This is a genomic window from Luteibacter rhizovicinus (genome assembly GCF_004342265.1).
GTDB lineage: Bacteria > Pseudomonadota > Gammaproteobacteria > Xanthomonadales > Rhodanobacteraceae > Luteibacter > Luteibacter rhizovicinus_B.
This window is the reverse complement of sequence record NZ_SMCS01000004.1, coordinates 1-57,671: the sequence shown is the minus strand read 5'-3', so window position 1 is coordinate 57,671 and position 57,671 is coordinate 1. Positions and strand designations below refer to the sequence as shown.

Annotated in this window: 44 protein-coding genes, 1 other RNA gene and 1 pseudogene (1 of these 46 running past the window's edge); 15 read left to right on the top strand and 31 right to left on the bottom strand. The window is 64.5% G+C overall.

Features of this window, described 5'->3' with window-relative positions; all coding sequences use genetic code 11:
• The 5 genes in view from EC912_RS11115 to EC912_RS11095 are tightly spaced (at most 57 nt apart) and all read left to right on the top strand, a layout consistent with a single transcriptional unit that may run on beyond the window.
• Positions 1–347 carry the end of a peptidylprolyl isomerase gene (locus EC912_RS11115; protein ID WP_132143973.1) on the top strand. It extends 1,048 nt beyond the left edge of the window, so only the last 347 of its 1,395 coding nucleotides appear in the window; the start codon falls outside the window, past its left edge; it ends in the stop codon at positions 345–347.
• Between the two features lie 7 nt (positions 348–354).
• Complete coding sequence (gene pdxA / locus EC912_RS11110; RefSeq protein WP_132143971.1) at positions 355–1,350, top strand: 4-hydroxythreonine-4-phosphate dehydrogenase PdxA; 996 nt, start codon at positions 355–357, stop codon at positions 1,348–1,350.
• Positions 1,347–2,138, top strand: a complete 792-nt coding sequence (rsmA, locus tag EC912_RS11105) for a 16S rRNA (adenine(1518)-N(6)/adenine(1519)-N(6))-dimethyltransferase RsmA (RefSeq protein ID WP_132143969.1) — start codon at positions 1,347–1,349, stop codon at positions 2,136–2,138. The genes pdxA and rsmA overlap by 4 nt, the downstream gene beginning before the upstream one ends.
• Positions 2,139–2,191: 53 nt before the next feature.
• On the top strand, positions 2,192–2,575 hold the full coding sequence (gene apaG, locus EC912_RS11100; RefSeq protein WP_132143967.1) for a Co2+/Mg2+ efflux protein ApaG: 384 nt from the start codon (positions 2,192–2,194) through the stop codon (positions 2,573–2,575).
• 57 nt (positions 2,576–2,632) lie between these two features.
• Positions 2,633–3,484, top strand: a complete 852-nt coding sequence (locus tag EC912_RS11095; RefSeq protein WP_132143965.1) for a symmetrical bis(5'-nucleosyl)-tetraphosphatase — start codon at positions 2,633–2,635, stop codon at positions 3,482–3,484.
• 93 nt (positions 3,485–3,577) lie between these two features.
• Here the strand turns inward: EC912_RS11095 and secA are convergent, their stop codons facing one another.
• Positions 3,578–6,289, bottom strand: a complete 2,712-nt coding sequence (secA, locus tag EC912_RS11090) for a preprotein translocase subunit SecA (RefSeq protein WP_132143963.1) — start codon at positions 6,287–6,289, stop codon at positions 3,578–3,580.
• 135 nt (positions 6,290–6,424) lie between these two features.
• The gene (locus EC912_RS11085) at positions 6,425–7,357 is read right to left on the bottom strand and encodes a M23 family metallopeptidase (protein ID WP_132143961.1); all 933 of its coding nucleotides are present in this window, start codon (positions 7,355–7,357) and stop codon (positions 6,425–6,427) included.
• A 31-nt stretch (positions 7,358–7,388) separates the two neighbouring features.
• On the opposite strand from EC912_RS11085, the gene EC912_RS11080 reads away from it, so the two are divergent.
• A complete protein-coding gene (locus tag EC912_RS11080; RefSeq protein ID WP_132144653.1) occupies positions 7,389–7,859 on the top strand; it encodes a DUF721 domain-containing protein in 471 nt (156 codons plus the stop codon).
• A gap of 405 nt (positions 7,860–8,264) precedes the next feature.
• Here EC912_RS11080 and lpxC read toward each other — a convergent pair whose 3' ends face one another.
• The 17 genes from lpxC to rsmI form a co-directional block, all read right to left on the bottom strand.
• Positions 8,265–9,176, bottom strand: a complete 912-nt coding sequence (gene lpxC, locus EC912_RS11075) for a UDP-3-O-acyl-N-acetylglucosamine deacetylase (RefSeq protein ID WP_132143959.1) — start codon at positions 9,174–9,176, stop codon at positions 8,265–8,267.
• 302 nt (positions 9,177–9,478) lie between these two features.
• Positions 9,479–10,660, bottom strand: coding sequence for a cell division protein FtsZ (gene ftsZ / locus EC912_RS11070; RefSeq protein WP_132143957.1), 1,182 nt, complete (start codon positions 10,658–10,660; stop codon positions 9,479–9,481).
• Between the two features lie 130 nt (positions 10,661–10,790).
• Positions 10,791–12,026 carry a cell division protein FtsA gene (gene ftsA / locus EC912_RS11065; RefSeq protein ID WP_132143955.1) on the bottom strand — a complete coding sequence of 412 codons (1,236 nt, stop codon included), beginning with the start codon at positions 12,024–12,026 and terminating at the stop codon, positions 10,791–10,793.
• Positions 12,023–12,775, bottom strand: a complete 753-nt coding sequence (locus tag EC912_RS11060; RefSeq protein WP_132143953.1) for a cell division protein FtsQ/DivIB — start codon at positions 12,773–12,775, stop codon at positions 12,023–12,025. The genes ftsA and EC912_RS11060 overlap by 4 nt, the downstream gene beginning before the upstream one ends.
• Positions 12,772–13,773: a D-alanine--D-alanine ligase gene (locus EC912_RS11055; RefSeq protein WP_132143951.1), complete on the bottom strand. Its 1,002-nt coding sequence runs from the start codon at positions 13,771–13,773 to the stop codon at positions 12,772–12,774. The genes EC912_RS11060 and EC912_RS11055 overlap by 4 nt, the downstream gene beginning before the upstream one ends.
• Positions 13,773–15,212 carry a UDP-N-acetylmuramate--L-alanine ligase gene (gene murC / locus EC912_RS11050; RefSeq protein ID WP_132143949.1) on the bottom strand — a complete coding sequence of 480 codons (1,440 nt, stop codon included), beginning with the start codon at positions 15,210–15,212 and terminating at the stop codon, positions 13,773–13,775. Before murC ends, EC912_RS11055 begins: the two co-directional genes overlap by 1 nt.
• Positions 15,209–16,276 carry an undecaprenyldiphospho-muramoylpentapeptide beta-N-acetylglucosaminyltransferase gene (gene murG / locus EC912_RS11045; RefSeq protein WP_132143947.1) on the bottom strand — a complete coding sequence of 356 codons (1,068 nt, stop codon included), beginning with the start codon at positions 16,274–16,276 and terminating at the stop codon, positions 15,209–15,211. Before murG ends, murC begins: the two co-directional genes overlap by 4 nt.
• Complete coding sequence (gene ftsW, locus EC912_RS11040) at positions 16,273–17,496, bottom strand: putative lipid II flippase FtsW (RefSeq protein ID WP_132143944.1); 1,224 nt, start codon at positions 17,494–17,496, stop codon at positions 16,273–16,275. Before ftsW ends, murG begins: the two co-directional genes overlap by 4 nt.
• A gap of 5 nt (positions 17,497–17,501) precedes the next feature.
• The gene (gene mraY, locus EC912_RS11035; RefSeq protein ID WP_132143942.1) at positions 17,502–18,584 is read right to left on the bottom strand and encodes a phospho-N-acetylmuramoyl-pentapeptide-transferase; all 1,083 of its coding nucleotides are present in this window, start codon (positions 18,582–18,584) and stop codon (positions 17,502–17,504) included.
• Positions 18,574–19,935: a UDP-N-acetylmuramoyl-tripeptide--D-alanyl-D-alanine ligase gene (locus tag EC912_RS11030; protein ID WP_132143940.1), complete on the bottom strand. Its 1,362-nt coding sequence runs from the start codon at positions 19,933–19,935 to the stop codon at positions 18,574–18,576. Before EC912_RS11030 ends, mraY begins: the two co-directional genes overlap by 11 nt.
• Complete coding sequence (locus EC912_RS11025; protein ID WP_132144651.1) at positions 19,932–21,410, bottom strand: UDP-N-acetylmuramoyl-L-alanyl-D-glutamate--2,6-diaminopimelate ligase; 1,479 nt, start codon at positions 21,408–21,410, stop codon at positions 19,932–19,934. The genes EC912_RS11030 and EC912_RS11025 overlap by 4 nt, the downstream gene beginning before the upstream one ends.
• Before the next feature lie 8 nt (positions 21,411–21,418).
• Positions 21,419–23,224, bottom strand: coding sequence for a peptidoglycan D,D-transpeptidase FtsI family protein (locus EC912_RS11020; RefSeq protein ID WP_243649239.1), 1,806 nt, complete (start codon positions 23,222–23,224; stop codon positions 21,419–21,421).
• A complete protein-coding gene (gene ftsL, locus EC912_RS11015; RefSeq protein ID WP_132143938.1) occupies positions 23,221–23,493 on the bottom strand; it encodes a cell division protein FtsL in 273 nt (90 codons plus the stop codon). Before ftsL ends, EC912_RS11020 begins: the two co-directional genes overlap by 4 nt.
• A complete protein-coding gene (rsmH, locus tag EC912_RS11010; RefSeq protein WP_132144647.1) occupies positions 23,490–24,419 on the bottom strand; it encodes a 16S rRNA (cytosine(1402)-N(4))-methyltransferase RsmH in 930 nt (309 codons plus the stop codon). Before rsmH ends, ftsL begins: the two co-directional genes overlap by 4 nt.
• Positions 24,420–24,458: 39 nt before the next feature.
• Positions 24,459–24,905 (bottom strand): division/cell wall cluster transcriptional repressor MraZ, encoded by a 447-nt coding sequence (gene mraZ, locus EC912_RS11005; RefSeq protein WP_132143936.1) that lies wholly within the window; start codon positions 24,903–24,905, stop codon positions 24,459–24,461.
• Positions 24,906–25,219: 314 nt separating this feature from the next.
• Positions 25,220–25,584, bottom strand: an RNA gene (gene rnpB, locus EC912_RS11000) — RNase P RNA component class A.
• A 200-nt stretch (positions 25,585–25,784) separates the two neighbouring features.
• Positions 25,785–26,615 carry a 16S rRNA (cytidine(1402)-2'-O)-methyltransferase gene (gene rsmI, locus EC912_RS10995; protein ID WP_132143934.1) on the bottom strand — a complete coding sequence of 277 codons (831 nt, stop codon included), beginning with the start codon at positions 26,613–26,615 and terminating at the stop codon, positions 25,785–25,787.
• Positions 26,616–26,931: 316 nt separating this feature from the next.
• On the opposite strand from rsmI, the gene EC912_RS10990 reads away from it, so the two are divergent.
• From EC912_RS10990 to EC912_RS10980, 3 genes are read left to right on the top strand one after another with little or no spacing between them, the layout of a single operon-like run.
• A complete protein-coding gene (locus EC912_RS10990; RefSeq protein ID WP_132143932.1) occupies positions 26,932–28,737 on the top strand; it encodes a penicillin-binding protein activator in 1,806 nt (601 codons plus the stop codon).
• Positions 28,738–28,766: 29 nt separating this feature from the next.
• Positions 28,767–29,141, top strand: a complete 375-nt coding sequence (locus EC912_RS10985; protein WP_132143930.1) for a YraN family protein — start codon at positions 28,767–28,769, stop codon at positions 29,139–29,141.
• Positions 29,142–29,183: 42 nt separating this feature from the next.
• Positions 29,184–30,566 carry an FAD-binding oxidoreductase gene (locus tag EC912_RS10980; protein WP_132143928.1) on the top strand — a complete coding sequence of 461 codons (1,383 nt, stop codon included), beginning with the start codon at positions 29,184–29,186 and terminating at the stop codon, positions 30,564–30,566.
• Here the strand turns inward: EC912_RS10980 and EC912_RS10975 are convergent.
• The 3 genes from EC912_RS10975 to EC912_RS10965 all read right to left on the bottom strand — a co-directional run bounded on the left by EC912_RS10975 (position 30,556) and on the right by EC912_RS10965 (position 35,101).
• Entirely contained in the window at positions 30,556–31,242 is a 687-nt protein-coding gene (locus EC912_RS10975) for an HAD family hydrolase (RefSeq protein WP_132143926.1), read from the bottom strand. The two genes, EC912_RS10980 and EC912_RS10975, sit on opposite strands and share 11 nt — an antisense overlap.
• A gap of 277 nt (positions 31,243–31,519) precedes the next feature.
• On the bottom strand, positions 31,520–34,240 hold the full coding sequence (locus EC912_RS10970; RefSeq protein ID WP_132144645.1) for a putative bifunctional diguanylate cyclase/phosphodiesterase: 2,721 nt from the start codon (positions 34,238–34,240) through the stop codon (positions 31,520–31,522).
• Between the two features lie 84 nt (positions 34,241–34,324).
• Positions 34,325–35,101, bottom strand: a complete 777-nt coding sequence (locus EC912_RS10965; RefSeq protein WP_132143924.1) for a TenA family transcriptional regulator — start codon at positions 35,099–35,101, stop codon at positions 34,325–34,327.
• Positions 35,102–35,370: 269 nt separating this feature from the next.
• Here EC912_RS10965 and EC912_RS10960 point away from each other — a divergent pair, with 269 nt between their 5' ends.
• Entirely contained in the window at positions 35,371–37,434 is a 2,064-nt protein-coding gene (locus EC912_RS10960) for a M13 family metallopeptidase (protein ID WP_132143922.1), read from the top strand.
• Positions 37,435–37,529: 95 nt separating this feature from the next.
• Here the strand turns inward: EC912_RS10960 and EC912_RS10955 are convergent, their stop codons facing one another.
• Positions 37,530–38,645, bottom strand: a complete 1,116-nt coding sequence (locus EC912_RS10955; RefSeq protein ID WP_132143920.1) for a glycoside hydrolase family 18 protein — start codon at positions 38,643–38,645, stop codon at positions 37,530–37,532.
• A gap of 56 nt (positions 38,646–38,701) precedes the next feature.
• Here EC912_RS10955 and EC912_RS10950 point away from each other — a divergent pair, with 56 nt between their 5' ends.
• Positions 38,702–38,878, top strand: a complete 177-nt coding sequence (locus EC912_RS10950) for an oxidoreductase-like domain-containing protein (RefSeq protein WP_132143918.1) — start codon at positions 38,702–38,704, stop codon at positions 38,876–38,878.
• A gap of 10 nt (positions 38,879–38,888) precedes the next feature.
• On the opposite strand, the gene EC912_RS10945 is transcribed toward EC912_RS10950, so the two are convergent.
• From EC912_RS10945 to EC912_RS10915, 7 genes are all read right to left on the bottom strand, one after another.
• A complete protein-coding gene (locus tag EC912_RS10945) occupies positions 38,889–39,629 on the bottom strand; it encodes an ABC transporter permease (protein WP_207906824.1) in 741 nt (246 codons plus the stop codon).
• Positions 39,626–40,558, bottom strand: coding sequence for an ABC transporter ATP-binding protein (locus EC912_RS10940; protein ID WP_132143916.1), 933 nt, complete (start codon positions 40,556–40,558; stop codon positions 39,626–39,628). The genes EC912_RS10945 and EC912_RS10940 overlap by 4 nt, the downstream gene beginning before the upstream one ends.
• Complete coding sequence (locus tag EC912_RS10935) at positions 40,555–41,694, bottom strand: ABC transporter permease (RefSeq protein WP_132143914.1); 1,140 nt, start codon at positions 41,692–41,694, stop codon at positions 40,555–40,557. The genes EC912_RS10940 and EC912_RS10935 overlap by 4 nt, the downstream gene beginning before the upstream one ends.
• A gap of 3 nt (positions 41,695–41,697) precedes the next feature.
• Positions 41,698–42,654, bottom strand: coding sequence for a glycine betaine ABC transporter substrate-binding protein OsmF (gene osmF, locus EC912_RS10930; RefSeq protein ID WP_243649238.1), 957 nt, complete (start codon positions 42,652–42,654; stop codon positions 41,698–41,700).
• A 160-nt stretch (positions 42,655–42,814) separates the two neighbouring features.
• Positions 42,815–45,397 (bottom strand): glycoside hydrolase family 31 protein, encoded by a 2,583-nt coding sequence (locus EC912_RS10925; RefSeq protein WP_132143912.1) that lies wholly within the window; start codon positions 45,395–45,397, stop codon positions 42,815–42,817.
• 106 nt (positions 45,398–45,503) lie between these two features.
• A complete protein-coding gene (locus EC912_RS10920) occupies positions 45,504–48,524 on the bottom strand; it encodes a sensor histidine kinase (protein ID WP_165973573.1) in 3,021 nt (1,006 codons plus the stop codon).
• Positions 48,525–48,798: 274 nt separating this feature from the next.
• On the bottom strand, positions 48,799–50,946 hold the full coding sequence (locus tag EC912_RS10915) for an ATP-binding protein (RefSeq protein WP_165973572.1): 2,148 nt from the start codon (positions 50,944–50,946) through the stop codon (positions 48,799–48,801).
• Positions 50,947–51,277: 331 nt separating this feature from the next.
• On the opposite strand from EC912_RS10915, the gene EC912_RS10910 reads away from it, so the two are divergent.
• The 4 genes from EC912_RS10910 to EC912_RS10895 are packed head-to-tail and all read left to right on the top strand — an operon-like array spanning position 51,278 to position 57,127.
• Positions 51,278–51,649, top strand: a complete 372-nt coding sequence (locus EC912_RS10910; protein ID WP_132143906.1) for a hypothetical protein — start codon at positions 51,278–51,280, stop codon at positions 51,647–51,649.
• A gap of 59 nt (positions 51,650–51,708) precedes the next feature.
• Positions 51,709–52,950 carry a TolC family protein gene (locus EC912_RS10905; RefSeq protein WP_132143904.1) on the top strand — a complete coding sequence of 414 codons (1,242 nt, stop codon included), beginning with the start codon at positions 51,709–51,711 and terminating at the stop codon, positions 52,948–52,950.
• Positions 52,947–54,035, top strand: a complete 1,089-nt coding sequence (locus tag EC912_RS10900; RefSeq protein WP_132143902.1) for an efflux RND transporter periplasmic adaptor subunit — start codon at positions 52,947–52,949, stop codon at positions 54,033–54,035. The genes EC912_RS10905 and EC912_RS10900 overlap by 4 nt, the downstream gene beginning before the upstream one ends.
• Entirely contained in the window at positions 54,035–57,127 is a 3,093-nt protein-coding gene (locus EC912_RS10895; protein WP_132143900.1) for an efflux RND transporter permease subunit, read from the top strand. Before EC912_RS10900 ends, EC912_RS10895 begins: the two co-directional genes overlap by 1 nt.
• A gap of 238 nt (positions 57,128–57,365) precedes the next feature.
• On the opposite strand, the pseudogene EC912_RS19400 reads toward EC912_RS10895, so the two are convergent.
• Positions 57,366–57,671, bottom strand: a pseudogene (locus EC912_RS19400) (IS481 family transposase); the annotation flags it as partial.

Below are 57,671 nucleotides of genomic sequence, written 5' to 3'. Positions count from 1 at the left end.
CGAAGGACAACACCACCGCCAACGCCGGCGGCGATATGGGTTGGTTCCCGAAGGAAGCCTGGGGTTCGGCCATCGGTCAGCAGATCGCCAGCCTGAAAGACAACGAAATCTCCCACCCCATCCAGACCGATGCCGGCTGGATCATCATGCAGCGCCTCGGCGCGCGTGACAGCGATCTCACCAACCAGCTCCAGCGCGATCAGGCACGCCAGTCCATTGGCAACCGCAAGGCCGACCAGGCGTACGAAGACTATCTGCGTGAAATGCGCTCGTCGTCCTACGTGGACATCCGCGTGCCCGAACTCCGCGACACGGCCCCCGATAGCCAGGCCTCCGCCGAGAAGTGAGTCGCCCGTGACCGCCACCACCCTTCCGCGGCTCGCCGTTACCGCCGGTGAACCGGCAGGGGTGGGGCCCGAGCTCATCGCACGTCTCGCCGCCACCGATCTGGCGGCGGACCTCATCGCCGTTACCGATCGCGAACACCTGCTGCGTGCGGCCCATACCTGCGGCGTCCAGCTCACCCTCGTCGACGACGACGGTAGCCGTGTCGCCAGCCGCGCGCCCGGTCAGCTACGCATCCGCCACGTTCCGCTTGGCGCGCCGGCTGTCTTCGGCCAGCCCGATCCGCGCAATGCCGCACACGTGCTGGCGACGCTCGCCCTGGCCGCCGATGGATGCATCGCCGGCGACTTCGATGCCGTGGTGACGGCGCCCGTACAGAAGTCCACGATCAACGAAGGCGGCATCGCTTTCAGCGGTCACACCGAATTTTTCGCCGATCGCGTGGGCGCCGATGTCGTGATGATGCTCGCCAGCCCCGATCTGCGCGTCACGCTGGCAACCACCCACCTTCCGCTGTCCGCCGTCCCTGCCGCGATCACCGCGCCCTTGCTCGAGCGTTGCCTGCGTATCGTGCATCGCTCGCTCGTCGACCTGTTCGGCATCGCCGAGCCGCGCATCGCCGTGCTGGGACTCAATCCCCACGCGGGCGAAGCCGGGCATCTGGGACGCGAGGAAATCGATACGATCGAACCGTTGCTCGATCGCCTGCGCAACAGCGGCATGAGCCTGCTTGGCCCCCTTCCCGCCGACACAGCGCTCGTGCCGGCCATGCGCGGGCGCTACGACGCGGTGCTGGCCATGTATCACGATCAGGCGCTGCCGGTGCTCAAGAGCGAAGCATTCGACCGTACCGTCAACGTTACCCTGGGCCTGCCCTTCATCCGCACGTCGGTCGATCACGGTACGGCGCTCGACCTGGCCGGTACCGGCCGCGCCGACCCGTCGAGCCTGATCGCGGCCGCGCGCATGGCCATCGAACTGGCCTCCCGCCGAGCTTCCGCATGAACGCACGTCCCAAGAAAAGTTTCGGCCAGCACTTCCTGCACGAGAAGCGCTACATCGAACGCATCGTTTCTTCCATATCGCCGCGCGATGGCGACGTCGTCGTGGAGATCGGCCCCGGCGAAGGCGCACTGACGCTGCCGCTGCTGGCCGCCGCGAAGCGCATGACCGCCATCGAACTGGACACCGACCTCATTCCCGGCCTGCGCGAACGCGCGGCGGCGGTCGGCGAACTCACCGTCATTCACGCGGATGTGCTCAAGGTGGATTTCACCCAGCTCGCACGCGATCTCGGCGTGGAAAAGCTGCGCATCGCCGGCAATCTGCCGTACTACATTTCCAGCCCCATCCTTTTTCACTGCGTGGACCATGCCGCCGCTATCGCGGATATGCACTTCATGCTGCAGAAGGAAGTCGTCGACCGCATGGCGGCCGAACCCGGCAGCAAGGTCTACGGGCGCCTCAGCGTCATGCTGCAGCTGGCCTGCAAGGTGATTCCGCTGTTCAACGTACCGCCCGGGGCGTTCCGTCCACCGCCGAAGGTGGATTCGGCGGTCGTGAGACTGGTACCGTTGACGCCCGACCAGCTTCCCAAGGGCGATCCGGCGAAAATCCACGCCGTGGTCAAGGCAGCCTTTGCCATGCGCCGCAAAACGCTGTCGAATACCCTGAAAGGACTGATCGACGAGGCGACCATACGCTCGCTGGACATCGATCCACGGGCCCGCGCCGAGACGCTGTCTCCGGGCGATTTCGTTCGTCTCGCGCAGACATTGGCCAGCGCAGGGTAACTTCAGCGCACCTCGTACTTGCCCCACCCCTCCCTGTCCCCGACAATCCCCGCATGACCGAGAAATCTCCTTACACGATCGCCGTGGAGGTTGAAAGCCGCTTCGTTACCGATCAATCGCAACCGGCCGACAATCGCTACGTCTTCGCTTACACCATCACCCTGCGCAACGCGGGCACCACGGGTGCGCAACTGATGACCCGTCACTGGGTCATCACGGACGCCAATGGCAAAGTCGAGGAAGTGCGTGGCGAAGGCGTGGTAGGTGAACAGCCGTGGATGCGACCTGGCGAATCGTACGAATACACATCGGGCGCGGTACTTGAGACCGCGGTCGGAACCATGCAGGGCAGCTACAGCATGGTCGCGGATGACGGCACGCATTTCGATGCGCCGATTCCTGCCTTTGTTCTCTCCATTCCCCGCACGCTGCATTAGGAAGCAACACATGGATAGCGTGCACGCCGACCGTGGCGCGGCGAAGCGACCCGACTGATGGCCGTCTATGCGATCGGCGACGTCCAGGGCTGCCTCCCCGAGCTTCAGCGTCTGCTCGAAAAAATTCGTTTCGATCCCGCCGCCGACCGGCTGTGGTTCTGCGGCGATCTCGTCAACCGCGGCGGTCAGTCGCTCGACACGCTGCGCCTGATTCATTCGTTGCGCGACAACTGCATCATCACGCTCGGCAACCACGATCTCAGCCTGCTGGCTATTTCGCAGCGGCGTGAGGACGCGCAATCGCGCGTCAACGCCGAGCTGCGGGAAGTCCTGTTCGCCGACGACGCTCCCGTACTGATCGAATGGCTGCGCAACCAGAAGCTGCTGCACACCGACGAAGCCCTTGGTTGGACGATGATCCATGCCGGCATGGCTCCCTCGTGGACGCTGCGCCAGGCACAGCGCGCCGCACTGGAAGTCGAGCGGGAGCTTGGCGGTCCGCGCCATCCGCGGCTGCTGAAGAACCTGTTCGGAAATCGGCCGCCGGGCTGGACCAATCGCCTGCAAGGCGTCGAGCGTCATCGCGCCACGATCAATACGCTTACCCGCATGCGCTATTGCGACGTCAACGGCCGCATCGACTTCGAAGGCAAGGGAACGCCCGGCACGCAGAAGCCCGGTATGTATCCGTGGTTCGAAGTGCCTGGCATGCGCCGTCGCGAAACGAAGATCGTTTGCGGTCACTGGTCGGCGCTGGGCCGCTTTGCCGGACTTGGCGTGTACGCCATCGACACGGGCTGCGTGTGGGGCGGACAGCTCACGGCGATGCGGCTCGATACGCCGGAGCCGGAGTACGTGACGGTCGAAGCGGAGCCGTACAGGCAGAAGCCGAAAGGCGGCGGGGACTGAGTTCCGGTTGGGCCTGCGCCTATAGGGGCGCCGTTGCAGGAGCGCGCTCAAGCGCGCTTCTATAAAAAAACCCGCCTTTCGGCGGGTTTTTTCTTAAGACAGCTGACCGTGGCAATGCTTGAATTTCTTGCCTGAGCCGCAGGGACACGGATCGTTACGACCGACCTTCGGACCGTCGTTCAATACCGGTGTCGGCGCCGTGGCGACCGCCTGCTCCGGCTCCTGCCCCATGGGACCGGCATCCGCATGCTGGAACTGCAGGCGCTGGCCTTCCGCGGCACGCTGCTGCTGCGCTTCCATCTCGGCGACTTCGTCTTCGCTGCGGACGCGGATACGCGCCAGCATCTGGACGACTTCGGCCTTGATGCGATCGAGCATCTCGGAGAACAGCTCGAACGATTCGCGCTTGAACTCCTGCTTCGGCTGCTTCTGCGCATAGCCGCGTAGATAGATGCCCTGACGCAGGTAATCCATGCTGGCCAGATGCTCTTTCCATGCGTTGTCCACCACCGAAAGCATCACGTGCTTCTCGAGCGAACGCATGGTGTCGGACCCGATCTGCGCTTCCTTTTCGGCGAACAGCGCATCGACGGCCGTACGTACATGCTCAAGGATGCCGTCGGCATCGATCTCGGATTGCTGCGCTACCCACGGGGTGAGATCGAGATGCAGGTTCAGCTCGCTCTGCAACTCGCGATCGAGTCCGGCAACGTCCCACTGGTCGTCGATGCTGTCGGCCGGCACGAAGCGACGCACGAGCGCCGTGGTGACGTCCTCGCGGATGTCGCCGACCATATCGGAGATATCGTCCGCTTCGAGCAGCTCGTCGCGTTGTGCGTAGATGACCTTGCGCTGATCGTTGGCAACGTCGTCGAATTCGAGCAGGTTCTTACGGATATCGAAGTTGTGCTGTTCGACCTTACGCTGGACCTTCTCGATCTGACGCGTGATCAGACGATCCTCGAGCGGCTCGTCTTCGGTCATACCGAACATGCGCATCCAGCGACCGATACGCTCGCCGCCGAAGATGCGCATGAGGTTGTCCTGAAGCGACAGGTAAAAACGGGACGAACCCGGATCGCCCTGACGGCCCGAACGGCCACGCAGCTGATTGTCGATACGACGCGATTCGTGACGTTCGGTACCAATGATGTGCAGGCCACCGGACGCAAGCACCACCTCGTGACGCTTCTTCCATTCAGAACGCGCGATAGCGCGGTCGGCATCGGAAGCGTCTTCGGGCAACGCCGCCAGGGCGGCTTCGAGGCTGCCACCGAGCACGATATCCGTACCGCGTCCCGCCATGTTGGTGGCGATCGTGACCGAACCGGGCGCGCCCGCCTGCGCGACGATGTGCGCTTCGCGCTCGTGCTGCTTGGCGTTCAACACTTCGTGCGTGATTTTTTCCTGCTTCAGCAGCGACGACACCAGTTCGGACACGTCGATGGACGCCGTACCCACCAGCACGGGCTGACCGCGCTCGTTACAGGCCTTGATGTCGCGGATGACGGCCTTGAACTTGGCCTCGGGCCCGAGGAACACGGAGTCCGGGTTGTCGAGGCGGATCATCGGCTTGTGCGTCGGGATCACGACGACTTCCAGGCCATAGACGGTCTGGAATTCGTACGCTTCCGTATCGGCCGTACCGGTCATGCCGGCCAGCTTCGAGTACATGCGGAAGAGATTCTGGAACGTGATCGTGGCGAGGGTCTGGTTCTCGCGCTGGATGGGCACGCCTTCCTTCGCTTCGACGGCCTGGTGCAGACCTTCGGACCAGCGACGGCCCGCCAGCGTACGGCCGGTGAACTCGTCGACGATGATGACTTCGCCGTCGCGCACGATGTAATCGACGTCGCGATGATAAATGGCGTTGGCACGCAGCGCCGCATTCATGTGATGGACGACCGCGAGGTTCTTCGAGTCGTAAAGGCCGCTATCGGCCTCGATCACGCCGGTCTCGCGCAGCAGTTCTTCCGCGTGCGTCATGCCCTCTTCGGACATGTGGACCTGTTTCTGTTTCTCGTCGACCCAGTAATCGCCCGCGCCGTCTTCGGCTTCCTGACGGATCAGACGCGGCACGACTTTGTTCACCGCGATGTACAGCTGCGGGGAATCCTCGGCCGGACCGGAGATGATCAGCGGGGTGCGGGCTTCGTCGATCAGGATCGAGTCGACCTCGTCGACGATGGCGTAGTTCAGACCGCGCTGATTGCGCTGATCCTTGCTGAGCGCCATGTTGTCGCGCAGATAGTCGAAGCCGAATTCGTTGTTGGTGCCGTAGGTGATGTCCGCGGCGTAGGCAGCATGCTTGTCGCCCTGCTCCATGCCCGGATAAACGACACCGACGCTGAGGCCGAGGAAGTTGTAGAGCTTGCCCATCTGCGCCGAGTCGCGACGCGCCAGGTAGTCGTTGACGGTAACGACGTGCACGCCCTTGCCTTCCAGAGCATTCAGGTACACCGGCAACGTACCGACGAGGGTTTTGCCCTCACCCGTACGCATTTCGGCGATGCGGCCGCCATGCAATACCATGCCGCCGATCATCTGGACGTCGTAGTGGCGCATGCCGAGGACGCGTTTCGCCGTCTCGCGCGTGGTGGCGAAGGCTTCGGGAAGCAGGGCATCCAACGTCTCACCAGCAGCGAGACGCTGACGGAACTCGTCGGTTTTGGCTCGCAGCTGGTCGTCGGTAAGTTTTTCGAACTCCGGCTCGAGCGCGTTGATGCGGCGTACGTTCTTGGACAGGTCGCGCAACACACGCTCGTTACGGCTGCCGAAAATACTCGTCAGTGCACGATTGAACATCGATCATCCGGATCTGAGACTTAAGGGTTCCCATCCGGCATAACCGGACGGGACAGAAGGGCGATGATACTACGGGGCGCCCGCGCTTTCCTCGGATTGGCGGCGGTCGGGGCAGGATTCAACCCCGTGGCGGTGTCAGCGGTGGCTACGAGCGAATGCCAGCGGGTTGACGACCCGGTCGTGGTACCAGACCTCGAAATGAACGTGCGAACCCGTCGAACGACCGGTGGAGCCGGCCTTGGCGATAACGTCGCCGACATGCACGCGCTGGCCGGGATGGGCCAGGATGCTGCTGTTATGGGCGTAGCGGGTCATATAGCCGTTGCCGTGGTCGATTTCCACCACGTCGCCATAGCCGCTACGGACCCCGGCGAACGTGATCATGCCTTCGGCCACGGCGGTAACGGGCGTGCCCGTGGGGGCGGCGATGTCGATACCGGTATGCCGTGCGCTGTGACCGCTGAACGGGTCGGGGCGACCGCCGAAATAGGATGAGATATAGCCCTGGACCGGCATGCCGGTCGGGCGCAGGCTGGACTCGATGCTGCGGTCGAGCAGCATGCTCTGCAGGGCCTGGAGCTGCGCCTGCTGGCTGTCGAACTGACCGGCGAGGTCGTCGATGCTGCGATCCAGCGTCTGCGGAAGCGCGTAAGCCGTGTCGCTGGAACCGCCTTCGGGACCGCCGACCGGCGGCGTTTCGTCGAAGTCGAACTCGCCATCGTCCAGTTTGCCGACCTGGGTCAGGCGTTCGCCCAGCGCGTTCAGCCGGATGGACTGGGCTTGCAGCTGACCTAGCTTCACGGCCAGTGCGTCGAGATCGCGCTGCGCGCTCTTACGGACCCCGGCAAGCTGATCGTTCTGGCTGGCGACCTGCTGTCGGAGCGTACGGATATCCGACAACGCCCGGTCGTGCGGGTTGGCCAGCGACAGGGCTAGCGCCCCGCCCAGCGCGGCGACGCCCAGAACGGCTGCCGCGGCGCAGACCACGATCTTGCGGCGCATGCGCCTGCAGGAAAGGTCCAGCGTTTTCGGCCCTTTCTGGCCGCGTGACACGAGTATGATTTGCATAACATCCACATCGAAGACTTTGTACCGGCCCATGCAATCTCCGATCCAGCCACCTCGCCGCACGACGCGCGGACTGACGTCCGTCGCCGAGGCCGGGCCTGTCGCCTCGCTCGCCAAAAAGGCGCGCGAGCTCGACGAGCTGGACCGCAAACTGCGCCAAACGCTGCCGACACCATTGCGCGATCAGGTCCGTTTTGCCGATCTGCGCGATGGCCGCCTCGTTTTTCTGGCGCCCTCCTCCGCCTGGGCCGCGAAGCTGCGCATGTACCAGGCGCAAATCCTCTCGTCCGCTCGCGCCCTCGGCGCGCCGGCAGGTTCGGTAACCGTGAAAGTGGCCCCCTTGCCGCCCGAGGAAATCATCCCCGACCGGCACAAACCGCTTTCGACCTCGGCAGCCAGACATCTCAAGGCCGCCGCGGCCTCACTCTCAGACCCCGTATTGAAGAGTCTGTTCCTCGAACTGGCGTCCCACGCCGAAAATCCAGGCGAATCCGACACTTAACGCGCACGAGAACCCCCGTTCCCTGCCCCCGGCGAAACCGGGGTGGCCAGATTTATAGCACGATCCGTAAGTGCGAACACAAGACCTGCACGATAGCTTCACCGTTTTGTGATGGGGGTGGCAGGGATATCGCCAAGGGCAAACATCGCTGGTGCCGGCGTGCTAGGAGCCGCGTTCGCGGCTTGTAGGAGCCCGCTTGCGGGCGAAAGCCAACAGGGCGAGGAAGATGGATGCCCACATCCGCGAGCCCGATCTACGGGCTGCGGATGTCACGCACATCTTCACCGCTCCGTTGGCTTTCGCCCGCAAGCGGGCTCCTACAATGGCCGCGCCGGGAAACAAAAAAGCCGCGGCATGGCCGCGGCTTCTTCGTTACCCGACAGCGCCTCGCGGCGCCCGCCCCGATCAGACCGCCGCAGCGGGATGGGCGTAGGAAATCGGCGCTTGGGCCGGATCCTTGAAGCTGACTTCTTCCCACGCGGTGGCGTCGGCCATCAGCGTGCGCAGCAGCTTGTTGTTGAGCTCGTGGCCGGACTTATGCGCGTAGTACGCACCGATCAGGCTATGGCCCAGCATATAGATGTCGCCGATCGCGTCGAGGATCTTGTGCTTCACGAACTCGTCGTCGTAGCGCAGACCGTCTTCGTTGAGAACGCGGTAATCGTCGAGCACCACGGCGTTGTCCATCGAACCGCCGAGCGTGAGGTTACGCTCGCGCAGCATTTCGATGTCGCGCATGAAACCGAACGTGCGGGCGCGGCTGACTTCCTTGACGAACGACGTCGTCGAGAAATCCATCTCGGCCTGCGAATTGCGCTTGTTGAAGAGCGGATGGTTGAACTCGACGGAGAAGCCGACCTTGAAGCCGTCGAACGGCTCGAAGCGGGCCCACTTGTCGCCGTCCTGTACCTTGACCGGCTTCTTGATACGGATAAAGCGCTTCGGTGCGTCCTGTTCCTCGATACCAGCGGACTGGATCAGGAAGACGAACGGACCGGCGCTGCCGTCCATGATCGGCACTTCCGGTGCGGACAGGTCGACATAAGCGTTGTCGATGCCAAGACCGGCCATGGCCGAGAGCAGATGCTCGACCGTGGATACGCGTACGTCGCCGTTGACCAGGGTCGTGGAGAGACGCGTGTCGCCGACGTTTTCCGGATGCGACCGAAGATCGACAGGCGGGTTGAGGTCGGTGCGTCGAAACACGATGCCGGTGTTCGGCGCCGCGGGACGAAGCGTCATGTACACCTTGTCGCCGGTATGAAGACCGACGCCAGTGGCGCGAATGATGTTCTTGAGCGTGCGCTGCTTAATCATTTTTGGTCAAACCTGTCTGGCAGCAGCCTGAAGTGGCGGAAATGCTAACACAGTCTTAACCTCGGAATAAACAAACCAGACGGTACAGTCTAGATATCCTTCACTGTTCCTTCAGCAATTATTGCGAGTCATTCTCGTCCGCGTCCACATCGAAAGTTATTACGAATCAGTAACCTGGCGACAGCGAACCGCGCTCCGCCGCCCGGACGGGTCGGCGGCGGAGCGCGGCGGCGTCCGGACTCCTGCCCGGCGTCGCCTCACGTCATCCGTGACGTGTCATGGGATGTTGCCGGTCCGGACGATCAATCGGCCTGGCGGCGCAGGAACGCCGGGATGTCCAGGTAATCGATCGCGGGCTCGGCCGACTTGGCCTGCATCGGTTCCGAACGCGTCGTCGCGATGGTTTCCGGCTGGGCGTAGTCGACGACTTCGTTGCCGGTACCCGTGCGCAGCACGACCGGACGCGGACGCTGACGCATTTCGACGTGCTGCTGGACCGCCTGACGGACCGGCTGCTTGGCGGCGGCGGCACGGTTCAGGCCCGTGGCCACGACCGTCACGCGGACGTCGTCCTGCATTTCCGGGTCGAGCGAGGTGCCGATGACCACCGTGGCGTCTTCGCTGGCGAAGTCGTGGATCACGCGGCCGATCTCGTCGAACTCGCGCATCGTCAGGTTCGGACCCGCGGTCACGTTGACCAGGATGCCGCACGCGCCGTTGAGGTTGACGTCTTCGAGCAACGGGTTGTTGATCGCGGCTTCGGCGGCTGCCTGGGCACGATCGTCGCCACGGGCGGTGCCCGAACCCATCATGGCCATGCCCATTTCGCTCATGACCGTACGAACGTCGGCAAAGTCGACGTTGATCAGGCCGGGACTGGTGATGAGGTCGGCAATACCCTGCACGGCGCCCTGGAGGACGTCGTTGGCTGCCTTGAACGCATTAAGCAGTGTCACTTCGCGACCCAGCACCGAAAGCAGCTTCTCGTTCGGCACGGTGATCAGCGAATCGACGTGCTGCGACAGGTCTTCGATACCCTTCAGGGCAACCTGCATGCGGCGACGGCCTTCGAACGGGAACGGCTTGGTGACCACGGCCACCGTGAGGATGCCCTTCTCTTTCGCCAGCTGGGCAACGACCGGAGCCGCACCCGTACCCGTACCGCCGCCCATACCGGCGGTGATGAAGACCATGTCCGCGCCTTCGAGCATTTCCTCGATGCGCTCGCGATCTTCCAGAGCGGCCTGACGGCCCACTTCAGGATTCGCGCCAGCGCCCAGGCCCTTGGTGACATTGCTGCCGAGCTGGAGGTGCGTACGCGAGTTGCAGCTCTTCATCGCCTGCGCGTCGGTATTCGCAACGACGAATTCCACGCCTTCGATGCTGGAGTTGACCATGTGCGCCACGGCGTTACCGCCGCCGCCGCCCACGCCGATGACTTTGATGACCGCATTCGGTGCCAGTTTTTCGATGAGTTCAAACATTTCCCGTCCTCCGCAGAACTTTTGTGATTTTTAGTTATGTCCCGTTCCCGACTCCTGTCGGGCGCGGGTTGCGGGCATTCCTATCGCCCCGGCGCCCAACTCCTTCGGGCGCCGATAAAAACTTTTCCGGTCAGAAGTTCTTCGTAAACCAGCTACGGAACTTCTCGACCATGCCGCCGACGCTGCCACCGGACGTTCCCGCGCTGCGCATGCCGCCGCCCGAACGCGAGCCATGCAGCAACAGGCCGACGCCCGTCGAATGCAGCTCGCTGGACACGACATCGCCCAGACCGGAAACGTGCTGGGGCACGCCGATACGAACCATCTTGTGGAAAATTTCCTCGGCCAGTTCGAGCGCGCCTTCCATGCGCGACGCGCCGCCGGTCAGGACGATGCCCGCCGCGACCAGACTCTCGTAACCGGAACGGCGCAGCTCGTCCTGCACCATCTCGAAGATTTCTTCGTAACGCGCCTGCACCGACTGCGCCAGAGCCTGACGCGCCAGACGGCGCGGCGGACGATCGCCGACGCTGGGCACCTGGATCGTTTCCTCGGCATGAGCCAGCTGGGCAAGTGCGCATGCGTACTTGATCTTGATTTCTTCCGCGTGGGCCGTCGGCGTATGCACGCCATAAGCAATGTCGTTCGTCACCTGATCGCCGCCGACCGGCAGCGACTTCGTATAACGGATCGAACCCTGCGTATAGATAGCGATATCCGTCGTGCCCGCGCCGATGTCGACAAGGCATACGCCGAGTTCGAGCTCGTCTTCGGTCAACACCGCTTTCGCGCTGGCCACCGCGGCGGGCACGAGTTCGTCGACCGACAGGCCGCAACGCTGGATGCACTTGCTGATGTTCTGCACCGCGCTGGCCGCGCCGGTCACCAGATGCACGCTCGCTTCCAGACGCACGCCGCTCATGCCGACCGGGTGGCGGATGCCGTCCTGGCCGTCGATGCGGTATTCCTGCGATTCCTTGTAGAGCACCTTGCGATCGGCGGGGATCGCGACGGCGCTCGCCGCTTCCAGCACCTGCTCCAGATCGGCGGCCATCACTTCGCGGTCGCGGATCGCGGCGGTACCGTGCGAGTTCTTGGTCTCCAGGTGGCTACCCGAAATCGACGCGTAGACCGAGCGGATATCGCACCCGGCCATCAGCTCGGCTTCTTCGACGGCGCGCTGGATCGAATGCACGGTCGATTCGATGTCCACCACCGAACCGCGCTTCATGCCGCGCGACACATGCGTGCCGATGCCGATAATCTCGATCGGTTCGCCCGGCTCGTATTCACCGACAATCGCGACCACCTTCGAGGTGCCGATATCGAGGCCGACGACGAGTTGTTTATCGCTCTTATTTCTCATGTTCCGGCCCTAGCTCCCGACTTGGCGGCGACCGGCGCATCCGGCTGCGGCCACTTGACGGCGAATCCATTGGTGTAGCGAAGATCGGCGTAAGCGAACGAGCCCTGCCGACCGGCGATCAGTTGCGGATATACATCGAGGAAGCGCGCCAGACGGCGGTCGGCCTGATCGCGATCGCCGATCACGATGTCCGCCCCGCTTTCCGTGGTGACGCTCCAGCTGCCGCGGTCGCTGAGCGACACACCGGTCACCTGCAGCTGCGCGCGACCCGCGAAGGCTTTCTGTGCCTGCGCGTAAAAACTCACTACTTCGGCCAGCCGCGCATCGGGACCGCGCAACTGCGGCAGCCCTTCCATCTGGTCGGCGCCAGCCGCCACGAACACCAGACCCTGGCGGCTGATCAGTTTGTCGTCGTTCCAGCGCGCGAAAGGCTGCCGTTCGTAGATGCGCACCAGCAGCGTATCGGGCCAGCGCTTGCGCACTTCCACCGATTCCACCCACGGCAGGCCGCCGATGGCGTGACGAACGTCTTCCAGATTCGTGGCGAAGAAACCTTTACCCAGGTGAGGCAGCACGGCGCCGCGGAGCTGTTCGGCACTGATGTGCGCGAACTCCGCTTCGACCTTCAGCTGCGTCACCGGCCACCGTGTGGCGGCGAACCAGCCCTGCATCACGCCGACCACGGGCAACACCACCAACGTAATGGCGATAGCCCAGGCGACGATCCGCGTGGCGGCGGCTCCCTTCATGCTTGCCCTCCGTTCGTACGGACGTCCGGATGGAACGACGATTCGAGTACGCGCCAGCAGACGGCCGCGAAATCGAGGCCGGCGATGGTTGCCGCTTTCGGCACCAGCGAATGCGAGGTCATGCCCGGCGCGGTATTCACTTCCAGGAGCCAGTTGCGCCCGTGACGATCGCGCATCACGTCGACGCGACCCCAGCCCGAGCAGGCCAGTGCGTCGAATGCCGCCAGTGCCAGCGCGCGCATTTCGCTCTCCGCCTCGCCGGACAAACCGGGCACGATGTACTGCGTATCCTCGGCGACGTACTTGGCGTTGTAGTCGTAGTACTCGCCCTTCGGCACGATCTTGATCGTCGGCAGCACTTCGCGACCGAGGATGCCCACGGTGAACTCGCCACCCTCGGAAGCATCGCCTTCGATCAGGGTTTCCATCAGCAGGTCGCCCGGATAGCGCAGCGCCAGTTCGACGGCGGCGTCCAGTTCGCTCTCCGAGAAAACCCGGGTGATACCGACGCTGGAACCTTCCCAAGCCGGCTTGACGATCAGCGGGAAGCCGATCTCCCGTGCGGCCGCATGCACGTCGGCGCCGCGCGGCAACGCTTTGAATCGCGGGGTCGGCAGGCCGAGGGCGGTCCACACCTGCTTGGCGCGGATCTTGTCCAGCGATAGAGCCGAGCCAAGTACGCCCGAACCGGTGAAGGGAACGCCCAGCGATTGCAAAGCGCCCTGAAGCTCGCCGTTCTCGCCACCGCCACCGTGCAGGATGTTGAACACACGCGCGAAGTGACCGGCGCGCACCGCATCGAGCAACGCGGGAATGCCATCGATCACATGTGCGTCCACACCACTCGAGCGCAAAGCCTCCAGCACATTGCGACCGGAGTCCAGCGACACCTCGCGCTCCGCCGAGCTGCCGCCCATGACGACCGCGACGCGGCCGAACTGCGCGGGATCGGTCACCGTACGGCCGAACGTGTTGTGGCCGGTGAGTTGCGTGCTCATTACTTATGGGTCCTCAGGTTTCCAGCGGTCGCCAGGTCGATAGCGGCCGTGCCGATATCGCCCGCGCCCAGCAGCATCAGGAGGTCGCCATCGCGCAGCAGCGACGGCAACGCATCGCGCAGGTCGCGCGGATGGTCGATCAGTACCGGGTCGGTCTTGCCGCGTGCACGAATCGCCCGCGCCAACGCGCGACCGTCCGCACCCGGGATCGGCGCTTCGCCGGCCGGATAAATTTCGGTCAGCACCAGCACGTCCACTTCGGCGAGCACGTTCGCGAAGTCGTCGAGCAGATCGCGGGTACGGCTGTAACGGTGCGGCTGGAACGCCACGACCAGACGGCGCTCGGGCCAGCCGCCACGCGCGGCGGCGAACACGGCGGCCAGCTCGCGGGGATGATGACCGTAGTCGTCGACCAGCAGCACACTGCCTTTGTCCAGCGCGATTTCGCCACGACGATGGAAGCGACGACCCACGCCCTCGAAACGCTGGAGCGCCGTCGCGATGGCTTCGGCTTCGACACCCAGCTGCCAACCGACCGCAGCCGCCGCAAGCGCGTTCTGCACGTTGTGCCGTCCCGGCAGATTCAGCGTCACCGGCAACGTTCCATCCATGCCCGGCAGGTGCAGGTCGAAATGCATTTCGAAGCCAAGCTGACGAACGTTGGTCGCGCGCACGTCGGCATCCTGCGCATCGATGCCGTAGGTCAGCATGCTGCGCGACGTGTCCTGCGCCAGCTTCGCCACTTCCTCGTCGTCGATGCACAGCACCGCCATACCGTAGAACGGCAGACGATGCAGGAAATCGCCGAAGGCTTTCTTCACCTGCGCGAAATCGCCGTTGTAATTCTCAAGATGGTCGGCGTCGATATTGGTTACAACAGCCATGACCGGCGACAACATGAGGAACGAACCATCCGATTCATCCGCCTCGGCCACCAGGTACTGACCCGTACCAAGACGCGCGTTCGCACCAGCGGCATTCAACTGTCCACCGATGACGAAGGTCGGATCGTAGTCGGCCTCGGCCAGCACGCTCGCGACGAGGCTCGTCGTCGTTGTCTTGCCATGCGTTCCTGCGATCGCGATACCGCGACGGAAGCGCATCAGTTCGCCGAGCATTTCGGCACGCGGGACCACGGGAATGCGACCGGCACGCGCGGCGACCAGTTCCGGGTTGTCCTGACGAATCGCGCTGGACGTGACCACGACATCCACATCGACGACGTTCGCCGCATCGTGACCGATATGCACGGCGATACCCAGCTGCGCGAGGCGCTGCGTGGTCGGCGACGGCGCGCGATCCGAACCGGACACGCTATAGCCGAGGTTGTTCAGCACTTCGGCGATACCACTCATACCGACGCCGCCGACGCCGATGAAGTGGACACGGCGGAACGTGGTCATGAAATCATCGTGGGCACGCAAACGACTGGGTGTCATGCGGAAACCTCCATGCAATGACGTGCAATCGTTGCTGCGGCGTCGGGCTTGGCCAGCGTGCGGGACGCATTGGCCATGGAAAGAAGGCGACCGCGGTCGCCGGTGAGTTCGCGGATTCGGCCCGCCAGCGCACTGGCGTCCAGATCGCGTTCCTGGATCAGTTCGGCGGCACCCGCGGCAAGCAACGTCTGCGCGTTGCGTGTCTGGTGATCGTCGACCGCGTGCGGAAACGGCACGAGGATCGCGCCGATACCCGCGGCGGTCAGTTCGGCGATCGTCAACGCGCCAGCACGGCAGACCACGAGGTCGGCCCACGCATACGCCGCGGCCATGTCGTCGATGAATGGCTCGATGCGCGCCTCGACACCCGCGTCTGCATACGCTTTACGCGCTTCGTCGACACCACGGGCGCCGCACTGGTGCAGCACATCGGGCCGCAGGTCGGTCGGCAGGACGGCCAGCGCTTCGGGCAACCGAAGATTGAGCGCGCGTGCGCCCAGACTGCCGCCCAGCACCAGCACGCGCGGCTTGCCGTCGCGGCCGGCAAAGCGCTCGGCGGGTGCGGGCAGTCCGGCGATACTTGCACGCACCGGATTGCCGACCCACTCGGCGTGAGGAAGAGTACCGGCGAAACCGGTCAGCACCGTCCCCGCAATCCTGGCGAGCATGCGATTGGTGAAGCCGGCCACGCCATTCTGTTCGTGCACGAGCAGCGGTACGCGACCGATCCATGCGGCGACGCCCGCCGGACCGGCGACATAGCCGCCCATCGACAGAACGCAGCGCGGCCGCACCCGGCGCAACAGCGCCATGGACTCGCCGAGCGAACGGGCGAGCATCAGCGGCGCAAGCGCGCGCGTCTTCAAGCCCTTCCCACGCAGACCACCCACGGCGATCGTATGCAGTTCGATGCCGTGTTCCGGCACCACGCGCGTTTCCATACCGCCATCGGCACCGAGCCAGACGACCGGCACGTACTGCGCGCGCAGCACATCGGCCACGGCAAGCCCCGGAAAAATGTGACCGCCGGTACCGCCAGCCATGATGAGGACAGGGGCGCTCATACGGTGGCCTCCATCGGAGCCGCGGCATTGGGAACGCCCATCGCCGGCATGCGCGTCGCCATCTGGCGGGCATCCTCGGCGCGGTTGATTTCGAACGTCGCGCGCAGCAGCACGCCAACCATCGCGCATGTCAGCAACACGCTCGAACCACCCGAGCTGATCAGCGGAAGGGTCAGGCCCTTCGTCGGCAGCACACCGAGATTCACGCCGATGGACACCATCGCCTGGAATCCCAGCATCAGCGAGATACCGAAGGCGACGTAGCCGGAGAAACGCTGCCCCAGTTCCACGCCCTTCAGACCCAGGTAAAGGCCGCGACCGACCAGCAACGTATAAAGACCGATGACCAGACAGATGCCGGCCAGACCCAGTTCCTCGGCAAGCACGGCCAGGATGAAGTCGGTATGCGCCTCGGGCAGGTAGAACAGCTTCTGCACGCTGGAACCCAGACCCACGCCCAGCCATTCGCCGCGACCCACGGCGATCAATGCCTGGGTCAGCTGGAAGCCGTCGTTGAACGGATCTTTCCAGGGATCGAGGAACGAGGTCAGGCGCTTGATGCGGTAGTCCTCGGCGGTCGCCGCGTAGATCAGCAGCGGGACCAGCGGCGTACCCAGCAGAAGCAGGTTGCGCATGCGCGCGCCGGCCAGCCAGACCATGCCGACCGTCGTGGCGACGACCAACGCGGCGGAACCGAAGTCGGGCTGCGCGAGCAGCAACAGCACGATCATGCCCGCGACCGCCACCGGCTTCACGACACCGAACAGGTGGTATTCGACGCCTTCGCGATGGCGGACCAGATAGCTCGACAGATAGATAACGAGGATCAGCTTCACCGCCTCGACGGGCTGGAAGCTGGTCACGATCAGGTTGAGCCAGCGGCGCGCACCATTGATGCGCATGCCGAACACCGGCAGGAAAACAGCAAGCAGCATGGCGATACCGAAGAGCAGCAACGGCACGCTGTACTTCTCCAGCGTCTTCAGTTCCGTGCGCATCGCGGCACCGGCGAGGCAACTGCCCAGCACGAGGAAAACCAGATGACGCTTCAGGAAATAGAACGGACCGATGTGCTGACCGTCGGCCACGGCAATCGAGCTGGAAGCGACCATCACGACGCCCAGACTCGCAAGCGACAACGCGGCCAGCAGCAGAAGGAGGTCGAAACTCCCCCGCGGCCCTTGCCGACGTTTTGCCTGGCTGTTACCGAAGCCGAACATGATTCTCAGCGCACCTTCAACGTTGCAAGACCGATAAGCACCAGCACGACGCTGATGATCCAGAAGCGCACGATGACCCGCGGTTCGGGCCAGCCTTTCAATTCGAAGTGATGGTGGATCGGCGCCATGCGGAAAATGCGCTTGCCGCGCAGCTTGAAGCTCGCGACCTGCAACATCACCGATGCCGTTTCCATCACGAACACGCCGCCCATCACCAGCAGCACGATTTCCTGGCGCACGATCAGCGCGACGCAGCCCAGCGCGGCGCCGATGGCCAGCGCGCCGACATCGCCCATGAAAACCTGCGCCGGATACGTGTTGAACCAGAGGAAGCCGAGGCCCGCGCCGGCCAGCGCACTACAGAAGATCGCCAGTTCGCCGGCGCCCGGAATCGCCGGGATGCCGAGGTATTCGGAGAACAGCTTGTTGCCCGCGAGGTAAGCGAAGATGCCCAGTGCGCCCGACACCAGCACGCTCGGCATGATCGCCAGTCCATCCAGGCCATCGGTCAGGTTCACCGCGTTGGAGAAGCCGACGATGATGAAATAACCGATCACGACGAAGAACCCGCCCAACGGCAGGGCGACCTGCTTGAACAGCGGTACGTACAGCGCCGTCTCGGCCGGCAGCTGGTGCGTGTAGTACAGGAACAACGCGGCGACGAGACCGAATACCGACTGCCAGAAATACTTCCAGCGGCTGGCCAGCCCGCGGCTGTCCTTGAGTACCAGCTTGCGGTAGTCGTCGTAGAAACCGATGACGCCGAACGCGAAGGTCACCAGCAATACGACCCAGACATAACGGTTGCCGAGATCGGCCCAGAGCAGCGTGGAAACGCCGATGGCGAACAGGATCAGCGTACCGCCCATCGTCGGCGTGCCCGCCTTGGACAGATGCGTCTGCGGGCCGTCGCTGCGCACGACCTGCCCCGCCTTCAGGGCGGCAAGCTTGCGGATAAGCGCCGGACCGAGCAGCAGCGACACAGCCAGCGCCGTCAGGGCGGCCATGATCGCGCGGAACGTGATGTACTGGAAAAGATGCAGCGACGTGAAGTGCCGGCCCATCCATTCCGCCAGTTCAAGCAGCATCGGATGCTCCTTCAGCGTGTTTCTTAATCGCGGCAACCACCCTTTCCATACCCGCCGAACGCGAGCCCTTGACCAGGCAGGTCACCCCTTCGTGGATCTGTGCGCACACCGCGCCGATCAATTCGGCCTGATTGGCGAAATGCTGTCCGCCATGACCGAACGCCGCGACAGCCGCCGCACTGAGCGGCCCCGTTGCCAGCAGTCGATCGATGCCGCGCTCGCGGGCCATTTCTCCGATAGCGGAATGCAGCGTGGCGGCATCCGGCCCGAGTTCGGCCATATCGCCCATCACGAGCCAGCGCTCGCCGCGCGCCAGCGACAGCGTGTCGATCGCCGCGGCGGTCGAACCGGGATTCGCGTTGTAGCTGTCGTCGATCAGCGTCCAGCCGCCCGCCATGCGTTCCGGGTTCAGGCGTCCCGTCACGCGGGGAACGTTTTCCAGGCCCGCGACGATGGTCTCCATCGGCACGTCCAGCGCGCAGGCGATCGCGGCGGCGGCGAGAGCGTTCGACACGTTGTGACGACCGGCCAACGGAAGTTCGACATCCGCATCGCCATGCGGCGTGCTCAGTACGAAGTGCGTACCGTCCATGCGCAGTTCGACGATATCCGCGCCGATGTCCGCTTTATGGTCGAGGGCATAGCGAAGCACGCGACGCGCGCCGGCCAGATTGGCGAAGTATCCGGCGAACGCATCGTCGGCGTTGATGATGGCGATACCGTCGGGCGGCAGCGACTGGTAGAGCGCACCCTTCGTTTCCGCCACGCCTTCCACGCTGCCCATCCGCTCAAGATGAGCGGGGGCGATGGAATTCACGAGGCCGATATCGGGCCGCGCGATGGCGGCAAGATAGTCGATGTCGCCCGGCTTGCCGGCGCCCATTTCGAGTACCGCGTACTCCGTGAATTCGGGCATCGCCAACACCGTCAGCGGCATGCCGATCTCGTTGTTGTAGTTGCCCGAATTGACGTGCGTGCGGCCGTGGCGCGACAGAATCGACGCGGTCAGCGTCTTTACCGTCGTCTTGCCGTTGGAACCGGTGATGCCGATCACGCGAACGGTGCCCTGGGCGCGGACGGCGCTGGCCAGATCGCCCAGCGCCAGCTGCGTATCGTCCACGACGACCTGCGGGATCGATACGTCGACGGGACGGGTAACCAGCGCGGCAACCGCACCGCGCGCGGCGGCATCGGCGACGAAATCGTGCGCGTCGTGACGCTCGCCGGGCAACGCGACGAACAGATCGCCGGCCTGCAATATCCGGGTATCGATGGAAAAGCCGGCGATCTCGACGTCGGCGCCAACAAGGCGGCCGCGGGTCCAGAGCGCAACGGCGGACAGGCGCATCATGCGCGCACTCCTTTAGTGCCGGTGCCCATCGCCTCGCGGGCGATGGCGAGGTCGTCGAAGGGACGCTTGCCCTCCGGACCTTCCTGATAAGTTTCGTGGCCCTTGCCGGCCACGAGGACGACGTCGTCGGCCTTCGCGTCGGCAATGGCAAGTGCGATGGCCTGCGCGCGGTCGCGTTCGACGATCACCGTGTCGCGGTGCGCGAAGCCTTCGAGAATCTGGTTGACGATCAGGTCGCCGTCTTCGCCGCGCGGATTGTCGTCGGTCACGATGACGATATCGGCGAGACGCTCGGCAATCTGCGCCATCAATGGGCGCTTACCCTGATCGCGTTCGCCGCCGCAGCCGAAGACGCAGATCAGCCGCCCCTTCGTGTGCGAACGCACCGAGAGCAGCGCCTGCTTCAGCGCGTCGGGCGTATGCGCATAGTCGACGACAACGAGCGGTTTCTTGCCTTCGCCGCCCAGCCGGCTCATGCGACCGTTGACCGGCTCCAGCGCTTCGAGCGCCGAATGGATGCGGTCGAACGACTCGCCCAGCGCGCCCAGCGTCGCGGCCACGGCCAGGAGATTGGCGATGTTGAAGCGGCCGATCAGGTGGCTGCGCACCGTGCGCATACCCCACGGCGTCACGAGGTTGAACGAGAGGCCCCTGGCCGACGTCACGACGATATCCGCTTTGATGTCGGCATCGTTGTCCGCGACCATGCTGGTACGGAAGCGCTTGATGCCTTCGCCGAGATGCTTGGACAGCTTCGCGCCGAACGGATCGTCGATGTTGACGATCGCGCTCTTCAGGCCCGGCCATGCGAACAGGCGCGCCTTGGCCTCGCCGTAGGCTTCCATCGTGCCGTGATAGTCCAGATGGTCGCGGGTGAGATTGGTGAACACCGCCACGTCGAACGCAATCGCGTTGACGCGACCCTGGTCGAGGGCATGCGAAGACACTTCCATCGCGACATGCGTGGCGCCCGCTTCGCGAAAATCCGCGAGGACCGCCTGCATGCTGATGGCATCGGGCGTGGTGCGCTCGCCTTCGACAACGGCGCCATGCATGCCGGTACCCAACGTGCCGACCGTGGCCGGGCGCTTGCCGAGGAAGGCCAGTGCCTGCGCGATAAGCTGCACGATGGAGGTCTTGCCGTTGGTGCCGGTGACCCCAATCACGTCGAGCGCTTCGGACGGATTGCCGTAAAAGCGTGCGGCGATGTCGCCAACCCTGTCGCGCAGCTTGTCGACGGCGACCGTCGGCACGGCCAGCTCCACGGCGTCGAACGGCGTCTCGGCCAGCACGACGATCGCGCCATGCTCGATGGCGGACGCGGCGAATTCGAGACCGTGATTCTTGCCGCCACGCAGCGCCACGAACGCATCGCCCGCAGCGACGGCACGCGAGTCGAGCCCGAGGCCCGAAACGACGATATCGCCGGAGCCCTGGGCACCGGCGAATCCGTCGAGCAACGTGTCGAGCGTCATGCTGCGCGTCACGGCACCACCTCTTCGGCGGCGCTGTCGTCGACCTGTGGCGGCGCGCTGGTGGTACCGATCAGACCACCCTGGCTCGGACCGCCCGCATACCAGCGGCCGACATTGTCCGGTGCGATATCCAGCAGCCGCACCGCTCCCTCCATGACCTGGACGAAAGCCGGACCGGCCACCGAACCGCCGTAGTAGCGCCCATTCTGTGGGTCGTTAATGACAACGACGGTTACGAGGCGCGGGTCGCTCGCCGGAATCATGCCAACGAACAGGGAGATGTAGTTCTTCGCGGAGTAACCGCCGACCGACGCTTTGTGCGACGTACCGGTCTTGCCGGCAACGCTGTAGTTGGCGACCGAAGCAAAACCGAAACCGGTACCGCCGGGGCTCACCACGGTTTCGAGCATGCGTACGAGCTCATGCGCGACGTCCGGGGTAATGACCTGGGTCGGCGGATTGTCGGCTCCCTTGATGAAGCTCGGCGCACGCAGCTGACCGCCATTGGCGATCGCGGAATAACCTACGGCCAGCTGCAACGGCGTGACGTTGAGGTTATATCCATACGCCATGCGCGACTTTTCGATCGGCTTCCAGGTGCGGCCGACCGGCAGATAGCCGGCGGCCTCGCCGGGAAAGCCGCTACCCGTGCTGTTGCCGATACCGAACGACTTGAACATGCCGTAGAGAAAATCGGTGTCCAGCGTCATGGCGATCTTCGCCGCACCGACGTTGCTCGACTTGGTGATCACACCCGTCGGCGTCAGCGTGCCCCAGTTATGCGTATCGCGCACCGGGTGACCGCCCATCATCCACGTGCCGGGCGAGGTTTCGATCAGCGGGCTGGTCGGCGTGTATTTGCCGCTGGTAAGCGCCGCGGCCATGGTGAACGCCTTCATCGTCGAGCCTGGCTCGACGACGTCGGTCAGCGCACGGTTGCGGCGCTCCTGCGGCGTGCTGCCGCGCACGGCGTTCGGGTTGAACGACGGCAGGTTCGCCATCGCCAGCACTTCGCCCGAGTGCACGTCCATCACGACGATGGAACCGGAATCGGCTTTGTTCTTTTCCAGCGCCTGACTGAGTGCGCTATAGGCCAGGTACTGAATGCGGCGATCGATGCTGAGCGTGATGTCGCGACCGGCCTGCGGTTCGCGCACCAGCTCGACGTCTTCGACGACATGGCCCATGCGGTCGCGGATCACGCGCTTGGCGCCCGGCTTGCCGGCCAGCCATTCGTCGAAAGCGAGTTCCAGACCTTCCTGACCGCGGTCGTCGATGCTGGTGAAGCCGAGGATGTGGCTGTTCACCGCGCCCGACGGATAGTAACGACGGTATTCGCGCTGCGAATTGATGCCCGGAATTTTCAGGTCCATGATCGCCTGCGCGTCTTCCGGACGCATCTGGCGCGTGATGTACATGAATTCCTTGTCGCTGCGCTGGACGATCTTCTGCTTCAGGTCTTCGGCGTCGACGTGCAGCGCCTTCGCCAGTTCGGGAATGCGGTCTTCGTTTTCCAGCAGTTCCGGCGGGTTGGCCCAGATCGACGCGACAGGCGTCGATACGGCCAGCGGCTCGCCATTGCGATCGAAAATCGTGCCGCGCGACACGGCGATCGGCATTTCGCGCAGGAAGCGCGCGTCGCCCTGATCCTGATAGAACTGCTTGCGCACGACCTGAAGATCGAACGCACGCACCACCAGTCCCATCGAGCACACGCCCAACAGCACGACCACGACGGTCATGCGCTTGCGCGGGCTGGGGCCCTGGCCGCGACGGCGACTGGGCACGGTGGTGTTCGCGAAGCGGCCCTTCATCGACGCACCAACTGGATATCCTGCGGACGCGGATTGAGCATGCCGAGCTTGCCGCGCGCATCCGCATCGATGCGGGCCGGTTCGGCGTAGGTCGCCTGCTCCAGCTCGAGGCGGCCGTATTCGACGCCCAGTTCGTCCTTCTGGTTCTGCAGGCGGGACATTTCCATGAACAGCACCCGGCTCTCGTGCCGCGTCCACACCACGCCGATCGCGCTACCGAGCACGGCGAGGAGGAGCAGCGTGAGGCAGATGGCGCCGAACGTCTTCATCCGAGCTTCTCCGCGATGCGCAGCACGGCGGAACGCGAACGCGGATTGGCCGCGATCTCGGCATCGGAAGGAAAGCGTGCCTTGCCGACGGGCGCCAGCGCGGCAACCCGGATCTCGGTCGGCGGCGGCGCGCGACGGCTGCCCTGCACGCGACCTTCGTGTTTGCGGATGAATTGCTTCACCGCGCGGTCTTCCAGCGAATGGAAGCTGATCACGGCAAGGCGACCGCCAGGCTTCAGCAGTTCGAGCGCGGCGTTGAGCCCATGCTCGACGGATTCGAGTTCGGCATTCACGCGGATACGCAGCGCCTGAAAGCTGCGCGTCGCCGGATTCTTGCCCGGCTCGCGACGGCCCACGCAACGGGCGACCAGGTCCGCGAGTTCGGAGGTACGGGTGATCGGCTGCTCGGCACGGCGTTCGACGATCGCTTTCGCGATGCGGCGGCTGAAGCGCTCTTCGCCGTACTGCCACAGGACGTCCGCGATCTCGCGCTCTTCGGCGGTCGCGAGGAAGTCGGCGGCACTTTCGCCACGCGTCGTGTCCATCCGCATGTCGAGCGGAGCATCGCCCATGAAGCTGAAGCCGCGCGTGGTGTCGTCGAGCTGGGGCGAGGACACGCCCAGGTCGAGCAGAATGCCGTCGAGGCCGTCGGCAAGCTCGGGCCAGTCGCCCATGGTGGCGAAGTTGTCGTGACGGATGGCGACGCGCGGATCGGCGGCGAAGCTGGCTTCGGCCTCGGCGATAGCCGTGGGATCGCGGTCCATCAGGAACAGGCGGCCCGACTCGGAGAGATGGGAAAGAATCGCGCGGGCATGCCCGCCACGACCGAAGGTCCCATCCAGATAGCGCCCGCAAGACTGCAAGGCGAGTCCCTCCAGTACTTCATCGAGCATCACCGGGATGTGCCGCAATTCGCGCCCCGCCATCGCTGCACCCCGCTCCCGTTTCACCGTCACCTCAAGTCATTACAAACGCAGTTCGGTCATGTCGTCGCTGATATCGTCTTCGCCGATGGTCTGGCGAATCTTCGCGAGGTGGGCCTGCTCGCTCCAGAGTTCGAATTTGTTACCCATGCCCAGCAGTACCGCTTTTTTCTCTATGCCCGCCGCCGCGCGTTGACTTGCGGGAAGAAGGACTCGCGCGGCACCGTCGGGTTCGACCATCGCCGCGGCACCCACCAGCTTCATCTGCAGGGCGCGGTGGACGGCTTTTACACTGGGCAATGCGTTCACCTGATCCCGGACCTTTTCCCACTCGTCGTGAGGGAAGATCCACAGGCAACCGATTTCAAAGGGGTTGTAGGCAATGACCAGACGATTGGCGCAAGCACCCACGACCAGATCCCGATATGAAGTCGGAATCGTCAGACGACCTTTGTCGTCGACCGTGATGGCTGTTTCGCCTTGGAACATTCGCTGATTACCCCACCAAATCCCACGATTTGACACCGGAGCCCACGATAGTCTCGCCCCCTGAGACTGTCAAGAAATTTTTCTTGAGAATCAAAGAGAAAGCTGCGGTTCATGCGTATTTCCAGCCGTTTATGAGGAAGGGCCGCAAGGTGCTTGAATCAGTGGGTTTTTTTGTGCGCGCCGACGACGAACTGTGAGCTGCGTCTCAGGCAGAATCGGGTGGAACTGAAGCGGGTGTTCAGGCAATCGCAACGTCCGAACGCAAGAACGCCCGACGTCATGGTCGACGTCGGGCGCATCCCGTTGTTGCGAATGAAAGGAGTCGGCCTATAAGCCGGGTTCTGTACGTCTTGCGACGCGACAGTCATTCTTCTCGGCCTGACGTCACCGTCAGGCTCCAGCAACCTACCCGGGGACGACACGGGCCGCGTCATAGTCCCCTTATTTGGTCTTGCTCCGGGTGGGGTTTACCGTGCCATGCGGCGTTAGCCCCGCACGCGGTGCGCTCTTACCGCACCCTTTCACCCTTACCTGATCCCCTTGCGGGGCCATCGGCGGTCTGCTCTCTGTTGCACTGGCCGTCAGCTCACGCTGCCCAGGAGTTACCTGGCACCCTGCCCTATGGAGCCCGGACTTTCCTCGATGCGCTTACGCGCGACGCGACTGCCCGGCCGACTCCACCGCGAATTGTACACGTCGCGAGACGGTCCCACGGATATTTGTAGGAGCCCGCTTGCGGGCGAAGGCCAACAGGGCGAGGAAGACGGATGCCCACCTCCGCGAGCCCGGTCTACGGGCTGCGGATGTCACGCACAGCATCTCCGCCCCGTTGGCCTTCGCCCGCAAGCGGGCTCCTACACCACCGCGGCCGCATTTTGATCAACCTGCCCCGTACAGCGCCTTCCTCGGCGCACCCGTGATCGCCGCCGCCAGCTTGGCCGCCTTCGCCGGCGGCATGTCCTCGCGGAGAATCGCGAATACCCGCAGGCCTTCGCCCACGCGGGCGTCTTCGTCCATCGTGTGCCCCGCCGCCATCAGCACGAACTCGCCCTTCTGCTGATTGGGATCGGCGGCGACGCGCTCCACCAGCGTACCCAGCGGCTCGCCCAGTACCGTCTCGAACATTTTCGTCAGCTCGCGTGCCAGCACGACCTCACGCTCCGCACCGAAAATCTCGCGCATGTCTTCCAGGCATTCGAGGACGCGATGCGACGACTCGTAATAGATAACGGTGCGCGTCTCGCCGACGAGTTCCTGCAAGCGCGACCGACGCGCGCCCGCTTTCGCGGAAAGAAATCCCTCGAACACGAACCGGTCGCTGGGCAGGCCCGCCACCGACAGGGCGGCGATCGCCGCACACGCGCCGGGGATCGGACTGACACGGATACCCGCCGCACGAGCCGCACGAACGAGACGGAAACCAGGATCGCTGATCAGCGGCGTACCGGCGTCGGACACCAGCGCCACGCTTTCCCCGCCAAGCATCCGGGTCACGAGGCCATCGACAGCGGTTCGTTCGTTGTGATCGTGCAGGGCCACCAACGGGGTGTCGATGGCGTAATGCTGTAGAAGCGGCCGCGTATGCCGGGTGTCCTCGGCGGCAACGACATCGGCACGCTTCAGCGTCTCGATAGCCCTCACCGTGATGTCGTCGCGATGGCCGATAGGCGTGGCGACGACAAAGAGAGTGCCTTGCTTGGGCGTGGACATGGGGTAGTTCCTTTAAAGCGACTCGTCATTGTACGGGCACGCCAGCGATGCACCCCCCCAGCGGGAGCCACCTGGTTGTGTGTAGGAGCCCGCTTGCGGGCGAAAGCCAACGGAGCGGAGATGCTGTACGTGGCATCCGCAGCCAGACCATCGGGCTCGCGGATGTGAGCATCCGTCTTCCTCGCCCCGTTGGCCTTCGCCCGCAAGCGGGCTCCTACCCACAATCAGCGCCTTCAGCCGTAGCGGGCGTACCTCACAGCGACCATTCAAACTGATCGGCTATGATCCCGGGCGCTGCCTTCAATGGAATTCCCCCATGCGTCCGTTTCGCACCATGGCCTGTGGCCTTCTGCTCACCGCCGGACTCGCCGGCTGCGTCACGCCGGGCGCCCAGCGCACCACGAGCGCGCCTTCCGGCGCGGCGACACAGGCGGCGCAGGCGCTGTATACCCGGGGTCAGTTCGGCGAGGCGGCGCAGGCTTATCTCGATCTGGCCAGTCAGGACCCCAGCCACCGCGACTACTACAAGCTGCTTGCGGCGGAGTCCTACCGGCAGGAAGGCACGATCGAACGCGGCGCCCCGCTGCTCGCCGACATCCGGCGCTCGAAACTGGAAGGCGAGGACGCCCTGCACTTCGACGCGTTGCGTGCCGAAATCGCCCTCAAGAACAACGATCCCGCCACCGCGCTCTCCCTGACGGGCCAGCCCACGTCCCGCGTATCGCCCGCCCTGATGCTGCGCCTGACGGAACTTCGCGCCCGTGCGCAGGCTGCCGCGGGCGATCCCTGGAAGGCGGCGGGTACGCGCGTGGACATGGACGCTCAGCTGCAAGGCCTCGACCGCGAGCAGAACCGCCGGCAGATCGTCACCCTGCTATCGGGCCTCGGTGCCGCCGATCTCTCCGGTCGCGCGGCTGGCCTGCCTCCCGGCGATCGCATGCTGCCGTGGATCAACGAAGCGCAGACCCAGCTGGGCGTCAGCGTGTCGCGTCCGCCCGCCGTTCTCGATCAGGCGGTCGGCACGGTCACCGGCGGCGAAAAGGGTGTACGCGAAGGCTATAAGGTGCCGACCAAGGTCGCCCTGCTGCTGCCGCTGAGCGGCCCCCTTGCCTCCGCGGGCACCACCATCCGCGACGGCTTCTTCACGTCCTACATCGACGCTGGCCGCAACGACGCCCCGCGTCCGGCCGTCGCCGTCTACGACTCGGGCAACGACGCCCAGCACGCCGTCGCTGCTTACGACAAGGCCGTTGCCGAAGGCGCACGGCTGGTGGTCGGCCCACTGAACCGCGACGGCGTCTCGGCGATTTTCGCCAAAGGCGCACTGCCGGCTCCGATCCTCACGCTCAACTACCCGAACGACAATCGCAACCTGCCCCCTGCCGGCGCCAACGAATTCGGCCTGCTTCCCGAAACCGAGGGCGCGCAGGTCGCCGATCACATGGCGGATCGCGGCATCAAGAACGCGAGCGTCATCGTGTCCACGGACGACTTCGCGCGGCGCGCGGGCAACGCATTCAAAGCGGAGTGGCAAGCACGCGGCGGCGTTCTCGACAGCCAGATCACGCTGAACACCGCCACCGTCGACTATGCGTCCCAACTGCACGAGTCCACCGACAAGGACCCGGTCACCAACGGCATCTTCATCAGCATGAAGCCGCAGCAGGCACGCCTGCTCGTGCCCCAGTTGCGGCTTGCGAAGAACACCCTGCCGATCTTCGCCACCTCGCACGTGTACGGCGGCGTCGACGATGCGGCATCCGATCGCGATCTGGACGGCGTGGAATTCTGCGACGCGCCGTGGCTGTTCGATGCCCAGCCCGGCCTGCCCCGCCGCAGCGATCTTACGGGCAGCATGCCGCCCACGCGCGGCGTGTCGGCGCGGCTCTTCGCGTTCGGCATGGACGCCTGGGGCCTGGTGCCCTATCTGGAATGGTTGCGCGCGCATCCCGGCAGCTATTTTCCCGGCGCCACCGGACAACTGGTCGCGGATGAGTTCGGCCGCGTGCGGCGCGTGCTGATCTGGGCCCGTTTCCAGGATGGCATGGCCCATCCGATCGCGGGCAGCCTCGAACTCGAAGCTCCCGCCGCATCGCCCACCGTGGACACCGGCGAAGGCTGATCCCATCCATCGCAGACAGGGACGTCCGCGTGAAACAGAAACCATCCGTCACGCCGCGACGTGCCGCCGGCGACCGCTGCGAGGCACGCGCCCGGACTTTTCTCGAAGGCCAGGGCCTGACCTTCGTGGAAGCCAACTACCAGACGCGCTGCGGCGAAATCGATCTGGTGATGCGCGAAGGCGACACGCTGGTCTTCGTCGAAGTGCGTTATCGAAGCGGCCGGGCCTTTGGCGGCGCCGCCGCTTCGGTGACAGCGTCGAAACAGCAAAAACTTATCCGCGCCGCATCGTTTTATCTGCTCAGATACCCACGCGACGCGCAGCGCCCGTGCCGATTCGATGTGGTGGCCTTCGAAGGGGACGCCCCGCCCGACTGGCACCGCGGCGCGTTCGACGCGGTGTAACCGCGAAACATCCCGCGATACCGCAGCGCTATCATCCACACCATGACCACCCCCTTCCCCACCTCGCTGGGCGCCGAGCTACGCGATCTCCTTGGCGACGATTTCTCGATGGCCGAGGCCGAGCGCCTCAGCTACTCCTACGACAATTCGCGGCGGCAGGCGCTGCCCGACGCCGTTGCATTCGTCCGTAGCCACGAGCAGGTCGAATCGCTTGTACGTGCCTGCCGGCGCCATCGCGTGCCGGTGATCGCCCGGGGTCGTGGCACGAACACCACGGGGGCCACGGTGCCCGTCGAAGGTGGCGTGGTCGTCAGTTTCGAGCGCATGAACCGCATCGTCAGGATCGATCCGGACAATCGCCTCGCCATCGTCGAACCCGGCGTACTGAACGGCGATCTGCAGAAAGCGCTGGCGCCGCTGGGATTCTTCTGGCCACCCGATCCGACCTCGTCGCCCTGGTGCAGCATCGGCGGGAATCTGGCGTGCAACTCGGCTGGTCCGCGCGCCGTGAAATACGGCAGCCCGCGCGACAACACACTGGGCTTGCGCGCGGTGGCCGGCAGCGGCGAAGGTTTCCGCTGCGGCACCTATACGACGAAAGGCGCTACAGGCTACGACCTCACCCGCTTACTGATCGGCTCGGAAGGCACGCTGGCACTGGTGACGGAGGCTACGCTCAAGCTCACCCCGAAACCGTCGGCACTGCGCACGATGCGTGCGACCTATAAAGACGTCGGATCGGCCGCGCGCGCCGTCGCGCGCATCATGGCGCAACCGGTGACGCCGTGTGCGCTGGAGTTCATCGACGATGTCGCACTCGGACTTGCGCGTGCACATGGTGGCGACACCGTGCCCGTCGCCGGCGCCATGTTGATGATCGAGGTCGACGGCGAACCCGACGCCCTGCCCGCGGCCGCCGATGCGGTGGCCGCGGCGGCGCGGGGCGACGGCCTGATAGAACTCAGCGTTGCGCGCACCGACGAGGAAACCGCATTGCTATGGTCCGCGCGCAAAGCGCTGTCTCCCGCGCAACGCACGATTTCGCCGCACAAGATCAATGAGGACGTCGTGGTACCCGTCAGTCGCCTGCCCGAGCTGGTCGACGGTGTGAAGCGACTGGCCGCCGCGCACGATGTCCTGATCGTATGCTTCGGTCATGCCGGCAACGGCAACCTGCACGTGAACCTGCTGCCGCGCAACGATGCCGAACGCACACGGGCCGAGGCTTGCCTGCACGATGTCTTCGCGCTCGTCATTTCGCTCGACGGCACCTTGTCGGGCGAGCATGGCATCGGCATCGCCAAACGCGAATTCATGCCACTGGCACTGTCGCCCGCCACGCTGCACCTGATGCACAACGTGAAGGATGCCTTCGATCCCGACGGCATCCTCAATCCCGGAAAACTGCTTCCGCCTAGGCCGTAGCGTTGCGCGGCCCGAAGGCGCTGGCGTCCAGTCCGCGCAGATCGGCGATGGAATCGAGCACGATATCGGGCGGCGTCTCTTCCAGTTCCTTGCCCGCCGCAGCGGCGTAGTGCCCCTGACGCACGAAAACCGTAGTGACGCTGTCGCCCATGATTTTCTTCAGCGCGACCAGGATGCGTGGCTTGTCGTCGATCATGACGTAGTGCGTCGCGGGATACCGGGCGCGCATATTGTCCAGCATGTCTTCCTTGTGCACATAGATGAGCACGTCGCCGGCAAACGCATCCCACAGCCCCGCACGGCGCACTTTGCGCGGCTGGAACACGACGTCGCCATCGGAAAGAATGACCGGCCGTCCCATGCTACGCAGGTGGGCGATGGCGTCGAGCGTGCCCGGAAATACGCGCTCGTCGAACGGGTAGTCGAGCAGGAAGAACGACATTTCCGCCAGCTTCGGATGTGTCTCGCGTCCGATACGGAAGCGCTGCAGCGTGGTGAGGTAATCCGCATAACCGTACTGGTCGCGCAGGTCGTGATCGATGGCGTTATAGGCGTCGCGGCCTTCGGGGCCGAAATCGCGTTCGAGACGTGCGGCAAGGTCGGCGCTGAAGCGGTCGTTGTCGAGCAAGGTGTTGTCGACGTCGAGGAGGAAAACGATGGAGTCGGTATTCGACACGGTGGGGGCCTGACGATGGGTGACTGCCGACTATTCTAACGCCCGGGCTTGCGACAGGCTTGTTCATTCCGCCCACAAGGTCCCCAAATTCCGATTTCCGATTTCTGCGGGAGCGCGCCTGCGCGCGAAAGCCAACGGAGCGAGGAAGGTCCGCGCTCACATCGCGAGCCCGCCGTCCTGGCTGCGGATACCACCCACGGCATCCTCGCTCCGTTGGCTTTCGCGCGCGGGCGCGCTCCCACAGGAGTTGTTGAGTTCCACGGGAACCGAGAGGGCCTCACGCCCTCTTCGGCGGCACCAGCGTCAGTTTCTTCGCCGGCTGTTTCGCATTCGGCGCGAGCAGCCGCTCGATCTCTTCCGTGGGCAGCGGGCGCGAATAGAGGAACCCCTGTCCCTCGGCGCATCCCGCGCGCAGCAGGAATTCATGCTGTCCCTCGGTTTCGATACCTTCGGCAATGGTGTTCAGATCGAGGCTGCGCGCGATGGCCACCATCGCTTCGGTGATGGCGGCGTCGTTGGAACTATTGGGCAATCCGGTAATGAACGAACGGTCGATCTTCAGGAATTTGACGGAAGGCAGCTTCAGATACGCCAGCGACGAATAACCCGTACCGAAATCGTCGATCGCGACACCGATACCCAGTCCATGCAACGCGAGCATCGTGCGCTGCGTGTCTTCGCCCAGGTGAAGAATCGCGCTTTCGGTAATTTCCAGCAGCAAACGTTTGGCCGGCAAACCGGTAGACGTAAGCACCGCACTGATGCCGGCAACGAAATCGGGATGACCCAGCGACCCCGCCGAGACATTCACCGCGATGCGGATGGGCGGCAGATGGGCTTCGTCCCAACGGCATACCTGCGCGCAGGCGGTTTCCAGTACCCAGCGGTCGATCAGCCGGATCAGCCCGAGACTTTCGGCGATAGGAATGAACTCGTCCGGCGTCACGTTGCCGCGATCGGGATGTTTCCAGCGGATCAGCGCCTCGACGGCGACGATCCGGCCGGTGCGCAGCTCGACGCTGGGTTGATACACCAGATGGAACTCGTTGCGTACCAGCGCCTGGCGAAGATCCGCCGCCAGTTGCAAACGCCTGCGGGCATCGGCATGCATCTTCGGCGTGTAGAACCTGAGCGCGTTGCGCTCTTCGGACTTGGCCGTATACATCGCCGCGTCGGCGTTCGCGATCAGCGTTACGGGATCGCCACCATCCAGCGGAAAACCCGCGATGCCGATGCTCGCGCTGAGGAAAATTTCGTAGTCGCCCAGATCGAACGGACGGGCCAGCGCACCCAGCAATGCCTGCGCCACCTCCGACGCTTCCTCGCGGGAACGCAGATCGGGAAGCAGGATGGTGAACTCGTCGCCGCCGATACGTCCCGCGACATCCTTGCGCGCCAGCTGCGCACGGATGCGGTCGGCCACGCGGACCAGCAACGTATCGCCGATCGCATGGCTATAACTGTCGTTGACGACCTTAAAGGCATCGAGGTCGACGAACATCACGGCGATCGCGCCCCGGCTGTGCGTGGCGCGCGTTATCGCTTCGCTGCACAGACGCTCGAATTCCGACCGGGTAACCAGACCGGTCAGCGGATCGTGTGTCGCCAGGTGTTGCAGACGTTGCCGGTCCGCCTTGCGTGCGGTGACGTCGGTGAACACGGCGACGTAGTGTTGCGGCCGCCCCATGCCATCGCGGATGGCGCTGATGCTGAGCATTTCCGGATAAGTCGTACCGTCGGAACGACGGCTTTCCACTTCGCCTACCCAGTTCGCGCCTTCGGCGACATCGTCCCAGATGATCTGCGGCAACGGACGTCCATCGGGTAGCGTGCGCGTGGCATCGAAACGCGTATGCCGGAGCGCCTCGGCCGGGATGCCGGTCAGACGTGTATGGGCCTCGTTGGCGGTCGTCACACGACGGTCGGCGTCGGCGATGATGACGCCCTCGGCGATGCTCGCCAAAGCCTCGGCGGCGATGCGGCGTTCCTGTTCGATCGCCACGCGCTCGGAGATATCGCGCACGATCGCCTGACAGACGCGACGATCGCCCCATACGACCAGACTGCTCTGCGTTTCCACGGGTAGTGTGCCGCCCTCGGGCATGCGCAGCGAGCCGACGCCCGATTGCGGCGATCCTTCGGCGAACAGACTGCCGAGGTCGATCCCCAATAATTCCGCACGGGTGCAGCCGATCCACGATGCGGCGCGCTGATTGACGTCGAGAATGCGCCCCGTGGCCTCGTCCGCGATGAAGATCGCGTCCGCCGCACTGTCGAAGAGCAGGCTGTAACGCTCTTCCGTACCGCGAATGCTGGAAAGAATTCGTCCGGCCATGCGCAGCCACAGCAACGATGCCAGCGCGGCCACGCCAAGGACGGCGAAGAACAACACCTGTCCCAGCCATACGGCGCCATTGGCGATCTGCAGGGAAAACAGCTTCGCTCGCGGTTCGATATAACGGTTGAGCGCGGAGATCCTCGCGCGTACGGCGCGAATATCCGCTGGCGGCGGCGTCCCCTTCGCATAGTCGTGCTGAAGCCGGTCGGCGATCTGGTTCAGTTCTTCCAGACTGCCGTCGACGGAACGCCACGCGACATTGGCTTCCTTCATGTAAGGAAGACTGGAAAAGTGTTCGAACATGAACACCATGCCGGGAATAGCCACGGGGATGACATCGCCCCGCGCGAAGGAATCTTCTACTTCCTTCTGGTCGAAATTGCCGGCGGCGATGGCGTCGCGCGCCCAACGGTCGGCTATCAGAATGGAGTAATTGGTGTGGAAGCCCTGGAGATGCACCGCGTCCCCGGTGGAAGCGTAATCGTCCAGATCGATCACAGCCTGCTTCTGCGCCTTGGCCCAGACACTCTCGCCGTTGAGAAAACCGGCGAGAATGACCTGAGTCTGCAAAGCTCCCCACGTGAGCAGGAGAATCAGGGCAACGACGGCCACGAGCGCATAGGCCAGGGGCCTCAGGCGCCGCAACAGAGGCTGTTGCATGCCAGCATGGGTTCTGCGCATCGCGGCCCTCGTTCAACCAAAGCTCACGTCAATAATGCGCCACTTTGCTACGGCGACGCCCCGTTATGCCGCAACTTCGTTCATATTGTCGAACGTTGCCGCTGCGTCCATGCACCTGTCGAGGGTAATGCTCATACTGACGTAACTGCGGCGGACGCACTCCTGAATGTGCTCCACTTCGTCGATCGGCGGATTGTTTCCAAGCAACGCGCAGACGATTTCCAGAGCCTCCCACGGATGGGTATCGTCATAAGCTGCATGTAACTGTAGCCACCGCAGGCTGGCTTTACGGCCGATAATCGGCAAACTTTCGGCGTAGGCCTTGCTTTCCCAGATCAGCTGGGACCAGTCCCCGGTCGCCCCTTCCACGGCATAGTTGGTCGCGGCGATGCTCGCAGCCAGCGAGTCGCGGCTGCTGACCTCCTCGCACCAGCTGGCCAGCGCCTGGGACCCCGTCGGTGCCACTCCATTGAGCACTTCCTCGCGCGCGACGCCCGCGCCTTCGGCCCAGTTGAGCCAGTAATCGGCGTGGTTCTGCTCGACGCGGATATTACGGACCAGCCAGCGGCGGGCCATGTCATCGCCCTGACTGCGGCCATAACGGGTTTTCAGCAGACTATGCGACATATAGGCGGGAAAACGTTCGATGACGGGCCACACGCCCACCATGAAGTTGCGGGTCGATACCGGGTCGAGACGAGCGGCGCGCATGGCGTCCCACATCTCGTGTTCCACGATGCCGTGCCGCGCATCCGAACAGGACGACACCATATCCTGTGCCCAGATGGGATAGCTTGAAATGTCCATCAGGGGGCCGGTAAGTTCGAAACGAGCGTTCATATAGATCTCCAGGTCTGTTATCTGCTTAGTGAGATTTGACGCGGAAGCCGGCCCGGGCGACCCGTGGCCGGCCCCCTTCCGGCGCGGGATGGGCGCCGGATGGTCATTACTGCACAACAGCTCGCCAACGGGCGGCGCGACGGGGTTAATGGCGCGTTTTTCAGAAAAATCGTGCCGAAAATCGCTTCTGGGCCATTGGTCATAGTCACAACGGCCCCGGCGGGGACTATCGTGGGCGCCCAATCCGTCCTTTAAGAAGGTGCGCGCCCATGGCCCGTTATCGCTGGATCTTCGCTACCGCCGTCGCCTGCGGCGCGTCCGCCCTCGCGGCCAGTCCCGCGCCCTCGCCGGCTCCCGAGCCCGGCGGCGTCGATCTGGCCGGTATCGACCGCGCCGTCCAGCCCGGCGACGACTTCGACGGCTACGCCAACGGCCACTGGCAGAAAACGGCGGTCATCCCCGCCGACCGCTCCAGCACCGGCATCTTTCTGCAGGTGTTCGAGAAGGCCGAGAAGCGCAACGCCGAACTGGTGAAAGCCGCGGGCGAAGGCAATCCGGCCAAGGGCAGCCAGGCACGACTGATCGCCGACTACTACAAGGCCTTCATGGACGACGCCACCATCGAGAAGGCCGGCCTGAAGCCGCTGTCCGCGGAGCTGGGCGCCATCGATGCCATCGGCACGCCGGCCGACCTCTCGCGCGTACTCGGCGGCCAGTTGCGCGCCGACGTCGATCCGATCAACGCCACCAACCTGCACACCGATCATCTGTTCGGCCTGTTCGTCGCGCAGGGCCTGGAAGACCCGTCGCACAACCTGCCCTACCTGCTGCAGGGCGGCCTCGGCATGCCCAATCGCGACTACTACCTCGAAAGCGGCAAGGACATGGTCGCGGCGCGCGAGAAGTACCAGGCCTATATCGTCGCGATCCTGAAGCAGGCCGGCACGCCCGACCCGGAAGGCAAGGCACGCGACATCTTCGCGCTGGAAACGAAGATCGCTAAAGCACAGCAGAGCATCGTCGAAAGCGAGGACATCCATAAGGCGAACAACCCGTGGCCGATTGGCGCATTCGCCACGAAGGCCCCCGGCATCGACTGGTCCGCTTACTTCAAGGCCGCTGGCCTCGATACCCAGAAAACCTTCATCGTCTGGCAGCCGGACACGGTGACCAAGCTTTCCGCCCTCGTCGCCAGCGAGCCAGTCGCCACCTGGAAGGCTTACCTGCGTTTCCACGCGATCAGCGAAAACGCCGGACTGCTGCCCAAGGCTTACGACGATCTTTCGTTCGACTTCTTCGGCCACACGCTGCAAGGCACGCCGAAGCAACGCGATCGCTGGAAGCGCGGTCTTGCCCGCACCAATAACGACCTCGGCGACGCGGTAGGCCAGATCTACGTCAAGAAGTACTTCCCGGCATCGTCCCGCGCGGAAGTCCAGACGATGGTGGACAACATCCTCAAAGCGTTCGATGACCGCGTCGACACGATCGACTGGATGACTCCCGCGACCAAGCAGAAGGCCAAGGCCAAGATCGCGACCGTCAAGGTCGGTGTGGGCTATCCCGATACGTGGCGCGATTACGGTTCACTGGATATCCGTCCGGACGACGCACTCGGCAATCACCTGCGCGCCGAGGCATTCGAATACCACCACCAGGTCGCCAAGCTCGGCCAGCCGGTGGATCGCAACGAATGGTGGATGACGCCGCAGACGGTCAACGCGGTGAACCTGCCGCTACAGAACGCGCTGAACTTCCCGGCGGCCATTCTCGAAGCGCCGTTCTTCGACCCGAAGGCCGATGCCGCCGCGAACTACGGATCGATCGGCGCCGTCATCGGTCACGAGATCAGCCACAGCTTCGACAACACGGGTGCCGAATTCGATGCCCAGGGCCGTCTGGCCAACTGGTGGACCGACGCCGATCAGCAGCATTTCAAGGCCGCGGGGCAGCGTCTGGTCGAGCAGTACAACCAGTACGAAGCCCTGCCGGGTCTGCACGTCAACGGCCAGCAGACGCTGGGCGAGAACATCGCGGACGTATCGGGCCTGGCCATCGCTTATGCGGCCTATCGCAAGTCGCTGGGCGGCAAGGAAGCGCCGGTGATCGACGGCCTGAGCGGCGACCAGCGCTTCTTCCTGGCCTTCGCGCAGTCCTGGCGTTCGAAGACCCGCGACGCGGCGCTCCGTGCGCAGATCATCGGCGATGGGCATGCGCCGGGTCGCTTCCGCGCCCAGACCGTGCGCAATATCGATGCGTGGTATGAGGCATTTTCGCCCAAGGCCGGGCAGAAGCTTTATCTCGATCCGAAGCAGCGGGTGAAGATCTGGTAAGTCGTCGGGGCGATGAAGCGTTCGGCTTCATCGCTTCGTTGGCCTTCGCCCGCTTGCGGGCGAAGGCCAACGAAGCGGCGACGCGGAACGGCTGATTACTTCAGCCCATTCCAGATCGCATCCACCAGCTCGCCATGCTCGTCATGGCTCTGCTCCCAATACATCACCCCACCCAGCTTCTCGGCCTTCACATAGGCCGCCTTCGCGGCAAGCGACTCCGGATCGTCGTAACTGACGAACCGATGCGTCGTGGGGTTCCACAGGTACGGCGCTTTCGCCTCCGCATCCCAGTAGCGGATGTACCCGTTGCGGCCGATGAAGTCGCGCTTCAGTTCCGGCCAGTCGTGCTCGCCCTGATAGTGGCCATAGGTCTGGTACAGACCGTTATGCGCGTCGCGCACATCCGCGAACTCGCGGCCATAGAACGCCGCACCGACAAACAGCTTGCGCGCCGGCACACCGGCGGCTTCGAACTGACGTACCGCGCGATCGGTCGTACGCGAATCGGCTGCGGCAAGCGCCGACGCATGCAGACCGGAATGATGTCCGCTGGTAGGCGTCATGCTGTTGTGGAAGTCGTAGGTCATCAGGTTGAACCAGTCCAGCAACGGATTCACCGCGGCAATGTCGATACCGTCGACGAAGGGACCGTCCGCCGCCGCGATGCTGAGCGTGTAGTGCTTTCCGCCACCCGCACGATCGAGGCTGGAACGTACCGCGCGCAGCAGCTCGGTGAAGTTCGGACGATCGAGCGGACTCGACGCGATACCGCCTTCGTTATGCCCCGGGTATTCCCAATCCACGTCCAGGCCATCGGCACCGTTCGCAACGATCAGCGCCGCGGCACTGTCGGCAAAGCGCTGCCGCGTCGCGGGCGTCATCGCCGCCTCCGAGAAACCGCCGGCGGTCCAGCCACCGACGGACACCACCACGCCAAGCCGTGGCTGCCGGCGCTTCAGGGTGACGACTTTCGCCAGATTGGCGCGCGCCGCGTCGTCGAGCGTGACGGCGCCGTCCTGCACCTTGGCGAAGGCGAAAATCAACGTGTCGATATGGCTCACGTCCAGCGTTTCCAGCCCATCGAAACGCGCGATATAGCCCACGATGCGATAAGAAGCCGCCGGTTGCGGCGGCGCGCTCGCGCATGCGGCAAGCAGCACGGCAACCAGCGAAAGCGCGACAATGCGCAGGTAAATCCAACGACGACGCATGTTCCAGCCCCTTCCGGTGAAACCACCGATCTTCGCAGGACGTAAGCTATATCGCCATGACTTCGACCGACGATCCCGAACCCCAGCCGCCGCCGGAACCCGACGCGGAGGAGTGCTGCGGCGAAGGCTGCGTGCGCTGCGTTTACGACGTCTACGACGAGGCCATGGAGCGCTATCGCGAGCGGCTGGCGGCATGGAAAAGCCGGCACGGGTCGCCTGCCCCACCGCTGTAGGAGCGCGCTCCTACACAAGCCCTCTGCGCACGTACCGCTCGATCCATGCCAGCACGGCATCGATCGACATGGCCAGCGCGGCGACAAGCAGCGCACCCTGCACGACATACGCGGTGTTGTTGGAAACCAGTCCCTCGATAATCGGCGCGCCCAGCGTCGATGCGCCGACCGCCGAGCCGATGGTCGCCGTGCCGACGCTGACGATCGCCGAAAGCCTGACACCCGCCATGATCGGCCCAGCGGCCAGAGGCAGCTCGACCTCCCACAATTTCCGCCATCGTCCGTAGCCCATGCCGTCGGCGGCATCCAGCGCGGGACGCGAGACATTCTCGATCCCCGCCACCGTCTGACCCAGTACCGGGAGCACTCCGTACAGACATAAAGCGAGCAACGTCGGCGCCGCACCGAAGCCAAGCAGCGGCACCGCGATCGCCAGAACGGCCACCGGCGGAAACGTCTGCCCGATCACCGCGACCGCGCGCACCGTCGGCAACAGCGACCGCGTGGCCGGACGCGTCGCGAGAATCCCGATACCCAGTCCAAGCACCACCGCGATCAGCGTAGCCATACCGACCAGGCCAATATGCGCGGCCGTCAACGCAACGAAACTCGTACGCGTATAAACCGGCGCGCGCAGTTCGGGCATCCAGGCATGGAAGACCGGCCCCATCCGCGGCAGTGCGATAAGCAACAACGCAAGCGCGAGACAGGGCCACGCGATACGCCATGCGCCGCGTCCGGCGATCGTCACGGTTTGCGCGCCAGCAAATCGGTGAGATGCAGCACGCCCAGCGTTGTGCCCTTCGCGTCGCGCACACGAAGCACATCGCTTCCGTGCTCCAGCATCGTTGCCAGAGCCTGCTGCAATGTCGCATCGGCATCGACCGCGGGAGCCGAGGATGCTTCACCATCACGCAGCACCGAACGAACACGGCGCACGGAAAGCTCGCGCAACCCCGGATTTTCGCCACCCACAAAAGCGCGCACGCGCTCGCAGGCGGGATCGCGCAGCAGCTCCAGCGGCGTACCGACCTGGAGCAACCGGCCGCTTTCCATCAGGCCGATGCGCTCGCCCAGACGAAGCGCTTCGTCCATGTCGTGGGTGACGAAGACGATCGTCGTTCCCGTCTGCGCATGGATCGCCTGGATGCTGGACTGCAAGGCATCGCGGGTCAGCGGGTCCAGCGCGCCGAAAGGTTCGTCCATCAACATGATCGCCGGCTCGGCCGCCAACGCGCGCGCCACCCCGACACGCTGCTGCTGACCTCCCGACAAGGCATGCGGATAACGGTCGAGAACGTTTTCCCCATCGAGCTGGAGCATCGCAATCAGTTCGTCCACCCGCGCACGGATACGCGCCGCCGGCCAGCCGAGCAAGCGCGGTACCGTCGCGATGTTCTCCGCCACTGTTCGATGCGGAAACAGTCCGACCGACTGGATGGCGTACCCGATCCCGCGACGAAGCGATGCCACCGGAACCTCGCGCACATCGCGTCCGTCGATGCGGATCGCCCCGTCGTCGATGGAAATCAGCCGGTTGATCGTGCGCAACAGGGTCGACTTGCCAGACCCCGACGGCCCCACCAGCACGAAGAGTTCGCCGCCTTCGATGCGCAGCGAAAGATCGTCGATAACCGCCGTCTCGCCGTAGCGCCTGGTCACATGGTCGAGTTCGATCATCCGCGTCGCTCCGTCAACATCAGTGCCGCCTGAAACACGAGGTCCGCCAGCAAGGCCAGCGCAATGATCGCCAGCGTACCGAGCAACACCATATCGATGGCACCCTGGCCCACGCCGAGGAATACGAATCGCCCCAGACCGCCCGCGCCGATCAGCGCGGCCACGGCAACCATGCCGATCGCCTGCACGCTGACGATACGCAGACCCGCCAGCAGAACGGGCCACGCCAGCGGCCATTGCACGCGTGCCAGCACCTGCCAGCGCGTCATACCCATACCGCGCGCGGCCTCGACCGCATCGCGCGGCACGCCATCCAGGCCCGCGAGGGTGTAACGCACCACCGGCAGCAAGGCGTAAAGACATAGCGCGATGACCGCCGGTGCCGCGCCCGTGCCACCGAATCCCAGGGCCTGAAGCGAGGGCATGTGTTGCGCGAGCCAGGCCAACGGGCCGATCAGCAGCGCGAACAGCGCGATCGAAGGCACCGTCTGCACCAGCGACAGCACACCCAGGATGCCGTTGCCTGCCCGCCGGCGCCGCCATGCGATCCAGCCGAGCGGCAGACCGATCGCCAGCGCGAGTCCCAGCGTGCCCAGTGTCAGCAGGAGATGGATCCGCAGCGCGGTGGCGAAGACGTCGCGCTGCGCGGCGTATTCGCGCACGAGAGCCAGATCGGCGAATGCACCGCTCCAGCCCGCCACGACAAACGCGACGACAACGCCGGTCCATATCGCCAACTGCACGACACGACGCGCCCCACGTAGACGATCGAGCAACAGCAGCGCCGCTGCCAGCCACATGATCCAGAATCCCGCGCCCAGCTGGATCCGCGTTGTGTGAACCGCCGCATCCGCGAGCAGCCGATGCGCGCCCGCGCCCGCCAGAAGCGGAAGTCCGACGAGGAGCGCGCACGCTATCGACAGTCCACGCTTCGTCGCCAGCAACGAGCACGCCAATCCCCAGCACCACAATGCCAGCACGACCCATCCGCCCATCGCCGGCGGCACATGCCAGAGCGCGAGCGCGCTGCCCGACAGAAGCCGGTTCGGTGCGACCTCGAGAAACGTACCCGTCGTCGCGGCAAGCAGGCCGACAGCGGATAGCAGCGCAAGAGGAAGGTCGGTACGTGTACTCACGCGTCAGTCCGAAAGATGCCGGGAGCGAAGATAGTCCGCGGCAACGCGCGCCGCATCCTCTCCGTCGATCTGCGTACGCGCATTCAGGCGACGCAAGGTATCCACCGTCAATGGCGCGAATGCCGCCGCGAGCGCGGCCCGAATTCGCGGATATCGGGCCAGCACGTCGGCCCGCACCACCGGCGCGGGCTGGTAGACGGGTTCCACGCGACGCGTATCGTCGAGTACGACCAGCCCCGTGACAGCCAGCGCACCGTCGGTCATATACACCATGCTCGCATTCACTCCCGACGTACCCTCGGCGGCAGCCTTGATCGTGGCCGACGTGTCGCCACCCGCCAGCACCAGCAACTGCGAGCCACGCAGCCGGAAGCCGTACGCCTGCTGGAACGCGGGCAATGCCGCGTCGCTTTCGACGAATTCGGCGGAGCCGGCCAATAGCACGCGGCCACCCGTATTCACCCAGCGAGCAAAGTCGTCCAGCGTCGCCAGATGCGCCGGGGTGGCCACGTCGCGACGCACGCCGATGGCCCAGTGATTGTCGGCGGGCGCGGGATCGAGCCAGATCAGCCGGTTCGCCTTTTCGTCGAGCGATGCTGCGAGGGCGTACGCCTGTTTTGCATCGCGGAACGCGGGATCGCCTTCGCGATGGAAGAAGAAAGCCGCGTTGCCGGTGTACTCGGGATAGATATCCAGATCGCCATGTAGCAAAGCGCGTCGCACGATCGACGTGGGGCCTAGCTGCGTGCGGTCTTCGACGGGAATGCCTTCGTGGCGCAATACCTGCAGCACGATCTGTCCGAGCAGCGCTCCTTCGTTGTCGGCTTTGGAGCCGACGCGCACGGCGGTCTGGGCCTGGGCGATGCCGAAAGAAAGAGCCAACAGTACGAGGAAGGCAAACACACGATGCATCATGGCACCCTCACCACCAAGACCATCCTCACCGTCATTCCGGCGCACGCCGGAATCCGCGGCGACCGCGTGGGGCAAGCGAGCGCGTAGCACAATGTAGCTCTTTGGAAAGAGCGCCTACGTTGGCATATCGCGACAACCGAACGCCTCGCCGTGGATTCCGGCGTGCCCCGGAATGACGGCGAGGGGTAAGTGACGTTTGCTCCGATCACCACCCCAACCGCTCCACAAACCCACGCTTCAACTCATCGTCGATCGGCGTCGCCGCCACACTGTCCGGCAACGCCGCGAACCGCCGCTCGAACTCCCGCACCGCCTCGGCAAAGCGCGCGGCGCGACCCGCGTTATCCCCCTCGTCGACCGTATAGGCAAGCACGCGCGCCGCCTGTCCCGCCAGATCGATGTCATCGGGGAGTGCCGAAATATCGTTCCACACCTGCTTCAGATATCCCACCGCATCCCGCGCGCGCCGCATCCGGTGCAGCAAGCCAGGAGGCTTCGCATACACGGGATCGAACCGTGCGACGATGTCATGCGCCTCGTCGACGGATGCCGGTTCCAGCTCCACGCGTATGCATAACCACATCGTATCGAACAGCCAGGTACCCGGCGCCGGCGTCGCGCAGTACGGCAATTCGCGGCCGTTGACTTCGACAGCGTCGGGCACGTCGGAGTCGAGCAGTTCCACGGTATATGCGCGCATCGCCGGCTTGCCCCGGTACGAACCCTCCATCGCATCGATATGCACGCGATGCGTCTTCGTTCCGTGCCTGCTTCGTACCTTTGTCCGCGCATATTCGCCGCGCTGGTATCCCTGCGTCGCGCCATCGTCGTCGTATAACGACGCATCGCCTTCCGCTCCCGGAAACACCTGCAGCGTAAGCGTGGAAGGAACCGTCGAAAGATGCCGCAATCCCTCCGGATAGAGTGGAATCACGCTGCCCGGCCGTACGAAAATCGGAATTTCGTGGAGCCCGTAACTGCGTTCGAACACCTGGCCGCCTTCGAACGATTCCGCGCCGCCACGGCTGTACCAGAGGCCCGGCGGCAGCCAGACCGGAAACGGCGCCGCGCCATCCTTCAACGGCACGGTAACGGGCGCGACCAGCAAGTCGTTTCCGAACATGTATTGCCCGGGGACGTTGTAAGCCATGTCGTGTTCGGGCCAGTCGTAATACATCGGCCGGACGATCGATACGCCAGTGTCGTAGGCATCGCGCGACGCGCCATAGATATACGGCGCCAGGCGGTAGCGCAAACGGATCGCGTCGAAAATGGCGTCGCCATACGGCGGACCGAAATGCCATGGCTCCTTGTGCAGACTGGCTTCCTTCGCCGAATGCGTACGGAACACGGGACTGAATACGCCGTACTGCATCCAGCGCGCATAGAGTTCCGGGTCGAGGTGCCGGTCCTCGCGCGGAATGCTCTTATCGAAGGTATGGCCACCGATATCGTGGCTCCAGTAGCCATACAGCACGTTGGACGCCATGGCGGTGAAGTGCGGCTGATACGCCAGCGATGTCCACGTGATCACGCTGTCGCCCGAGAAACCGATCGGATAGCGATGATTGCCCAGCCCGCCCCAGCGATGGTAAATCAGGCCGCGCGCGTCGTCGTGGCGCTGCATTTCGGTAAAGAACACATGGTTGAGCCACCAGGTGTTGCTAAGGCCGGGCATCGCTTTCGAATCGGCCCACTGCTGCCAGTCGAGCCACCAGAAATCCACACCCTGCTTTTCGAGCGGATGCAGGATCGTATCGAACAACGCGCGCATATACGGCCGGGATGTGCCCTCGTAGGGAATCGGCGCCTTTGTCGACGTATTCCACGACAACTGCCGGGCCATCGCCTCGTACTTTTCCTCATGCGGCATCACCCCGGAGGCCGGATGCAGGTTGAGGGTAACGTGGAGCTGCTCGCCATGCGCCCAGCGCATGAAGGCCACCGGATCGGGAAACAGGCTGCGGTTGAACGTATAGCCTGTCCAGCCGGATTTTTCACCGAAGACATCGGTGTGCTCGTGCCCTTCGCGCAACGAAAGTCCCGGCGTCGTATGCCAGTCCATGTCCAGCACCAGCACGTCCAGCGGGATACGTTCCTTGTCGAAGCGCGCGACGAGAATGCGCAGCTCCTCGTCGGAATAGTTCCAGTAACGCGACCACCAGTAACCGAACACGAAGCGCGGCGGCATGGGCTGCGGACCGGAAATGGCGGCGAAGTCCGCAATCGCCGTATGGAACGCGCGGCCGTAACCGAAGAAATAGAAATCCTGGTCGCCCTCGCCCTTGCGCGGCAATACCCAACCGTCGTCGTCGATACGGAAGCTCGCCGAATCGTCGATCACATGCCAGCCGTCGCGGGCGAGCAGACCGTCCTCCAGAGGCAGCTTGCTGCCATCCTGCCAGGTATCGCCGTCGTAGCGATCCAGCGTGCGGTATGTGCCGCCAAGGTTTTCCCGCTGAACCGTCCCCGGCACCCAGGTCGTCCTGCGATCGCCATCGATCACGTCAATGGCCAGGTTGACGGCATCGAAGGGACCATCGCCCTTCGTATAACGCAGCACCAGCGAGCCCGTGTCGATCGTCAACGTCCGTTCGTCCTCGTCCAGACGAAACGGTGGCACCGGCAGCGCCCGATACACGGCGAACTGCGTCCGCTCGTCGTCGAACACGCCGATAGCACTCCACTCCAGACGGATAACCCGCGGCGTCAGCACCGTGAAGCGAACATTCCCGCATACGACCGTCGCACCTTCGTGCGCGATAGCGCAGTCCCGTGGGCTTGGCATGGGCGCCCCCTGGTATCGATAGATTGATCGATTATGCCCCGAAAAAACGGGGAAACAATGAGATCGCGTAGCCCTATCCCTGCAAGAACTATCTCAAACGCAATCCCTAAGGCATACCCACCAACATCTGCCGCACCCTTCGCCACCATCGCGCGGACCGCGTCGCCGTGCGAGGACAGGCCTCGATCAATGGCAGGTGCAGCACGATTCGAGTGCCTGAGCCGGGTATCGAATCGATGGTCATCGATGCGCCGATGCGCTCCGCGCGTTCGCGCATGCCACGCAAACCCCAGTGGCCCGGTTTTCCACCGGCAGTGAGGAAGGCGGGATCGATGCCGCAGCCGTCGTCGCGGATCGACAGCACGAAGTTGTCGATCGCTTCGATATCGATGTCCAGGTGATCGGCATGGGCATGCGAATAGGCGTTCTGCATCGCCTCGCGCGCGATCTGGTAGATCTCGTCGCGGACGATCGGGTCCATGATTTCCGTGTCCAGACCGATCGTGCAGCGCATAGCCATCGGATGGTCGTGGCCGAGATCCCGCGCAACGTCTTCCAGCGCGCCGCCAAGGTCGGACAGATCGACGACATAAGTACGAAGGTCTTTGACACGGTCGCGCGCCTCGACCAATGCTTCGTCCGCACGATCGAGCGCACTCTCCATTTCCGTGCGAAGCGGAGTGCCGGCAGGCACCCGATTGGCGATCGCCTGAAAGCGCATCGTCAGGCCCTGGATACTTTGCAGCAACGTGTCGTGCAGTTCGCGGGCGATGCGCTCGCGTTCCGCGTGACGCTCATGCAGCCGGGCGCGCAACTGCGATTCCATCTGGCGCATGCGCAAAAGGAAGATGACGCGAAGCACCAGCAATGCCAGCACGACGCATAACAGCGCAAACCATACCGTTTGATAGAACGCGGGCGCGATGCGTATATCCAGGGTCGCGCCCTGCTCGTTCCACACGCCGTCTTCGTTCCGGGCCAGGACATGGAAGGTGTACCGCCCGGGCCCCGGATTCGTATACACCGCCTCGCGGTCCGTGCCCGCATCGCGCCAGCGATCGTCCAGTCCGTCCAGACGGTAGCGGAACCGTACCCGCTCGGGCATCGTGAGGCTGGCTGCGGTGTAACCGATGCGCAGACGCTGCGTATGCGCCGGAAGATTCACCGGACCCGCTATTTCCCAGGTACCCGCTTCGGTACTCACCGAGACGATATCGACGGGCGGCGGCGTCGCGTTATGGCGCACGTGAGCCGGATCGATGGAGACGACGCCGCTGGTCGTCGCAAACCACAGGCGGCCGTCCGTGCCCGCGATGGCCGAGGGAATCGGGCGGAACTGGGCGGGCGTACCGGGCATTCCGTCGAGCGAGTCGAAGATATCCGTTCGCACGCGATAGTCCGGCTCGTGCTGCGCACGCGCGATATCGTTCGCCGAAATCCGCGCGATGCCCGATGCCGCGTTGAGCCACAGATCGCCATGGCTGTCGTGGACGATGCCGGAAATGCCACGCAACGGTTCGCCGAGGGACTGAATCATCGCGATCCGATCGCCCACGGCGTAACCGAGACCGCGTTCGCCGCCGACCCATACGGTCTGGCCGTCCTCGTGCAAAGCCGTGACATTGCCAGTGTCCAGACCCTCCGTGGCGGTGATGACGATGACCTTGTCGCCGTTCCTGCGCGTGATCTGGTTACGCGCGAAGCCCATCCACACGCGCCCCGCCCGGTCCGTCATCAACGACAGCGGAGAAGAGCCTTTGGGAAATTCGGGAAAGGTTTCGACGTGGGTCCACTGACCGTCGGCCAGCCGGTAAATCCCCGGCCGGTTGATCGAAACCCAGAGCGCGCCGGCGTTGTCGCGCACGATGGCCTGTACGCCGGAATAACCGCCTTCGCTGGGCAGGTCGGCGAAACGGGACAGCTTGCCTTTGACGATGCGCCATATCCCGTCGGGACCGCCCAGCCACACCACGCCGTCCGGATCGCGATACGCGGCCGACACGGGTACGCGGAGATCCTCGAAGGTCACCGTCTGGCCATCCAGCTTCATCAGCGCACGGTTCTTCGTCCCCGCCCAGATGCCGCCGTTGTCGCCCGCTGCGAGTGCGAAGTCGAACGAACCGGCGGGAAATTCGGCCGGCAACAGTTTGCTTTGCCTGAAACGGTCCAGACCCCGGCTGCTGCCGAACCAGATATTGCCTTCGCGATCCTGCAGTACGGCCGAGACGTAGTCGGAGGTAAGGCCATCGCGCTCCACGAATGGCTCGGCGTCGGCGCTTTCGCTATCGATATGTTTGCCGGCCATGGCCCGGACTTTCGGCACCCGGCGGATGCCGTCTCCCATCGTCGGCACCCACAGCGCGCCATCCGCATCGAACAACAAGTCGGCGGCCGGAATCTTCAGTTCGGGACCGTTGGCCGCCGCATCGCCCGTCGCGGCGAATACGGGCCGTACCGCGCCATCGGTCTCAGCCACCCAGATCGCGCCCGCCGGGTCCTGCAGAATCCGGTTGACCCGCGCGACCTTGTCCGACGCCACGCGAAAACTCGTTTCGCCGGGCGGCAGGCACGCCAGTGTCGTATCGGTCGCTACCCAGAGCGTGCCGCCAGGATCGACGTACACGGTTCGCGCCTGCGAGCCGGGTAACTTCCATTCGGGGCCGATCATTTCCCAGCGATGGCCCCGATAGCGTGCCAGTCCACGAAACGTCGCCGCCCATACCGTGCCGTCGCGCGTCTGCGCGAAAGCGAAGATCGTGCTTGTGGGAAGGCCATCGCGCGCGTCGAAATGGATCGTCCTGTCGCGGGTGACCAGACTGGCGAAACCGTAACGGAAGCCTACCCAGAGACCCTCGGGCGTCGCGTGAAGCGCCGATACGCTCGATGCGGGAAAGTCACGGTCCGCGCGGGGCCGGAAGCGTTCGAACGACACGCCGTCGAACCGGTACAGACCCGTCTGCGTACCCAGCCAGAGGTATCCGTCGCTGCTCTGCGCCAGCGCGGTGATCTGTCCGGGCGCGCCTTCGCGCACGGTCCAGGCGGTGTGATAGAACTGGCCGATACCCTCTTCGCGACTGTCCGGCGCATCCGCCCACGCGCAAGCCGTGGCTATCAGCCACGCAACCAACACACTTATCCACGCCCCACCCCGGTCGAACCGCACTCGTCACCTCGTCAACCCATGTCGTGACGATACCCCAATGGAGGAGGGTTACGACGACGCCTATGGATATGAAGGGCTCTCTGTGGGAGCGCGCCTGCGCGCAAAAACCAACGAAGCGGCGATGCCGGGCATTGCATCGCGAGCGTGGATTTCGGGCTGCGAAATCGGGACTCGTCCTCTACGCTCCGTGGCTTTCGCGCGCAGGCACGCTCCCACAGGATTGAGGTCAGCTTCCGCTCTACGCGTCGGCCCGGCTCGCCTCATTCAAACGCAGACGTTGCTCCTCGACGAAGCGATGCGCCGAACGCAGCAGGCTGTCGAGTTCGAAGATCGCACCGGCCATGCCGGTGCCGGCGTCGATCAGCACACCCAGGTCGTCGCAGACACGGGTCGCACCCGGCACTCCCAGGTTGCCGACGACATTCTTCAACGAATGCAGCGCTTCGGACGCATCCGGATATTCGCCGCGCGTCAATGCATCGCGCAGGGACTTGCCGTGCGTGCGCATTGCATCGTCGCAAAGGTCCACGAACTGGCGAAGCTCCCGTGGCGAGACCAGTTCGCGCATATCCTCCAGGGGAACGGCGTCGCCCCGCCTGCCCACGGGCGGATCGATTGCCGGCTGCCACGTCCGCGAGAAGCGTTCGAGACGACGTTCCTCGGCGATGGATTCGAGTACGTCGAGCAGACGCGCCGTCGGGATCGGTTTGGTCAGATAAGCGCGGGCGCCGCCTTTGAATGCCATGCGGATCGCATCCTGGCTGGAATCGGCACTGAGCATCACGATGGGCGGCATGCGGCTGGCACTGGCCGCATGCTCGATGCGCCGGATCACGTCCCAGCCCGAGCCGCCGGGCATATGCAAATCCATGAAGACCACATCGAAGCTATGCGCCGCGATGCATTCGACCGCCTGGTTCCCGTTCGTACTGAACGTGGCGATGTGTCCCGCTCGATGAAGAATGCGGCCGATGATTTCGCAATTGGAAGCATTGTCGTCCACCACCAGGCACTCGAGTGCCGGCACGCGAGCGCGATGCTCGTCGAGACGATCGGCCACGGACAATTCCGAGGACGCTTTCGTACCGACCGGCGCCCGCACCAGCGGAAAACGCCACGAGAAAATACTGCCACCGCCGGCCCGGTCGGCAACATCGAGCGCGCCGTTCATCTGATCGGACACGCTGCGCACGATATAAAGCCCGAGGCCGACGCCGTCGTTGGTTCTTGCCGCGCCTCCGCTGACCTGATGGAAAGGACGGAAGATGCGCGCCTTGTCCTCGTCGGCGATGCCGACGCCCGTATCGGCAACGGTGCACAGAATCGAGTCGCCCATGCCCCCCGGCGACGCGGACAGCGTGATGGCCACCTCGACGCGACCGCCCGTTGGCGTGAACTTCACGGCATTGGATACCAGGTTGCTCAGCACCTGCTCGATGCGACCCGGATCGCCCTTGAACACGCCGTTCGCGACCGGTGCGCAGACCAGCGAAAGGGAAATATTCTTTTCCACGGCATGGGAACGGCAGACATCGCGCACCGTGGCCAGCACTTCGTCGAAAGTAAACGACTGGTGCCGCAACGTCAGACGGCCTCCGTTGAACGACGCGACGTCGAGTACCGCATTGACCCGATGGAGCAACGCGTTCGCGTTCGAGGCCAGCAGCGCCACCAGCCGGCGCTGGTCCTCGGCCATCGCGCCGGTATCGATCAGCGCCGCGGAATGAATGACGGTATTGAGCGGCGTGCGCATCTCGTGGCTCATCATCGAAATGAACCGGTGCTGGGCCTCGCGCGATGCGATGGCTTCCACCGATACCACGCGCAACGCGTCCATCATGCGGAAGATCGTGATCGGCAGGATGATGACCAGCGCCAGCGCATACAGCGCGTAAGCGGGCCGGCTGATCCAGTAACCGGCCGGAGCACTCACGCCCAGGATGATCAGGGATGCCCCGATGCTGGCGATGAAGGGGCGCCGTCCGTACCGGGCCCCCACGGCCACCGAAAGGAACGGCAGCACGGCGCTCAGCGTAATGACCAGCATGAAGCCGGCCTTCAGCAGCGCGCCGGTCATGACGAAGTTGGCGATGACGCCCACGGCGTCCACCCGGGTGCTGTCGCGCAGCCAGGCCGCGCGGATGCACAGCATCCAGACGACGCTCAGCACGAACAGCGCCATGGCAAGGGGGAACGCCGAGTGCGCGTCGGCCTTCATGGGCAACTGACTTCCATTGAGCCAGTAGGCCGTCCAGATCGTGGTCAGGCCGAGCAGGACCGCGCGCATCACGGACACATGGTGCTCGCGGAACGAGGCAACGATGCGGTCGATACGCGGGTGCCGGAGGCGCGTCGCCACATCCACGAGCAGGGCGGACTCAGCCACCTCGCCCGCGTTTCCCCGATCGATCCCCATTCCAACTGCCCCTGTGCTCTTCAGGGGGCCAGTCTAGAGCGAACTGGCTCCCCGGCCGATACCCTCCTAGGCACGTAAACGTTTACAAACGCATAAATACCTCTGTAGGAGCCCGCTTGCGGGCGAAAGCCAACGGGGCGAGGAAGACGGATACTCACCTCCGCGAGCCCGAGCTACGGGCTGCGGATGTCACTCATGGCATCGCCGCCCCGTTGGCTTTCGCCCGCAAGCGGGCTCCTACAAGGCCTGGCGAGCGTTCGGCCCGAAGCATGCATTGCCGTGACCGACGGGTTCACCTAGCATGACGCGGATGCATCGCCCCTCCTCCTCCCTGCTCCAGTACCTGCGCCGCCATCGCGGCTTCATGGTGTTGGCGCTGATGGTGTTCTTCGTCCGGCTTGCCGCCGCGACGGTGTGCATCGAGGACGGCCCGGGCGTGCGTACGGGGTTCGATGGCGGCGTGACCGTAAGCGCACCCAGCGACCTGCCGGACGGCGACTGCCTGCTGGGCGAACAGGGGGGCTGCCACTGTGCCTGTGCCCACGCCTCGCCCATGCCCGCGACCGCTATCGCCCGACTGACGCCTATCGACACCAGCTTCGTCGAAACGGTGTCGCATCCCGACACACGGCAGCGCGCCACCGGCTCGCTCTTTCGCCCTCCCATCGCCTGACGACATCCGCCATTGCGACGCCTTCGCGTCGCTCGTGACTGTCTTCAGGAGAAATACCCATGTACGCCAAACGTACGGTGCCCATCGGCGCCGTCTGTCTGCTGTTCGCCGCCCTGGCGAACGCGACGCCCCCCGCTGCCCCGGCGGAACTGCGCGACGCGGTGCGTCGCGTCTGGGCCGCCAGCCCGGAACTCGATGTCGCCCGCGCCAACCGTGACGCCGCTCGTGCGCGCGCCGACGCCGCCGCGCAACCGCTTTACAACCCCACCCTGTCGCTGGATGCCGAAAACGCCGACGTCAACCGGCGCACGGCGGGACTGAGTCTTGCCCTGGATGTGTCCGGCAAACGCGCCGCGCGAACGCGCGCGGGCCAGGCCGCGTTCGCCAGCAGCGACCTGTCGTACGCGCTGACCCAGCGGGATCTCGCCACCCGCTGGCTCAGCGCATGGACCACGACCGCGCTAGCGACCCGGCGAAGCGAGATGGGCCGGCATCGCGTCGATCTGATGCGCCGGTTCGACGCGCTGGCGGTCAAGCGTCTGGCTGTCGGCGACATCGCCAGTCCCGAGCGCGACCTGGCCGGCCTCGCGCTCGGCGAAGCCGAAATCCAGCAGGCCACGCTTACCGCGGACGAAGCCGCGGCTCAGGCCTCGCTCAGCGCCATCGCCGCCACCAGCGATATCCCGGCGATTCCCACGGCACTGCCCCCGGCTTCCGATAGTGTGATGAACACGGCCATCGACGCGCTGCCGGAATCCCTTCTGGCACGCGGCCGCGAAGCCGAAGCCGACGCAGCGGTCGACGTCGCCCGGCGCGCGCGCATTCCCGACCCGACTATCGGGTTCACGGGCGGGCGCGTACGAGCGGGCGCGATCAACGATCGCGTCATCGGACTCAGCCTCTCGATCCCCTTGCCGGTACTGAACACCGGTCGCGCCGATGTCGACGCCAGTCGCGCGGATAGCGCGGCCGCGTCGGCGAACACACGCGCCAGCGCCATGCAGCTGGGTGCCCGGCAGCGGGAAACGCGTGCGCGCTATGCCGCGCTGCGCACGGCGGCCGAAGCCTTCCGGCGCGGTCGCGCCGGCGCTTACGACGAGCGTGCCGCGCTACTCGAAAAACTCTGGAGCGCCGGCGAAATCGGCACCTCCGACTATCTCGTCCAGCTGAAACAGAGCCTTGACACCGCGCTGGCGGGCATCGAGCTCGAAAGCCGTCTCTGGCAAGCCTGGTTCGACTATCTCGCGGCCGCCGGCCGTCTCAACGAATGGATCGACGGATCCGGCAAGGACACTCCATGAAAACCCCGAACCCACGCCTCCTTGTCGCGGCGATAGCCCTCGCCATCGCGACGTCGCTGCAAGCCGCCGAACCGGCATCGTCGCCACTTGCGATGGACAAGGCCGCGATCGCCGCCGCCGGCATCGTCGTCGACACAGCCGGTACACGCACGCTCAGCGAACGCCTCGCCGCGCCGGGCGAAGTGCGCGCCGACGCCTATTCCACCGTGCTGGTATCGCCACGTATCGACTCGCACGTCGTCACGCGCAACGCTCGCCTCGGCGACATCGTGAAAGCCGGACAACCGCTCGTGACGCTTTCAAGCGTCGAGGTCGCCCAGACACAAGGCGCGCTTATCGTCGCCGACGCCGACTGGCGTCGCGTCGCCGCGCTGGGCGAACAGGCGGTCTCGGCACGACGCTATAACGAAGCGCGCGTCGCGCGGGATCAGGCCGTTGCTAGACTGCGCGCTTATGGCCTGTCCGAAGCCCAGGTCACGCAGGTCATCCGTGGCGGCTCCGCCCGTGCGGACGGCAGCTACGCCCTGCTCTCTCCGGTCGGCGGTCGGGTCACCACCGACGACTTCCTCGTGGGCGAACGCGTCGCCGCCGGCCGCACGCTATTCACCGTCGTGCAGGAAAACCACATCTGGGTCGAAGCCCGTATGCCTCCCGCCGATGCCGCGCGCGTCACCACGGATGCCGCTGCCGAAGTCGTCGCTCACGGCGTGACCTTGCCCGCCGTCGTTCTCCGGCGTGGGCACCAGACCGACGAGCGCACGCGAACGGTGGCCGTCCGCCTCCAGGTCGACAACCGCGACGATCAGCTGCATCCCGGCGAACTGGTCGACGTGCGCATCGATGCCGGCGACGCCAGGCCGAGTCTGGCCGTTCCCGCGGAATCCATCGTGCTCCTGCGCAACCAGCCGACCGTCTTCGTCGTTCGCAGCGAAGGCCGATTCGAACCCGTGCCGGTCACTACCGGCGAAACGCGCGACGGCTGGACCGTCGTCACGCAGGGCATCGCGGCCGGCGACGCATATGTGCGCAAGGGTGCATTCGCGCTCAAGGCGCGCCTGCTCCGCTCCGAGCTGGGAGACGACTGATGCTTACCCGGATCGTTGAAATCTCCCTGCGTTACCGGTTCCTCGTGCTGATCGGCTTCGCGGTCGTCGCACTCTTTGGCTACCGTGCCGTACGCAACCTGCCCATCGACGCCTTTCCGGATGTCACACCGGTACAGGTGAACGTCTATACGGAAGCGTCGGGCCTCGCGGCCGAGGATGTCGAACGCCTGCTCACCACGCCGGTGGAATCGGCGCTGGCTGGATTGCCGAACGTGCAGGAGGTCCGCTCGGTCAGCCTGTTCGGGCTGTCCTATGTCTCGGTGTATTTCGAGGACAGCATGGATGTCTGGTTTGCGCGCCAGCTGGTCAACGAACGACTGCAACAGGCGGGCGATCGTCTCCCCGCGGGTTACGGCAAACCCGAACTGGGACCGAACACGTCCGGTCTCGGCCAGGTGTTCTGGTACACGGTGGAACGCGCAACGCCCGACGCCACCGCGCCGGACGATATGGAACTGCGCTCGCTGCAGGACTGGAATCTTCGCGTCCTGCTCCGCACCGTTCCGGGTGTCGACGATGTCGCTTCATGGGGCGGGCGCGAGAAGCAGTACCAGGTGCGTGTCGACCCGACGAAACTGATCGCGCACGGACTCGGCTTTCGGGACCTGATTACAGCGCTGGAAACGAATAACGCACAGGCGGGCGGCAACGCTATCGATGTCGGCCGCGAGCAATATCTCGTGCGTGGGCAGGCGTTGCTGCGCGATGCCACGGATATCGGCAACGTGGTGCTGAAGTCCGAAGACGGAACGCCCGTACGCATACGCGACGTCGCTGTCGTGATCGAGGGAGGCGCGCCGCGCACCGGTGCCGTCACGCGCGACGGCAAGGAAGTGGTGCTCGGACAGGCGCTGGCGCGCATCGGCGAGAACGCAGGAAGCGTGGTCGAAGCGGTACGCACGAAGCTCGACGCGATCAGCCGGACGTTACCGCCGGGCGTCGTGGTCAAGCCGGTTTACCAGCGTACCGATCTCGTCGATGCCGCCGTTGGCACGGCCGTGCGCGCGCTGGTGGAAGGCTCGCTGCTGGTCGCCGTCCTGCTGTTCCTGTTTCTGGGCGAACTGCGCAGCGCGCTCGTCGTGGTTGTTGCCCTGCCGTTGGCGATGCTGATCGCCTTCATCGGCATGGAGCAGGCGGGATTGTCCGCGAACCTGATGTCGCTGGCGGGTCTGGCTATCGGTATCGGCATGATGGTCGACGGTGCGGTAGTCATGGTGGAAAACACGTTCCGCATCATGGCCGAACGCCATGCCGCCGGCCTGCCGGACAATCGCCCCGCAGCGGTACTCGAAGCCGCGCGCGAAGTCGCGGGACCGATCTCGTTCGCCATCGCCATCATCATCGTCGTCTTCCTTCCGCTGTTCAGCCTCGAAGGACTGGAAGGCAAGATGTTCCGTCCCATGGCGTTCAACATCGCCTTCGCCATGGCCGGCTCATTGGTGCTTGCGCTGACGTTGGTACCGGTGCTTTCGACCCTGTTGTTGCGGGCGAAGGCCGAGAACGAACTGCGCTGGGTCGCGTTTCTCAAACGTCGTTACGAACGCTTGCTGCTCTGGGCGTTGTCGCATCGGCGCGCCGTGATCGTCGGCGCCGTCGCCGCACTGGTCGGCAGTCTCGCGCTCTTCCCTTTCCTTGGCCGGGAGTTCATGCCGAATCTGAAAGAAGGCGCCCTGATGTGGCGGGTCACGTCGATCCCCTCGGCATCGCTCGACGAATCGATCGCGGTATCGCGCACCGTGTCGGAAACCATCGCACGGGATTTCCCCGAAGTGGAGACGACGCTGGCCATGATCGGTCGCGCCGAGAAAGGCGAAACGGCGGACGTGAACTATATGGAGGTGTATACGCCACTGAAACCGAAGAGCGAATGGCGTCGCGGACAGACGCTGGAAACCCTCGAGCGCGATATGCAGGCAGCGCTCGGCGCCGCGCTGCCCACCGCCGTGGTGGGTTATACGCAGCCGATCCAGATGCGTATCGAGGAATTGATTTCCGGTGTACGCGCCACGCTTGCCCTGAAACTTTACGGCGACGATCTGGGTCAGCTCGACCGCTTCGGCGAACGCATAAAAAACGCGCTCGCCAACGTTCCAGGCGTCGCCGATCTGGCCATCGAAGCCAACGTCGGCAAGCCGCAGCTACGCATCGACGTCGACCGTGCCGCGCTCGCGCGTTACGGGCTCAGCGCCGAGGACGTACTCACGGTAGTTCGCAATGGCATCGGCGGCGAAGGCGTCACCGTGCTTCTGGACGGCGTGAAGCGTTTCGATATCGCCGTGCGTCTCGATGCCAGCGAAACGGCATCGCTGACCGCGATTGGCCGCATTCCCCTGCGTACGCCTGCCGGAGCCATCGTGCAGTTGAACCAGCTGGCGACCATCGACGCAGCGGAAGGCTATTCGTTCATCCGCCGCGAGCAGTTGCAGCGTTATGCCGTTATCCAGATGGACGTGCGTGGACGCGACATCGATAGCTTCGTTCGCGATGCCAGCGCGGCTATCGAACGCGAAGTGAAACTTCCGACCGGGTACTACACGGAATGGGGTGGTGCGTTCGCCAATCAGCAACGCGCGATGAAGCGACTCGCGATCATCGTTCCCGCGACGATCTTCTTCATCTTCGTGTTGCTGTATACGGCGTTCAATTCGCTGCGACGCGCCGTGCTGATCCTTGCCAACGTTCCCTTCGCCACCATCGGCGGCATCGTCGCGCTCGCCGTTACGGGTCAGTATCTGTCGGTACCGTCGGCGATTGGGTTTATCGCTGTTTTCGGTGTGGCAATGCTCAACGGCATCGTGCTGGTCAGCTTTCTCGACAGACAACGTCTGTCCGGTCTCGACCTGCGCGAATCGGTTGTACAGGGAGCTGTGCTGCGCATGCGTCCGGTGTTGATGACCGCGACTGTCGCGATTCTTGGGCTGGTGCCGATGCTGTTTTCCAGCGGTGTGGGTGCTGAGACACAGCGTCCGCTTGCTACCGTTGTGGTTGGGGGGCTCTTCACGTCGACGCTGTTGACGCTGCTGTTGTTGCCTGTTGTTTATGAGTGGATGGAGGCGCGTGTGCGGCGGTGAGGCAACGGAGCCCGGCGGCACCCACGCCATGGGTGCCGCCGGGCTCCTTCCGATTGGCGGAGACACGTCGATGAAGAGCCGCACCTCAAGCGCATCGCAGGTCTTGTGGATGTCCTCGAGGTCACAGGATGTGCTGAATCACCGATATCGCGAAAACCCACTGCACCGCACTGGGTCCCTGCCTGCGTGTATGGACCGGAGACATCGTGGACAGGTGTGCCAGGACATGGTGGACACTTTATCGCGGTAGTCGCAGGTCGACGACATCGAGCCAGTGGTGAGCAAAATAGAGGTCATACACGCCCTCCTGACCGGGCCGGGGCCGGGCGGCGATGAGCCGGCCTTTAAGCGCCGTCGAGACCACGAGCGGCCGCTTGAATAGCGTGATCCGGCCGCGCTGGTCGACCCCGATGACGATGTCGTCGGGGCCGTACTCGGTGATCGGGTCAAGCCGTTCGGGGAAGGGTCGCGGACTGAGGCGATAGCGTGTTGCCGGCGGCACCATCCCGATGGCCTGATGCGGGCGCACGTGGTTGTAGATCTC

Coding starts and splice junctions, on each gene's coding strand:
- EC912_RS10900 (WP_132143902.1), top strand. CDS start 52,947: ATGAAAACCCCGAACCCACGCCTCCTTGTCGCGGCGATAGCCCTCGCC.
- EC912_RS11030 (WP_132143940.1), bottom strand. CDS start 19,935: ATGATGCGCCTGTCCGCCGTTGCGCTCTGGACCCGCGGCCGCCTTGTT.
- EC912_RS10980 (WP_132143928.1), top strand. CDS start 29,184: ATGACCACCCCCTTCCCCACCTCGCTGGGCGCCGAGCTACGCGATCTC.
- EC912_RS10965 (WP_132143924.1), bottom strand. CDS start 35,101: ATGAACGCTCGTTTCGAACTTACCGGCCCCCTGATGGACATTTCAAGC.
- EC912_RS10895 (WP_132143900.1), top strand. CDS start 54,035: ATGCTTACCCGGATCGTTGAAATCTCCCTGCGTTACCGGTTCCTCGTG.
- EC912_RS10940 (WP_132143916.1), bottom strand. CDS start 40,558: ATGATCGAACTCGACCATGTGACCAGGCGCTACGGCGAGACGGCGGTT.
- rsmH (WP_132144647.1), bottom strand. CDS start 24,419: ATGGCGGGGCGCGAATTGCGGCACATCCCGGTGATGCTCGATGAAGTA.
- EC912_RS10910 (WP_132143906.1), top strand. CDS start 51,278: ATGACGCGGATGCATCGCCCCTCCTCCTCCCTGCTCCAGTACCTGCGC.
- EC912_RS10990 (WP_132143932.1), top strand. CDS start 26,932: ATGCGTCCGTTTCGCACCATGGCCTGTGGCCTTCTGCTCACCGCCGGA.
- EC912_RS11080 (WP_132144653.1), top strand. CDS start 7,389: ATGCAATCTCCGATCCAGCCACCTCGCCGCACGACGCGCGGACTGACG.
- lpxC (WP_132143959.1), bottom strand. CDS start 9,176: ATGATTAAGCAGCGCACGCTCAAGAACATCATTCGCGCCACTGGCGTC.
- rsmA (WP_132143969.1), top strand. CDS start 1,347: ATGAACGCACGTCCCAAGAAAAGTTTCGGCCAGCACTTCCTGCACGAG.
- murC (WP_132143949.1), bottom strand. CDS start 15,212: ATGACACCCAGTCGTTTGCGTGCCCACGATGATTTCATGACCACGTTC.
- apaG (WP_132143967.1), top strand. CDS start 2,192: ATGACCGAGAAATCTCCTTACACGATCGCCGTGGAGGTTGAAAGCCGC.
- EC912_RS10925 (WP_132143912.1), bottom strand. CDS start 45,397: ATGCCAAGCCCACGGGACTGCGCTATCGCGCACGAAGGTGCGACGGTC.
- mraZ (WP_132143936.1), bottom strand. CDS start 24,905: ATGTTCCAAGGCGAAACAGCCATCACGGTCGACGACAAAGGTCGTCTG.
- secA (WP_132143963.1), bottom strand. CDS start 6,289: ATGTTCAATCGTGCACTGACGAGTATTTTCGGCAGCCGTAACGAGCGT.
- EC912_RS11020 (WP_243649239.1), bottom strand. CDS start 23,224: ATGAAGGGCCGCTTCGCGAACACCACCGTGCCCAGTCGCCGTCGCGGC.
- EC912_RS11055 (WP_132143951.1), bottom strand. CDS start 13,773: ATGAGCACGCAACTCACCGGCCACAACACGTTCGGCCGTACGGTGACC.
- ftsL (WP_132143938.1), bottom strand. CDS start 23,493: ATGAAGACGTTCGGCGCCATCTGCCTCACGCTGCTCCTCCTCGCCGTG.
- murG (WP_132143947.1), bottom strand. CDS start 16,276: ATGAGCGCCCCTGTCCTCATCATGGCTGGCGGTACCGGCGGTCACATT.
- EC912_RS10970 (WP_132144645.1), bottom strand. CDS start 34,240: ATGCAACAGCCTCTGTTGCGGCGCCTGAGGCCCCTGGCCTATGCGCTC.
- ftsA (WP_132143955.1), bottom strand. CDS start 12,026: ATGAGAAATAAGAGCGATAAACAACTCGTCGTCGGCCTCGATATCGGC.
- EC912_RS11060 (WP_132143953.1), bottom strand. CDS start 12,775: ATGAAGGGAGCCGCCGCCACGCGGATCGTCGCCTGGGCTATCGCCATT.
- EC912_RS10950 (WP_132143918.1), top strand. CDS start 38,702: ATGACTTCGACCGACGATCCCGAACCCCAGCCGCCGCCGGAACCCGAC.
- EC912_RS11095 (WP_132143965.1), top strand. CDS start 2,633: ATGGCCGTCTATGCGATCGGCGACGTCCAGGGCTGCCTCCCCGAGCTT.
- ftsW (WP_132143944.1), bottom strand. CDS start 17,496: ATGTTCGGCTTCGGTAACAGCCAGGCAAAACGTCGGCAAGGGCCGCGG.
- mraY (WP_132143942.1), bottom strand. CDS start 18,584: ATGCTGCTTGAACTGGCGGAATGGATGGGCCGGCACTTCACGTCGCTG.
- EC912_RS11085 (WP_132143961.1), bottom strand. CDS start 7,357: ATGCAAATCATACTCGTGTCACGCGGCCAGAAAGGGCCGAAAACGCTG.
- EC912_RS10905 (WP_132143904.1), top strand. CDS start 51,709: ATGTACGCCAAACGTACGGTGCCCATCGGCGCCGTCTGTCTGCTGTTC.
- rsmI (WP_132143934.1), bottom strand. CDS start 26,615: ATGTCCACGCCCAAGCAAGGCACTCTCTTTGTCGTCGCCACGCCTATC.
- EC912_RS11025 (WP_132144651.1), bottom strand. CDS start 21,410: ATGACGCTCGACACGTTGCTCGACGGATTCGCCGGTGCCCAGGGCTCC.
- EC912_RS10955 (WP_132143920.1), bottom strand. CDS start 38,645: ATGCGTCGTCGTTGGATTTACCTGCGCATTGTCGCGCTTTCGCTGGTT.
- EC912_RS10960 (WP_132143922.1), top strand. CDS start 35,371: ATGGCCCGTTATCGCTGGATCTTCGCTACCGCCGTCGCCTGCGGCGCG.
- ftsZ (WP_132143957.1), bottom strand. CDS start 10,660: ATGTTTGAACTCATCGAAAAACTGGCACCGAATGCGGTCATCAAAGTC.